At 71.9% G+C, this 56,992-nt stretch carries 47 protein-coding genes and 5 pseudogenes (1 of these 52 cut by a window edge); 18 read left to right on the top strand and 34 right to left on the bottom strand.

All coding sequences use genetic code 11. The features are described from left to right. Positions 1 to 157 precede the first annotated feature (157 nt). Genes ACZ6KO_RS33650 through ACZ6KO_RS33660 form a run of 3 tightly spaced genes read left to right on the top strand, consistent with a single transcriptional unit; the run spans position 158 to position 7,394 of the window. Positions 158 to 1,315, top strand: a complete 1,158-nt coding sequence (locus ACZ6KO_RS33650; protein WP_469307776.1) for an ATP-binding protein — start codon at positions 158 to 160, stop codon at positions 1,313 to 1,315. Continuing rightward, a complete protein-coding gene (locus tag ACZ6KO_RS33655) occupies positions 1,312 to 5,505 on the top strand; it encodes a DUF5682 family protein (RefSeq protein WP_469307777.1) in 4,194 nt (1,397 codons plus the stop codon). The genes ACZ6KO_RS33650 and ACZ6KO_RS33655 overlap by 4 nt, the downstream gene beginning before the upstream one ends. Continuing rightward, positions 5,502 to 7,394, top strand: coding sequence for a hypothetical protein (locus ACZ6KO_RS33660; protein ID WP_469307778.1), 1,893 nt, complete (start codon positions 5,502 to 5,504; stop codon positions 7,392 to 7,394). Before ACZ6KO_RS33655 ends, ACZ6KO_RS33660 begins: the two co-directional genes overlap by 4 nt. A gap of 218 nt (positions 7,395 to 7,612) precedes the next feature. Here the strand turns inward: ACZ6KO_RS33660 and ACZ6KO_RS33665 are convergent, their stop codons facing one another. Further along, entirely contained in the window at positions 7,613 to 7,963 is a 351-nt protein-coding gene (locus ACZ6KO_RS33665) for a winged helix-turn-helix transcriptional regulator (protein ID WP_469307779.1), read from the bottom strand. A 51-nt stretch (positions 7,964 to 8,014) separates the two neighbouring features. Between ACZ6KO_RS33665 and ACZ6KO_RS33670 the strand changes: the two genes are divergently transcribed. Next, complete coding sequence (locus ACZ6KO_RS33670) at positions 8,015 to 8,902, top strand: NAD(P)-dependent oxidoreductase (RefSeq protein ID WP_469307780.1); 888 nt, start codon at positions 8,015 to 8,017, stop codon at positions 8,900 to 8,902. A 201-nt stretch (positions 8,903 to 9,103) separates the two neighbouring features. Here ACZ6KO_RS33670 and ACZ6KO_RS33675 read toward each other — a convergent pair whose 3' ends face one another. Next, positions 9,104 to 9,415, bottom strand: a complete 312-nt coding sequence (locus ACZ6KO_RS33675; protein WP_469307781.1) for a helix-turn-helix transcriptional regulator — start codon at positions 9,413 to 9,415, stop codon at positions 9,104 to 9,106. A 125-nt stretch (positions 9,416 to 9,540) separates the two neighbouring features. On the opposite strand from ACZ6KO_RS33675, the gene ACZ6KO_RS33680 reads away from it, so the two are divergent. Continuing rightward, positions 9,541 to 9,714, top strand: a complete 174-nt coding sequence (locus tag ACZ6KO_RS33680; RefSeq protein WP_469307782.1) for an alpha/beta fold hydrolase — start codon at positions 9,541 to 9,543, stop codon at positions 9,712 to 9,714. A gap of 320 nt (positions 9,715 to 10,034) precedes the next feature. Beyond that, positions 10,035 to 10,406, top strand: a complete 372-nt coding sequence (locus ACZ6KO_RS33685) for a hypothetical protein (protein ID WP_469307783.1) — start codon at positions 10,035 to 10,037, stop codon at positions 10,404 to 10,406. A 163-nt stretch (positions 10,407 to 10,569) separates the two neighbouring features. On the opposite strand, the gene ACZ6KO_RS33690 is transcribed toward ACZ6KO_RS33685, so the two are convergent. The 4 genes from ACZ6KO_RS33690 to ACZ6KO_RS33705 form a co-directional block, all read right to left on the bottom strand. After that, the gene (locus tag ACZ6KO_RS33690; RefSeq protein WP_469307784.1) at positions 10,570 to 12,609 is read right to left on the bottom strand and encodes a HelD family protein; all 2,040 of its coding nucleotides are present in this window, start codon (positions 12,607 to 12,609) and stop codon (positions 10,570 to 10,572) included. A 320-nt stretch (positions 12,610 to 12,929) separates the two neighbouring features. Beyond that, a complete protein-coding gene (locus ACZ6KO_RS33695; protein ID WP_469307785.1) occupies positions 12,930 to 13,088 on the bottom strand; it encodes a hypothetical protein in 159 nt (52 codons plus the stop codon). Between the two features lie 244 nt (positions 13,089 to 13,332). After that, entirely contained in the window at positions 13,333 to 13,722 is a 390-nt protein-coding gene (locus ACZ6KO_RS33700) for a hypothetical protein (RefSeq protein WP_469307786.1), read from the bottom strand. A gap of 75 nt (positions 13,723 to 13,797) precedes the next feature. Continuing rightward, the gene (locus ACZ6KO_RS33705; RefSeq protein WP_469307787.1) at positions 13,798 to 14,574 is read right to left on the bottom strand and encodes an alpha/beta fold hydrolase; all 777 of its coding nucleotides are present in this window, start codon (positions 14,572 to 14,574) and stop codon (positions 13,798 to 13,800) included. Between the two features lie 121 nt (positions 14,575 to 14,695). On the opposite strand from ACZ6KO_RS33705, the gene ACZ6KO_RS33710 reads away from it, so the two are divergent. Continuing rightward, complete coding sequence (locus ACZ6KO_RS33710; protein ID WP_469307822.1) at positions 14,696 to 15,235, top strand: PadR family transcriptional regulator; 540 nt, start codon at positions 14,696 to 14,698, stop codon at positions 15,233 to 15,235. A 208-nt stretch (positions 15,236 to 15,443) separates the two neighbouring features. Here the strand turns inward: ACZ6KO_RS33710 and ACZ6KO_RS33715 are convergent, their stop codons facing one another. The 13 genes from ACZ6KO_RS33715 to ACZ6KO_RS33775 form a co-directional block, all read right to left on the bottom strand. After that, positions 15,444 to 15,857, bottom strand: coding sequence for a VOC family protein (locus ACZ6KO_RS33715; protein WP_469307788.1), 414 nt, complete (start codon positions 15,855 to 15,857; stop codon positions 15,444 to 15,446). A gap of 138 nt (positions 15,858 to 15,995) precedes the next feature. Beyond that, positions 15,996 to 16,670, bottom strand: coding sequence for a glyoxalase (locus tag ACZ6KO_RS33720; protein WP_469307823.1), 675 nt, complete (start codon positions 16,668 to 16,670; stop codon positions 15,996 to 15,998). Continuing rightward, positions 16,670 to 17,200: a helix-turn-helix transcriptional regulator gene (locus tag ACZ6KO_RS33725; protein ID WP_469307789.1), complete on the bottom strand. Its 531-nt coding sequence runs from the start codon at positions 17,198 to 17,200 to the stop codon at positions 16,670 to 16,672. The genes ACZ6KO_RS33720 and ACZ6KO_RS33725 overlap by 1 nt, the downstream gene beginning before the upstream one ends. Positions 17,201 to 17,366: 166 nt before the next feature. Further along, on the bottom strand, positions 17,367 to 17,777 hold the full coding sequence (locus ACZ6KO_RS33730; protein WP_469307790.1) for a VOC family protein: 411 nt from the start codon (positions 17,775 to 17,777) through the stop codon (positions 17,367 to 17,369). A 159-nt stretch (positions 17,778 to 17,936) separates the two neighbouring features. Then, on the bottom strand, positions 17,937 to 18,212 hold the full coding sequence (locus ACZ6KO_RS33735) for a LuxR C-terminal-related transcriptional regulator (protein ID WP_469307791.1): 276 nt from the start codon (positions 18,210 to 18,212) through the stop codon (positions 17,937 to 17,939). A 149-nt stretch (positions 18,213 to 18,361) separates the two neighbouring features. Further along, positions 18,362 to 18,595, bottom strand: a complete 234-nt coding sequence (locus ACZ6KO_RS33740; RefSeq protein WP_469307792.1) for a hypothetical protein — start codon at positions 18,593 to 18,595, stop codon at positions 18,362 to 18,364. An 87-nt stretch (positions 18,596 to 18,682) separates the two neighbouring features. Further along, complete coding sequence (locus tag ACZ6KO_RS33745; protein WP_469307793.1) at positions 18,683 to 20,584, bottom strand: ABC transporter ATP-binding protein; 1,902 nt, start codon at positions 20,582 to 20,584, stop codon at positions 18,683 to 18,685. Positions 20,585 to 20,642: 58 nt separating this feature from the next. Beyond that, positions 20,643 to 23,870 (bottom strand): lantibiotic dehydratase, encoded by a 3,228-nt coding sequence (locus ACZ6KO_RS33750; RefSeq protein WP_469307794.1) that lies wholly within the window; start codon positions 23,868 to 23,870, stop codon positions 20,643 to 20,645. Between the two features lie 92 nt (positions 23,871 to 23,962). Next, positions 23,963 to 25,282, bottom strand: coding sequence for a lanthionine synthetase C family protein (locus ACZ6KO_RS33755; RefSeq protein ID WP_469307795.1), 1,320 nt, complete (start codon positions 25,280 to 25,282; stop codon positions 23,963 to 23,965). A gap of 91 nt (positions 25,283 to 25,373) precedes the next feature. Beyond that, positions 25,374 to 25,553 (bottom strand): hypothetical protein, encoded by a 180-nt coding sequence (locus ACZ6KO_RS33760; protein ID WP_469307796.1) that lies wholly within the window; start codon positions 25,551 to 25,553, stop codon positions 25,374 to 25,376. 306 nt (positions 25,554 to 25,859) lie between these two features. Next, a complete protein-coding gene (locus ACZ6KO_RS33765) occupies positions 25,860 to 27,188 on the bottom strand; it encodes a S28 family serine protease (RefSeq protein ID WP_469307797.1) in 1,329 nt (442 codons plus the stop codon). A 455-nt stretch (positions 27,189 to 27,643) separates the two neighbouring features. After that, positions 27,644 to 28,477 (bottom strand): alpha/beta fold hydrolase, encoded by an 834-nt coding sequence (locus ACZ6KO_RS33770; RefSeq protein ID WP_469307798.1) that lies wholly within the window; start codon positions 28,475 to 28,477, stop codon positions 27,644 to 27,646. A gap of 33 nt (positions 28,478 to 28,510) precedes the next feature. After that, positions 28,511 to 28,984: a S1 RNA-binding domain-containing protein gene (locus tag ACZ6KO_RS33775; protein WP_469307824.1), complete on the bottom strand. Its 474-nt coding sequence runs from the start codon at positions 28,982 to 28,984 to the stop codon at positions 28,511 to 28,513. Between ACZ6KO_RS33775 and ACZ6KO_RS33780 the strand changes: the two genes are divergently transcribed. Both ACZ6KO_RS33780 and ACZ6KO_RS33785 read left to right on the top strand, forming a co-directional pair. Further along, complete coding sequence (locus tag ACZ6KO_RS33780) at positions 28,868 to 29,197, top strand: hypothetical protein (RefSeq protein ID WP_469307825.1); 330 nt, start codon at positions 28,868 to 28,870, stop codon at positions 29,195 to 29,197. The two genes, ACZ6KO_RS33775 and ACZ6KO_RS33780, sit on opposite strands and share 117 nt — an antisense overlap. 142 nt (positions 29,198 to 29,339) lie before the next feature. Continuing rightward, a complete protein-coding gene (locus ACZ6KO_RS33785) occupies positions 29,340 to 30,368 on the top strand; it encodes an aminoglycoside phosphotransferase family protein (RefSeq protein WP_469307799.1) in 1,029 nt (342 codons plus the stop codon). Positions 30,369 to 30,417: 49 nt separating this feature from the next. Here ACZ6KO_RS33785 and istB read toward each other — a convergent pair. Beyond that, a pseudogene (gene istB / locus ACZ6KO_RS33790) lies at positions 30,418 to 31,243 on the bottom strand (IS21-like element helper ATPase IstB). Further along, complete coding sequence (locus tag ACZ6KO_RS33795; protein ID WP_469307800.1) at positions 31,240 to 31,860, bottom strand: TetR/AcrR family transcriptional regulator; 621 nt, start codon at positions 31,858 to 31,860, stop codon at positions 31,240 to 31,242. The pseudogene istB and the gene ACZ6KO_RS33795 overlap by 4 nt, the downstream one beginning before the upstream one ends. Positions 31,861 to 31,975: 115 nt before the next feature. On the opposite strand from ACZ6KO_RS33795, the gene ACZ6KO_RS33800 reads away from it, so the two are divergent. Both ACZ6KO_RS33800 and ACZ6KO_RS33805 read left to right on the top strand, forming a co-directional pair. Then, positions 31,976 to 32,791, top strand: coding sequence for an SDR family NAD(P)-dependent oxidoreductase (locus ACZ6KO_RS33800; protein ID WP_469307801.1), 816 nt, complete (start codon positions 31,976 to 31,978; stop codon positions 32,789 to 32,791). A gap of 331 nt (positions 32,792 to 33,122) precedes the next feature. Further along, positions 33,123 to 33,284, top strand: a pseudogene (locus ACZ6KO_RS33805) (IS630 family transposase); the annotation flags it as partial. 13 nt (positions 33,285 to 33,297) lie between these two features. Here ACZ6KO_RS33805 and ACZ6KO_RS33810 read toward each other — a convergent pair. The 3 genes and pseudogenes from ACZ6KO_RS33810 to ACZ6KO_RS33820 form a co-directional block, all read right to left on the bottom strand. Next, positions 33,298 to 33,381 (bottom strand): annotated as a pseudogene (locus ACZ6KO_RS33810) (GNAT family N-acetyltransferase); the annotation flags it as partial. Between the two features lie 27 nt (positions 33,382 to 33,408). Beyond that, on the bottom strand, positions 33,409 to 33,924 hold the full coding sequence (locus ACZ6KO_RS33815; protein WP_469307802.1) for a GNAT family N-acetyltransferase: 516 nt from the start codon (positions 33,922 to 33,924) through the stop codon (positions 33,409 to 33,411). Positions 33,925 to 34,317: 393 nt separating this feature from the next. Further along, positions 34,318 to 35,337, bottom strand: a complete 1,020-nt coding sequence (locus tag ACZ6KO_RS33820) for a hypothetical protein (RefSeq protein ID WP_469307803.1) — start codon at positions 35,335 to 35,337, stop codon at positions 34,318 to 34,320. Positions 35,338 to 35,877: 540 nt separating this feature from the next. Between ACZ6KO_RS33820 and ACZ6KO_RS33825 the strand changes: the two genes are divergently transcribed. Continuing rightward, positions 35,878 to 36,093: a hypothetical protein gene (locus ACZ6KO_RS33825; protein ID WP_469307804.1), complete on the top strand. Its 216-nt coding sequence runs from the start codon at positions 35,878 to 35,880 to the stop codon at positions 36,091 to 36,093. Positions 36,094 to 36,516: 423 nt separating this feature from the next. Here the strand turns inward: ACZ6KO_RS33825 and ACZ6KO_RS33830 are convergent, their stop codons facing one another. The 3 genes from ACZ6KO_RS33830 to ACZ6KO_RS33840 all read right to left on the bottom strand — a co-directional run bounded on the left by ACZ6KO_RS33830 (position 36,517) and on the right by ACZ6KO_RS33840 (position 37,860). Then, the gene (locus tag ACZ6KO_RS33830; protein WP_469307805.1) at positions 36,517 to 36,828 is read right to left on the bottom strand and encodes a hypothetical protein; all 312 of its coding nucleotides are present in this window, start codon (positions 36,826 to 36,828) and stop codon (positions 36,517 to 36,519) included. 247 nt (positions 36,829 to 37,075) lie between these two features. Next, the gene (locus tag ACZ6KO_RS33835; RefSeq protein ID WP_469307806.1) at positions 37,076 to 37,204 is read right to left on the bottom strand and encodes a hypothetical protein; all 129 of its coding nucleotides are present in this window, start codon (positions 37,202 to 37,204) and stop codon (positions 37,076 to 37,078) included. A gap of 377 nt (positions 37,205 to 37,581) precedes the next feature. Beyond that, complete coding sequence (locus ACZ6KO_RS33840) at positions 37,582 to 37,860, bottom strand: hypothetical protein (RefSeq protein WP_469307807.1); 279 nt, start codon at positions 37,858 to 37,860, stop codon at positions 37,582 to 37,584. Between the two features lie 185 nt (positions 37,861 to 38,045). On the opposite strand from ACZ6KO_RS33840, the pseudogene ACZ6KO_RS33845 reads away from it, so the two are divergent. After that, positions 38,046 to 38,353, top strand: a pseudogene (locus tag ACZ6KO_RS33845) (IS630 family transposase); the annotation flags it as partial. Between the two features lie 24 nt (positions 38,354 to 38,377). On the opposite strand, the gene ACZ6KO_RS33850 reads toward ACZ6KO_RS33845, so the two are convergent. Next, positions 38,378 to 39,292, bottom strand: a complete 915-nt coding sequence (locus tag ACZ6KO_RS33850; RefSeq protein WP_469307808.1) for a MerR family transcriptional regulator — start codon at positions 39,290 to 39,292, stop codon at positions 38,378 to 38,380. A 260-nt stretch (positions 39,293 to 39,552) separates the two neighbouring features. On the opposite strand from ACZ6KO_RS33850, the gene ACZ6KO_RS33855 reads away from it, so the two are divergent. Then, the gene (locus tag ACZ6KO_RS33855; protein ID WP_469307809.1) at positions 39,553 to 41,166 is read left to right on the top strand and encodes a carboxylesterase/lipase family protein; all 1,614 of its coding nucleotides are present in this window, start codon (positions 39,553 to 39,555) and stop codon (positions 41,164 to 41,166) included. 263 nt (positions 41,167 to 41,429) lie between these two features. On the opposite strand, the gene ACZ6KO_RS33860 is transcribed toward ACZ6KO_RS33855, so the two are convergent. Then, complete coding sequence (locus tag ACZ6KO_RS33860) at positions 41,430 to 42,671, bottom strand: serpin family protein (protein ID WP_469307810.1); 1,242 nt, start codon at positions 42,669 to 42,671, stop codon at positions 41,430 to 41,432. A gap of 237 nt (positions 42,672 to 42,908) precedes the next feature. On the opposite strand from ACZ6KO_RS33860, the gene ACZ6KO_RS33865 reads away from it, so the two are divergent. Next, on the top strand, positions 42,909 to 46,583 hold the full coding sequence (locus ACZ6KO_RS33865; protein ID WP_469307811.1) for a protein kinase domain-containing protein: 3,675 nt from the start codon (positions 42,909 to 42,911) through the stop codon (positions 46,581 to 46,583). Between the two features lie 367 nt (positions 46,584 to 46,950). Here the strand turns inward: ACZ6KO_RS33865 and ACZ6KO_RS33870 are convergent, their stop codons facing one another. Next, entirely contained in the window at positions 46,951 to 47,736 is a 786-nt protein-coding gene (locus tag ACZ6KO_RS33870; protein WP_469307812.1) for an ABC transporter permease, read from the bottom strand. Beyond that, positions 47,733 to 49,253: a DUF1349 domain-containing protein gene (locus tag ACZ6KO_RS33875; RefSeq protein ID WP_469307813.1), complete on the bottom strand. Its 1,521-nt coding sequence runs from the start codon at positions 49,251 to 49,253 to the stop codon at positions 47,733 to 47,735. Before ACZ6KO_RS33875 ends, ACZ6KO_RS33870 begins: the two co-directional genes overlap by 4 nt. A gap of 97 nt (positions 49,254 to 49,350) precedes the next feature. Here ACZ6KO_RS33875 and ACZ6KO_RS33880 point away from each other — a divergent pair. Together ACZ6KO_RS33880 and ACZ6KO_RS33885 are read left to right on the top strand one after the other, a co-directional pair. After that, a pseudogene (locus ACZ6KO_RS33880) lies at positions 49,351 to 49,659 on the top strand (winged helix-turn-helix domain-containing protein); the annotation flags it as partial. A 130-nt stretch (positions 49,660 to 49,789) separates the two neighbouring features. Beyond that, entirely contained in the window at positions 49,790 to 53,398 is a 3,609-nt protein-coding gene (locus ACZ6KO_RS33885) for a protein kinase domain-containing protein (RefSeq protein ID WP_469307814.1), read from the top strand. Positions 53,399 to 53,403: 5 nt separating this feature from the next. Here ACZ6KO_RS33885 and ACZ6KO_RS33890 read toward each other — a convergent pair whose 3' ends face one another. The 3 genes from ACZ6KO_RS33890 to ACZ6KO_RS33900 are packed head-to-tail and all read right to left on the bottom strand — an operon-like array spanning position 53,404 to position 56,605. Further along, on the bottom strand, positions 53,404 to 54,909 hold the full coding sequence (locus ACZ6KO_RS33890) for a hypothetical protein (RefSeq protein ID WP_469307815.1): 1,506 nt from the start codon (positions 54,907 to 54,909) through the stop codon (positions 53,404 to 53,406). Next, complete coding sequence (locus ACZ6KO_RS33895; protein WP_469307816.1) at positions 54,897 to 56,102, bottom strand: DUF6236 family protein; 1,206 nt, start codon at positions 56,100 to 56,102, stop codon at positions 54,897 to 54,899. The genes ACZ6KO_RS33890 and ACZ6KO_RS33895 overlap by 13 nt, the downstream gene beginning before the upstream one ends. Then, positions 56,102 to 56,605: a tetratricopeptide repeat protein gene (locus ACZ6KO_RS33900; RefSeq protein ID WP_469307817.1), complete on the bottom strand. Its 504-nt coding sequence runs from the start codon at positions 56,603 to 56,605 to the stop codon at positions 56,102 to 56,104. Before ACZ6KO_RS33900 ends, ACZ6KO_RS33895 begins: the two co-directional genes overlap by 1 nt. 348 nt (positions 56,606 to 56,953) lie before the next feature. Here ACZ6KO_RS33900 and ACZ6KO_RS33905 point away from each other — a divergent pair, with 348 nt between their 5' ends. Beyond that, on the top strand, positions 56,954 to 56,992 hold the 5' portion of the coding sequence (locus tag ACZ6KO_RS33905) for a hypothetical protein (protein ID WP_469307818.1). The gene runs 156 nt beyond the window's last position; only the first 39 of its 195 coding nucleotides appear in the window; the start codon lies at positions 56,954 to 56,956; its stop codon lies off the right edge, out of view.

Here is a 56,992-nt window from a genome sequence, read left to right on the forward strand (position 1 = left end):
GCCGGCCGGCGAGCCGGGGGCCGCCCGGCCCCCCCCCCCCGCCCCCGCCGCCCCCCCCCCCGCCGCGCCCCCCCGGGGGGGGGGCGGGCCCCCCCCCCCGCCCGGGGGGGCCCCCCCCGGCCCCCACCACCACTTCGTACCCGCGCAGAGGAACCCGATGACCGTCACCGCACCATCCGCCCCCGCCGCCCGGCAGGTGCTGCCCGCCGAGGAACGCCACGCCGCCGAGCTCGCCTTCCTCGCCGCCCACGACACCGGCCCCCGCCCGCCCGGCTGGGCGCTCACCCCGCGCGCCGTCGTCACCTTCGTCTGCGGCAGCGACGGCACCGAACTGGCCCTGCCCAAGCGCCGCACCGGCCTCCCCGCCAAGCTCGCCATCGCCCCCAAGTTCGTCGGCGAACGCGCCCTGGTGGAGCGGTGCGTCGTCACCCTCGCCGGGGAGCGCGGACTCCTCCTCACGGGCGAGCCCGGCACCGCCAAGTCGATGCTGTCCGAACTGCTGGCCGCCGCCGTCTGCGGCACCAGCGCCCTCACCGTCCAGGGCACCGCGGGCACCACCGAGGACGCCTTCCGCTACGGCTGGAACTACGCCCTCCTGCTCGCCCAGGGCCCCACCCCGCAGGCACTGGTCGACTCCCCGGTGCTCTCCGCCATGCGCACCGGGCGCGTGGTCCGGGTGGAGGAGATCACCCGCTGCCTGCCCGAGGTCCAGGACGCGCTCGTCTCGATCCTCTCCGACCGGCGCGTCAGCGTGCCCGAACTGACCGCCACCGAGGACGCGGTGGTCTGCGCGGCCCCCGGCTTCACCGTCATCGCCACCGCCAACCTGCGCGACCGCGGCGTCTCCGAGATGTCCGCCGCCCTCAAGCGGCGCTTCAACTTCGAGACCGTCGCCCCGATCGCCGACGCCGACGCGGAGGCCACGCTGATCCGCCGCCAGGCCGTCGCCGCCGTCCAGCGGGCCGGCGCCGCCTTCGCCGTGGACGACGCCGTGCTCGACGCGCTCGTCACCGTCTTCCGCGACCTGCGCTCGGGACGTTCCACCGAGGGCTGGGACGTGGAACGCCCCGGTACGGTCATGTCCACCGCCGAGGCAGTACAGGTGGCGGCCTCGCTGGGCGTCGCCGCCGCGTACCTGCCGGACGGGGACGTGCTGGACCTGCTGCCGGGGCACCTGCTGGGCGTCGTACGCAAGGACGACCCCGCCGACCACGCACGGCTGCTCGGCTACTGGGACGGCCCGGTCCGGCGCCGCGCCGAGGACGGCTCGGCGATGTGGCGCCGCCTCTGGGACCTGCGCGGGAGCCTGCGTTGACGCACACCGACCCGCGGGCCGCGGTCGACGCGCTCGCCGCGGCCCGCGAGCCCTACCTGATCGGGGTACGGCACCACAGCCCGGCGCTGGCCGCGGTGGTGCCGGACCTGCTGGACGCCTCCGGCGCGGACGTGGTCTGCGTCGAGCTCCCGGCGGACTTCCAGCCGTGGCTGGAACACCTGGCCGACCCGGAGACCGTGGCCCCCGTCGCCCTCGCGGGCACCGGCGAGGACGGCCGCCTGGCGTTCTACCCGTTCGCGGACTTCTCCCCGGAGCTGGCGGCCATCCGCTGGGCCCGCGGAACGGGCGCGACCGTCCTGGCCTGCGACCTCCCCCTGTCCGCCCCGGGCTGGACCCCCCGCCCCACCGTCCCGCACCCCTCCCCGCCCACGGACCCCCCGACGGCCCTCCCCGCCCCCTCACCCCGGCCGACGGACGCCCCCCTGAGCTCCGCCTCCGCCAGCGCCTCGGGCCCGCCCACGGAACCGGCGGTGACAACGGCTCCGGCCGCGCGAGCGGTTGTCGCCTCCGGTACGGGTCCGGCCGCGACCGGGGTCTCCGCCTCCGGCGGGGCTTCGGGCTCGGCGGCCACGGAATCGGCCGTGACAACGGCTTCGGCCGCGACCGCCGGGACCGACACCGCTCCCGGCGCGGGTGGCGACCCGCGGCGCGGCGGCGGCTTCGCCGACGCCCTCGCCGCCGCCGGCACCGGCCGTGACGGCGACGACCTCTGGGACCGCGCCGTCGAGGTCCTCGCACCGGGCTGCACCCCCGAAGCCGTCCGCCGCGCAGCGCTCGGCGTCGGCTGGGCGCTGCGCGAGGACGGCCCCGTCCCGGACCGGGACCTCGCCCGCGAGGCCCACATGCGTGCCGTGATCACCTCCGCCGCAGCCGACGGCCGCCGCGTGGCCGCCGTCATCGGCTCCTTCCACGCCCCGGCCCTCCTCGGCCCCGCCGAGGCCGGCACGGCCCAGGCCCCTGTCGGCCCCGGTGCGAGCGCCGCCGCGGACGCCGGTTCCGCGGCCGGGAGCGGAGCCTCCCACGGCATCACCGGGCCGCACGGCACCAGCCCCGCCGCGGATGCGAGCGCCGGAACCGGAACCGGCACCGCGTCCGTCGGCCCCGCGCCGAACGGCGGCTCCGGCTCGGCGCCCGGCGCAGGCCGTGGGCCTTCGGGGGCGGAGAGGGGTTCCGCCGGGGGAGCGGAGGCCGGTTCCGCGACCGGTACGGAAGGCGCTTCCGGCTCAGCGTCCGCGCCGGACGGCGGCAACGGCACGCGCCCTGCCCCCAGCACGGACCACGGGTCCACCGCCGGTGCGGACCAGCACCCCGTACCCGGCCGCGGTCCGGTGGGCACGACCTCCCGGCAGGGGAGCGGCACCGGCGGGGACCGGACCGTCACCTCCTTCGTGCCGTACTCCTTCGACCTCCTCGACTCCCGCTCCGGATACCCCGCCGGCATCCGCGACCCGCTCTGGCAGCAGGCCGTCCTCGAAGCCGGCGGTGACCCCGCCAGGGTCCGGGAGGCCGCCTCCGTCGCCGTCACCGGGCTCTGCCGGGAGCTGCGCCGGGCCGGACACACCGCCGGTACCGGCGAAGCCGCCGAGACCCTGCGGCTCGCCTGCGACCTCGCCGTCCTGCGCGGGCTCCCCGCGCCCGGCCGCGGCGAGCTCCTGGAGGCCGTCACCACCGTCCTCGGCCAGGGCGAACCCCTCGGCCGGGGCCGGGCACTGGCCCAGGCCCTCGAGGCGGTGCTCGTCGGCACCGCCCGCGGGCGGATCACCCCGCACGCCCCCCGCTCCGGCCTCGGCCCCTCCGTCGAGGCCGAACTCGCCGAGCTCCGCCTGCCGTGCCCCGAGGACCCCGCACCCCGCGAGGTCCGCCTCGACCCGCTCCGCTCCGCCCTCGACGGCCGCCGCGAGGTCCTCCTCCAGCGCCTCCTCGTGTGCGGGGCCTCCTACGGCGAGCCCCTCACCGTCGCCGCCACCGGCGACGGCACCGCCCTCGGCACCAAGTGGCGGCTGTCCTGGACGCCTTCCGTCCCGGCCCGGCTCGACCTCACCGGCGTACGCGGCGTCACCGCCGCCCAGGCGGCCGCCGGCACGCTCGCCGAGACCGCCCGCCGGGCCGCCGCCGACGGCGGCCCCACCCCGGCCCAGATCCTCACCGGCCTGGCCGCCGCCGCCCGCTGCGACCTGCCCGACCTGGTCGACGTACGTCTCCACGAAGCGGCCACCGCCCTGCCGCAGACGGCGACCCTGCCCGAACTCCTCGACGCCCTCGACCTCCTGGAGGCACTCCACCGAGGCCACCTTCCCGGCACCACCGCCGCGTCCCGCGCCGCCTGCACCGCGCTCACCGGCGACCTCCTCGAAGCCGCCGTACGCTCCCTGCCCGGTCTCGCCGGCAGCGAGGACCCGGCGGACGCCGCCGCCCTCGTCGCCCTCGCCGACCGGGCCGCCGCCCACCACCTGGGCCTGCGCACGGACGACGCCCTCGCCGCCCTGGCGGCCTCCGCGTCCCCGCTGATGCAGGGCGCGGCGCTGGCCGTACGGGTCCTCGTCGACCTCGACCCGGCCGAGGCGCTCGGCGACCGCGCCGCCGGATGGATCGACGGCGCCGGCACCGCCGACAGCCGTCGCGCCCTGACCCGTCGTCTCGCCGGACTCCTCACCGCCGCGGGCCCGCTGCTGCAATCCTCCCCGGCCGCCCTCACCCCGCTCCTCGACCGCGTCGACCACCTCGCCGACCAGGACTTCCTCGACCGTCTCCCCGCCCTGCGCGGCGGCTTCGACGCCCTCGCGCCGGCCGCCCGCGACCGGCTCCTGGACACGGTCACCGAACGCCTCGGCGACCGCATCGACCTCGAGCTCGACGCACCGCCCGGCCTGCTCGCCCTCTGGGCCGCCGCCGACGCCGCCGGTCTCGCCGCGCTCAAGGCCCTCCCGCTGCCCCACCCGCAGCAACCGACCGCGGACGCGACCCCGGCCCCGGACGCGGCCCCGGCCCCGATCCCGGACACCCCCGACGCACCACCCGCCCGCACCCCCCGGCCGGAGGCGCACCGGCTCGCGCCCGCCGACCGCTGGCGGCTGCTGCTCGGCCGCGAACGCGACCGGCTCCCCGCCGGCGCCCGCCGCTACGCCCACGCCCTCGACGAGCTGTACGGCACCGGGCACGGTGAAGGCGCCGGAGACCTCGGCACCGGTCAGGGACCGGGCAGCAGCGGCGGCCAGGAGGCCTCCTTCCCCACCGCCCGCGCGTGGTCGCAGGAGCTCGAGGCGCTGTTCGGCGCCGATGTACGCGAGGAGGTCCTGGCCGGCGCCGCCGAAGCCGGCCGTACCGACGTGCTCGCCCAGCTCGACCCGGCGGCCGTACGGCCCTCCGTGGAGCTGCTGAACTCCGTACTGTCCCTCGCCGGCGGACTGCCCGAGGCTCAACTCGCCCGGCTGCGCCCGCTGGTGAAGCGGCTCGTCGACGAACTCTCCAAGGAGCTCGCCACCCGGCTGCGTCCGGCCCTGTCCGGCCTCACCACCCCGCGCCCCACCCGCCGTCCGGGCGGTGCGCTCGACCTCGCCCGTACCCTGCGCGCCAACCTCGCGCAGGCCCGCCGCCGGGCCGACGGCACGGTGGTCGTCGTACCGGAGCGGCCCGTCTTCAGCACCCGGGCCGCCCGCGAGGCCGACTGGCGGCTCGTCCTGGTCGTCGACGTGTCCGGCTCCATGGAGGCCTCCGTCATCTGGTCGGCCCTGACCGCGGCCGTCCTGGGCGGCGTCCCCACCCTCTCCACCCACTTCCTCGCCTTCTCCACCCAGGTCGTGGACCTCACCGACCGGGTCGACGACCCGCTCTCGCTGCTGCTGGAGGTGCGCGTCGGCGGCGGCACGCACATCGCCGCCGGCCTCGCCCACGCCCGCTCCCTGATCACCGTCCCGAGCCGCACCCTCGTCGTCGTGGTCAGCGACTTCGAGGAAGGCGGTCCGATCGGCGGACTGCTCGGGGAGGTCCGCGCACTGGCCGCCTCCGGCGCCCACCTGATGGGCTGCGCCGCCCTCGACGACACGGGAAACCCCCGGTACTCGGTCCCGGTCGCACGGCAACTCGTCGCGGCCGGCATGCCCGTGGCCGCCCTCAGCCCTCTCGCCCTCGCCCGCTGGGTCGGCGACCGCCTCCGTGGAGAGTCCCGTTGAACACCGAACTGCCGTCCGTCGCACCCGAGGTGCTCGCCGAAGCGGTCGAGAGCCTCACCGCACGGCTGCGCAGGAAACTGGACGACGCCACCGCCGGCTGCGCGGACACCGGCACCCGCGAGTCCGACGGGAGCGTCACCTTCCGATTCGGTGAGGATGCCGTCGTCACCCTGCGACCCGGGCCGGCGGGGACGGTCACCGAGGCCGGACAGGCCACCTGCACCTGCCTGCTGGCGCCTCGGTGCCTGCACCGGGCCGCCGCCCTGGGCGCCGCCCCGCTCGCCGACGCGGCACCACCGGAGGCCGAGCTGGCCGCGGCGGGCCCCGCGGGAACGGAGCGGGAGACGGCAGCCGAGCCCGCCGGATCACCCGGATCGGCCGAAACCGCGACCGCCGATCCGGCCGATCCAGCCGATCGGGCCGTTCCGGCAGGTCCCGCCGAGCCCGCCCCGGCCCTCACCGCGGCCCAGCTCGGCGCCGCGGCCGCCCTCTGGCACGCGGCGGCCGAGGCCCTCTCGGCCGGCGTCACCGCCGGCGGGGCCGTCGTCCAGGCCGAGTTGCTGCGCGCCGCGCACACCGCCCGCCTCGCCGGCCTGCCCCGCGCGGAAGCGGCCGCCCTCCGGGTCGTACGAGGCCTGCGCGCGGCCCGCGACCGCCGTACCGCACACCGCCTTGCCGACCTCACCGGATCCTTCCGTGAACTCCTGTACACCACCGGGGTACTGGCCGCCGGCACGGCCGACCCGGCACTGACCGGTACCTCCCGGCGGGCCTACACAGCGGGCGGCAGCCTCCAGGTGTACGGCCTGTGCCGGGAACCGGTGCTCTCGGCCACCGGCTACGGCGGGGTCGTCACCCACCTGCTGGCCCCGGACGGCTCCCGCTACTCCATCTCCGACGTCCGCCCGGGCGGCCTGGCCCGCGCCCGCGGGGCCGGGCGCGCCTCCGTAGCCCTCGGCGGCGCCACTCTCGACCACGCCGGTCTCGCCCGGGGCGGCCTGCGCATCGTCGGCGCGACGGTCTCCGCGGAGGGCCGGCTCGGCGCCGGACGTGGGGTGAAGGCGACCCCGCTGCCCGGCGCCCCCTGGACGGACGGGCCCGGGGCCGCGCTGTTCGCCCGCCCCGCGGCCGAGGCCGTCGCCGCGCTGCTGGCCTCCCCGGCCGGGGCGGCCGATGCCGAAACCGCCCTGATCGGATGCGACGTGACGGTCGTGGGAGCGGCCGGTGACCACCTCCTGGTCCGCGAGGCACGGCCGGACGCCCCTCTGCTGCGGCTGCTGCCCGCGCACCCGCACCCGGAGCTGCCGCACACCGAGAACCTGCGGCGCATCGCCGCGTACCCCGGACTGCGCATGCGCGTCCTGGGCCGACCCGATCTCGACCGCGCCGCCACCCTGCGCCCGGTGGCGGTCGGCCCGGTGCCCGCCGAGCGGTACACGCTGCGGCTTCCCCAGGACTGGCAGGGCCGGGCCGACCTCGGCTACGACCGCCTCCAGGGCGAACACTTCCCCCCACCGGACGCCGCCCCCGACACGCCGGCCCCCGCACCGGCGGCCGCCGCACCGGACCCGCTGGCCGACTCACCCCTGTGGCGGGTACGCCGCCTCCTGGAGACCGGTGTCGCCGGCGGCCGCCGCGCGGTCGCCGAGGCCGCCCGCGGTACGGCGCCCCTGGCCGCGTACGCCCCGCTGCGCCGGGCCGGTCTGACCGTCGCGGCGGACCTGGCCACCGCCCTGACCGCCGAGGCCGACCGGCGCCCGCGTGACGCCTTCGGCAGGCTCGCCGACCCCTCGCCCGACGGCTACGCCTGGGCCTGGCTGGCCGCGGCTACCCATCTGGCGGCGGCGGAACGTTCCCTGGTCGCCGCGTCGTGGACCGCGTATCCGTGAACAACTCGGTCAGCCGGTCGCGCCATCCGGGCGGCGACCGGGGGCCGGCCAACACGGTGCTGGACAAGAACGGTTGGCACCGCAGGGCCACGACCCTGTCTACCCACCTTTTTGTGGGTACTTGGCAGTCGGCAGACGCCGGGAGAGGCTTGGCGTGTCGGCCGGAGCGGCCGCAGGAACCAGACCGGAGAGGAGGTGCGGCGTGCACCGGGCCCACATCAGGACGCCGCACGCTCCTCGCCCAGCCGCTCGATGCGGCGGTGGCCCCAGTCCGACAGGGGGGCCAGCAACTGCGAGAGTTCCCGGCCGAACGGGGTCAGGGAGTACACCGTCTTCAGGGGACGTTCGTCGTATACCTCCCGGTGTACCAGACCATCGGTCTCCATCTCGCGAAGCTGCTGGGTCAGCACTTTCTCGCTGAGGCCCTCGAAGCGCCGGCGTAACTCGCCCGGACGCTGAGGGCCGGACTCGAGCACCCACAGCAAGGCTGTTTTCCATTTCCCGTCGATCACGGCGATCGCGGCGGTCACCCCGCAGACGTCCGGGTCCTCAGCACGGCTGCGCGTCATCGTCGCCCCCTCTTCTCATCCTTTTCGTCTTCTTCCCACCAGGAGCTGAGCATGTCCGCACAGACCGAAGCCCCCGCCGTCACCGTACTCGGGCTCGGGCCGATGGGCCGCGCCCTGGCCGGCGCGTTCCTGAACGCCGGCTTGCGCACGACCGTCTGGAACCGGACGCCCGGGCGCGCCGCCGCCCTGGTGGCCCAGGGTGCCGTCAGTGCCGCCGAGGCGCAGGAGGCTGTCGCCGCGAGCCCCCTGACCGTGGTCTGTGTGGTGGACTACGACGCCGCGGACTCCGTGCTGCGGCGCGAGGCCGTCACCGCCGCGCTGCACGGCCGCACGGTGGTCAATCTGAGCGCCGACACTCCCGACCGGGCCCGGGACGCCGCGGCGTGGGCGGCCACGCACGGCGTCCGGTACCTCGACGGCGCCATCATGACGCCGACCACGACCATCGGCACACCGCAGGCGGCCATCCTCACCAGTGGTCCGGCCGACCTCCACCAGGAGCACCGTCCGGTACTGGAGGCACTGGGCGGGTCCCTGACCCACCTCGGTGAGGAGATCGGTCTGGCCGCGGCCCACGACATCGCCCTGCTCGACATCTTCTGGACCGCGATGACGGGCTACGCACACGCCCTGGCCGTCGCGCGGGCGGAGGGCATCAGCGCCCGCCGCCTGGCGCCCTTCGCGCAGGGCATCGGCGCCATCCTCCCGCCGATCTTCGAGGAGATGGCGGGCCAGCTGGACGACGGCGACTTCAGTGGCGAGGAGAGCCCGCTCACCTCTGCCGCGTCCTCGATGGCGCACATCGCCCACACCTCCGAGGCGCACGGCATCGAAGCGGGGACGATGCGCGCGGCGGAGGCACTGGTCCGGCGTGCCATCGACGAGGGGCACGGCAGCGACGGGTTCACCCGGATCACCGAACTCCTCGGCCGCCGCTGAGGAGAGGAGACAAGCCCCTGACGAGAGTTGGCCCGCAACCAGGCGGGCGGTGACCTCGATCCGAGCTCCGCGTGAAGCGGTGGGCGAGGGGGACCTATGCCTCTCGTACGGCATTCAGGCAGCGCGTGCCTTGGCTGCGCAGAGCGTCGGCGAGTTCGGGCGGGGCGTGGCTGAGGGTGAAGTCGGCGTCGATCGAGGTGATCATCCACGCGAGGTCGCGCGGGGGGTGAACCGTGGGCCGTTCGGAGTGCGTGGCGTGAGCCGGTCGACGCGGAACGTGCGCCAGTCGGTGCGGTCGGTGTCCCAGGCGACCAGGTACCAGTGGCGCCCGAAGCTGACCCGGCTGTGCGGCTCGACCGTGCGGACGCTGTGGCCGCGGCGGGGGCTGTTGGAGTCGAAGCGCAGCCGCTCACGTCGGCGGCGTGCCTCGGCAATGGCCATGAGGCTGTCCGCGGAGACCTTGGGGGCCGGGACGGCGCCGGCGCGGACGGTAGCGGTGTACAGGGCGTTCACCCGGTGCCGTAGCCGGGACGGAGGCCGCGGCCGACGACTGGAGCACCGACTCAGGCGCCGACACCCCACAAGACGCCGGCTGGGGCAGCGGCCAGGACACCTGGTCAGCCGACCGGCGCGGGACGGTGCCCACCGCCGTACTGGTGTCCGCCCACGACGTGACCATCCGCCGCTGGGCCGAACGCGACCACACCATCGTACGGTGGACCGAACTCGACCACGGCGGTCACTTCCTCGCGATGGAAGCCCCGGACCTGCTCGTCAGCGACATCCGCGAGTTCTTCGGCACAGCACGCTGAACGCCCGGTGCGTGCCCGGCCCGGCCAGGGCGAGACGGGTCCCACGCCGCAGCGGCCGGGCCGGGGTGGTGGGCTGACAACCGTCGAAGGGGTGCCAGTCCCCGGGGCCGTCGAACCGCCAGGCACGCTCGTCGTGGTCAACGACCTCGTCGCCCGCCGGGTCCGGTGTGCCGGGCGTTGCCGGCGGCGGCCCACCGGCTGCGCCAGGGAACAACTGGCTCGGCACGGATCCACAAGAGAATGCACCGTTCCGGTCCGAGGATGAGAGCCCTGCGCCGGGTGGACACACCACCCGGTCCCGGGTGGGAAGAGGGTCGACCATGTTCCGCAGAAGGCCGACGGCACGGAAGACGGAGATGCCCGCACAGCGGCGACTGGCGCTGGCGGCAGCTGCCATCACGGCAGCGAGTGTCGGACTGGTGGGTATGCCGGCCACCGCTTCGGCGGCTCCGGCACCCCTCTACAACTGCACCTATAAGCACGTCACTGGCAGCCTCGGACACAAGGGCGCAGCGGTGACCTGCAAGGGTGGGGCGAACGAGTACTTCTTCGGCTCCATCGACTGCCAGAGGTTCGTCGACCCCAAGACCGTCTATCACCACGAAGGCCCCATCGTTCACGCTGGGGGGACGTCGACGGTGTGGTGTGACTACAACGCCAAGGTGATAGCCGTCTTCTACACACCTGTCTGAGTCGGTCTGCGCAGTGGCCCGGCCCGTTGTGGACATCCGCTGGTCCTCCGCTTCGCGGGCTGTCGCAGCATGTCGGTGAACCGCGACAGACCATGTGACTGCCGGGCCGGGACTGCCTCGTCACCTCGGGTGCGCCCGCGGCGGTGACGCGGGCGCCGGGGCGTCAGGCGGGCTGGGCGGTGATCGTGCAGAGGCGCTTGGTGGCCCGGGTCAGGGCCACGTACAAGTCCCTGTCCCCGCCGGGGCGGGCCGTGGTGATCTCCTCGGGGTTCAGGACGACGACCCCGTCGAATTCCAGGCCGCGTGCTTCGGACGCCGGCACGACGCGTGCGTGGTGAGCGATGTCCTGGGCCGCCAGCTCGTTCACCAGCTCGTTCACCCTGGTGTCCGCGCAGATCACTCCCAGCAGCTCGCCCGGGCGCGCGGTGCTCTGGGCGCGGAGTTCCGCGACGACGGCGGTGACCAACCCTTCCCGAGGTGCGGTCACGGTGCGAGGGCTTTCCCCGCTGCGCAGTGACCGGGTGGGCTTCTGGTCCGGAGCGATCCGGGTGAGCAGGTCCCGGACGCTCTCCAGGATCTCCTGCGTGGTGCGGTAGCTGACGGTCAGGTCGTGCAGTGCGAACCGCGGTCCGACGTGGGGGGTCAGCGCTTCCTTCCAGTCGCGTGCGCTCGCGACCGGGCCTGCCTGGGCGAAGTCACCCACCAGCGTCATCGCCCTCGCCGGGCAGCGGCGGACGAGCATCCGCCACTGCATGGCGGTCAGTTCCTGCGCCTCGTCGACGACGACGTGCCCGTACGTCCGCTCGGGCGGGCCGTGGACCAGGCTCGCCGCCTCGTCCAGCAACGGCACATCGGCATCGGTCCAGGGGTCGTCCGGACCGCGCAGCAGAAGGGACCGCTCCTGCGCGGTCAGGCGGGGCAGGCGCTCGGCGAGGGCGTCGGCGTTCGTCAGGAGCGCCTTCACGAGGTCACCGGGTGCCAGCCGCGGCCACAACACCTCGACCGCACGGTCGACGCCGGCGTCGTCGAGAAGGTCGGCTCCGATGGCGTCCAGGTCCAGCTCGTGGACCGGACCCGAGTCGCCCGCCCCTTCCGCACGGCGCTGCGCGGCTCCCGTGAACCGGTCGAGGTCGATGCCCGTCATCGCTTCGGAATCGGCGTCGATCTGCTCCAGGAGGTCGCCCATGTCCCGCCGCATCGCGTCGGTGACGGCGTCGACCAAGAGCTCTTTGAACACCTGGCGCGCGGGGTTGTGCCCCGGTGCGGCTGCCACGGCGGCGTCGCGTGCCGTGGCGACTTCCTCGCCGGACAGGTGAACCAGTTCCTGTCCGACCCGCACGGTGAAGTCACCGGCGGGGGCCTGGTGGACGCGCAGCAGGCCGGCCAAGGCGTCGGCGAGGTCGGAGCTGCCCTTGAGACGCGCCGTGTCGTACGGGTCCACCGTCTCCGTGGACACTCCGGCCAGTTCCCGGCAGGTCGCCAGAACGACGTCGTTCTCGCCGAGCGAGGGAAGGACCTGGGAGATGTAGTCGAGGAACCGGGCGTTCGGGCCCACCACCAGGACGCCCTCCTGCGCGGCGCGCGGGAACGCGTACAGCACGTAGGCCGCCCGGTGCAGGGCGACCACCGTCTTGCCGGTGCCGGGCCCGCCCTGGACCACGGTCACCCCGCGGTGGGCGGAGCGGACGATCTCGTCCTGCTCGGCCTGCAGCGTCGCGACGGCCGCGTGCATCCTGCCCGTACGCCGTGCCGACAGAGCCTCCGTCAACGGGCCGTCCCCCACGACGTCCTCGTCGGTCGGGGCGGTCCCGTCGAGCAGTTCGTCGCTCACCGAGACGACCGTGCGCTCCTCGAGGCGCAGGTGCCGGCGCCGCCGCAGGTCCATGGGGTGGGCCGGGGTCGCCTCGTAGAAGGGCCGCGCCGCGTTCGCGCGCCAGTCCACGAGCAGAGGCAGGTCATCCTCCTCGGTGTGCAGCCCGATCCGCCCGATGTGCAGGGCCGTGCCGTCCGTCCCGTCGATGCGCCCGAAGACCAGCCCCTTTTCGGCGCCCTCCAGCCGGCCGATTTCCTTGGCCACACGCTCGGCGGCGTTTTCTCTCTCGTATGCCTCACCGGCGCTTTCCGCCGGGGCCTTCAGTACACGCGCTCGGTGGGCTCGCGCCTCGGAAATCCGCTCGGTGAGCAACTCGTATAAGGAGGACACATAATCCCGCTCCGATTCAACCGCACGCACAGCGGGATCATTTCTCGTCGACAACAGGGGGCTCCTTCGATTCGAGCCACACCGTACGGTCAAAATTCCCCAAAGGTAAGTCTTGACTTATTTGTTGGAGCCATGTCTCTGCGACTGAATCGCGACGGCTGACCCTAGGGCATGCATTCCGCCGATCCGCAAATCCATCATTGCGCTCCCGATGCCCACCTGCACCGTGCGCCTGTCCGCGGAGCCACCGGCGTCCATGACAGCCAGGAGACCACCGCGCAGGCGGGACGTACATGATCACGGCTTGGAGACAATCAAGCTCAGCTGCGGGCCGTGATGACGGATCCGTAGGAGCCCCTGACCTTGACATCCACGCCGCGCTCGGCGGGGAAGGTGAACTTGGCGACCTGGTACGTCTGCCCGCTCGCGTTCTTCGCCCTGATCACGACCCGCTGGTCATCGTTCTCCTCAATCAGCAACAAAATGTTGTGTGTTGGAATCGTAAGCAGACCTCCTTCCGTCAACGACCGACTCCGCCTTACCAAATCCTTACGCAACTCCGTTGCCTCGCGCCGGCAATCGGCCACTCCATGGGCGGATCCGGCCGGCGGCGCCCGGCACGGGCCCGGCCGGCCCGGTACCGCGACCCCGGCTGCAAGGCGTCGGCGGCGGGGACCCCGGAGCCGATGGGTCCCCGCGGCCATCAGCGGTGGCGCGCGGTGCTCACGCCGGGTCCGCCGCGCCCCGCCTGTCCTCGACGTGGACGACGTGCAGCTCGGTGCCGTCCCGGTGGCGCTTGGAACGTCCGGACAGCCCGACAGCGATGTTCGACTGATCGTGGGGCTCATCGGGGCCGACATAGGTGAGGACGTCGTTGTGGTGTCCGGTGACGACCCATCCCTCGGCGTCCTCGAGGTCGATCACCCCGAAGTCTCCTGCCGACGATCCTGCACGGGTCGGGCCGAACTCCTTCAGGATCCCGGTGGCCTGTTCCGCCAGATCTCCATCCGGAGCGGTCAGCACGACACACGTGCCGTGCTCGAACAGCACCCAGGACTTGCGGGGGTCGGCGAGAAGCCGCTGCCAGACGTCTGTCAGTTCTTCGGTGTTCATGGCCGTCATCATGTCGCAGAGCACTGACATGGCCGCCTGCCATGGCAGGCGGCCCCGAGGTCGTCTGCCGCTGTGTCAGGACTCTCGCAGGGCGCGTGCGGTCGCCTGGGCGAAGGCCTCGGGATTGTCCAGCATGATGTTGTGCCCGCAGTCCGGGATCGACACCACCTGGACTCCCGACGCGACGAGTTCCCGCGCGCCGGGAAGCGGTCCGTCGGCCTCGGGCAGCAGGCAGGTGCGCGGGATCGGCAGGGTCGTCAGCATCTCGCGTATGCCCGGTGTGGTGCCGAGGGCCCGGTGCACCGCGCTGCGGTGGAGTGCCTCGCGCCCGGCCAGCCGCATGGTGGACCACCAGTGCGGTCCGACGTTCTCGCGGACGTCGCGCCACCCGCCGGCGAGGAACTCCTCCTCGGTGTACGCGGCGATGCCGCTCGCCCCGGGCCGGCCGTGCCCCACGGGAACCGGGTCGAGGGTGGCGTCGACCAGGACGAGCCGGCCGGCCAGGTGCGGGTGGCGGGCGGCCAGCGCGATGGCCACCGCGCCGCCCATGCTGTGCCCGATGACGTCCGCCGCCCGGACCCCGGCCGCCTCCAGGGCCGTCGCCACGGCGTCGGCGTGGTCCTCCAGGGTGTAGGCGAAGTCGGTGGGGCGGTCGCTGATGCCGAAGCCCAGCAGGTCGACCAGGAGCGAGCGGTGGCCGGCCAGGGCGGGGTGCGCGGCGGAGGCCGCGAAGTACGGTGCGGCGCTGGCACCGAGCCCGTGCAGGTAGACACGGGTGGCACGCCGGGGGTCTCCGGGCATCTCCACCCAGCGGATTCGCGCCCCTTGGGCGGTCACCTGAGCGTCGCGCATGACGTCTCCTCCTCGATCACTCGTTCCGTCTGCCCGGTCGCCGACGGCCCGGCCACTCGAAAGCATCGTCGAGTCTATACATCGGTGCCGATATATAGAGGTGGTGAGGCATGATGGCGTGGTGTTGGAACTGGCGATCCTGGGATTCCTGTACGAGCAGCCGCTGCACGGCTACGAGCTGAAGAAGCGCGTCGCGCACCTGACCGGCCACGTCCGGCCGATCGCCGACGGCACGCTCTATCCGGCCATCAAGCGACTGGAGAGGGCCGGGCTGCTGAGCCGTCAGACCGAGCCCGGCACCCGGGCGGCACCCCGGCAGGTCCTCACCCTGACCGGCGAGGGACGGGAAGAGCTGCGCCGCCGCCTGCGCGAAGCCGACGGCGTCGAGATCAGCGACGAGAACCACTGGTTCACCGTCCTGGCCTTCCTGCGCCACCTCGAGGACCCCGACCGGCAGGTCGCGGTCCTCCGCCGCCGCCTGGCCTTCCTCCAGGAGCCGAGCAGCTTCTTCTACGAGGGCGAGCGCCCGCTGCGCGCGACGGAGTTCGACGACCCCTTCCGCCGAGGCCTGCTGACCATCGCCCGCGCCACCAGCCGCGCCGAGCTGCACTGGCTGGACACCACCCTGAAGGCACTCACCCCCGAGGCCGACACGAACTGACGCTCCAGTCCGACGGCGCGGCGCGCGCCCGACCGGACCAACGGCGACTGCAACTGCCGCCGGGGCCCTTCCTTCCGTGGGGGGGGCAGCCCCGCAGGGTGGCGATGGCCTGCTCGATCCGGCCTGCCCAGTGCTCCGACCGTCGCCCCCATGACCCGCACCGGGACCATCGCCGTGTCCCGGAGGGCCGTGAGGCAGGAGATGGCGGCTATTCGGCGTAGGGCTGATCGGTTCCCTGGGCGCTGTAGCCGACACTCCAGATGTAGCCGTCGGGGTCGGCGAAGGTGCCGCCGTAGCCGCCCCACGGCAGAGCACCGGCGGGCTTGTGGATCGTGGCACCCGCCTTCCGGGCGTCCGCCATGATCTCCTCGACCCGTGCCTCACTGCGGACGACGTAGGTCAGAACCAGCCCGCTGAAGCCGCTGCCTTCCGGGTCCGTGCCCACTTGGTCGGCCAGACCCTCACGACCGTAGAAGCCGACCGGCGAGGCGCCGTCCGAGTCGAAGAACACCGAGATGCCGTAGTCGTTCTTGATCTTCCAGCCGAGCCCCTCGGTGTAGAACCGCTTGGCCCGGTCCATGTCCCGGACACCGAGGAGGATGGAGCTGACGTGCGCCTTCATGGCTTACTCCTTGCGTTGTAGACGTAGAGGTAGAGGTAGAGGTAGAGCTAGGGGTGCCGGACATCCTGGCCAGGGCCGGGCTGTCTCACCGGCGTGTGATCGCCGGCCAATCGGCAATCGGTGGGACGGGGCCGGAAGTCAGGACGGCGTGGGGGCGAGCGGCGCGGCAGCCTCCCAGGCGAACCCGTCCGGGTCGGCGAAGGCGTCGAACGCGTCGGTGGCGCCGCCGAGGACGATGCGGTGCGAGCCGGTGCCGTCGACGGGGACCCCGAGGTCCTTGGCAAGGGCGCGGCGCTTGTACAGCGCCAGGGTGACGGTGCCGGACCGACCGGGGGCGAACTCGGCGTACTTGCCGCCGAAGCTCTTGGCCACGGTCAGCCCCCGGCCGGCGTAGAACTGCTTGGTGGCCTTCACGTCCTCGACGCCGAGCAGCAGGACGACCTCGTCGATCTCGCGCGTGGCGGGGCCGGTGTCCTTCCTCGCCGAGGTCGCGATCTTCCAGATCGTCCCGTCCGGGGCCTGGACGACGCCGCTGTAGCCCCACAGCGACTTGGCGGCGGGCTTCAGGACCGTGGCGCCGGCGTCCACGGCGGCGCCGACGAAGCCGTCGACGGTGGCCGGCCCGGACACCGTGAGCGCCAGCGTGAAGCCGCGGAATCCGGTGGAGTGCGCCTCGGACGCCCGCAGGCGTACGTACGTGTCGACGCCGAAGGCGCTGTAGAAGTGGCGGGCGGCCTCGGGGTCGGCCACCTCGAGGGTGACGGACGCGAGGGACGTGACAGCTGCGGTGGAAGTGGTGGTTGCCATGACCATCACGCTAGGGGCTGCGTGGCGGCCGGGGCTTCTCGATTCCTGACCGGTCTTGAGACCTGCTTCGCCACGCACGCCGGCATCCCCTCCACCGTGATCGCCGATCCCGCGTCGCCCGCCGCACCGGCGGTATCGGCAGGACCGGCCGCCCCATCCGCCGCATCCGCCGCCTGGCGCCGGAAGGCCCCGGGCGGCATGCCGACCAGCTCGGTGAAGCGGGTGGTGAACGTTCCCAGCGACGCGCAGCCGACCGCGAAGCAGACCTCGGTGACGCTGAGGTCGCCCCGCCGCAGCAGCGCCGTCGCCCGCTCGATGCGACGCGTCATCAGATACGCGTACGGCGACTCACCGTAGGCGGCCCGGAACTGCCGGCTCAGGTGCCCGGCGGACATGTTCACATCACGGGCGAGCGCCTCCACATTCAGAGGCTGCGCGTATTCCCTGTCGATCCGGTCGCGGACGCGGCGCAGCCGCGCGAGATCGGCCAGGCGCTGCGCCTGGACGCGCGCACGCCGCCACTCGGGCTTGGTCATGAGAACTCTCCCCTTCGTTCTTCCTCTTCCCTTTCCACCGAGGTCTTCGCGCGTCCGGGGTGCCTGCTGAGGCAGGCACCCCGGACGTTCGGTGGTGTGGACCGGCCACCGGACGCGACCCGCCGGTCCAGCACCTGCCGGACAGGCGCGCCGCCGCGTCCCTCGCTCAGCTCAGCTGCTGGATGCGGATCAGGTTGCCCGCGGGGTCGCGGAACGCACAGTCGCGGACGCCGTACGGCTGCTCGGTCGGCTCCTGGACGACCTCGGTGTCACCGGCCTGCACCTTCTCGAACGTGGCGTCGAGGTCCGGGGTGGCCAGCAGGATCCATCCGTAGGTGCCCTTGGCCATCATCTCGGTGATCGTGCGGCGCTCGTCCTCGGTGATGCCGGGATCGGCGGCGGGCGGCGCCAGGAGGATCGACGTGCCCGGCTGACCGGCCGGGCCGACGGTGATCCAGCGCATCCGGCCCTGCCCGACATCGCTGCGGACCTCGAAGCCGAGGACGTCGCGGTAGAAGGCGAGCGACGCGTCCGGGTCGTCGTGCGGAAGGGAAGTCGTGTGAATGGTGATGTCCATGGCAAGCAGGCTAGGGGCGCTCCGCGAACCGCGCTTCTCGATTCCTGATCGATCTGCCCACGCCCCGCACGTACGCCGGGCGCCGCCCGCAGCGACGCACCGGCTGCCGCGCCGCGGCCCCGGACGCGGGGGCACCGGTCCGGGGCTGCGGGGCGGGCCTCAGCCGGCTTCCGCCAAGGTCGTCCGCTGGGTCTGGATGTAGGCCGCGGCGGCCAGGCAGGCCTTGAGGCGGGAGCACAGGCCCAGCTTGGTCAGGATGCTGACGATGTGGGCCCGTACCGTGCGCTCGGAGATGAAGAGTCCGCCGGCGATCTCGCCGTTGGTGGGGCCGTCGGCGAGCAGGAGGAAGACCTCCCGTTCGCGGGCGGTCAGGCGCCCGACCTTGGCGAGGGCGGCCATCCAGCTGGGTGTGTGGTCGATGTCGGTGGTGTGCATGTTTCCCCCTGTCGTTCCGCCGGGACGGGACGTTGTCCGCCCGCCCCGGCGGAATGCTGAGCCAATGGCTCGATTCGGTGCTGTATGCCGGGTGCCGGACGCCGCGCGAGCCTGGTCAGTGGCTCGCAGGGGCCGGCACCTGGGGTCTGTCAGGAACCGTCCTCGCGGGAGCGCGACTTCGCGATCCAGTACGTGCCCTGGACGATCAGGGCGATGCCGGCCAGCTGCGGGCCGTGTTTGAGGAGCGTGTTGTCGCCCGCGACGGGCAGCAGGCCCAAGGTGGCCACGGCCGCCAGGGCGATTCCGGCGACGACGGCCGCGATGCCCGCCGCGAGGTAGAACGTGGGTGACCGGACCGACCGGTCAGGATCATGTGAACTCATGATCATATTCCTACCTGCACAACTGGTATATACCATTTCTTTTCGGCCATTATTGCCATCAACTGCCTTGGGTGCGGGCCCCCTTCGTCACGGCGTCCCGTCCGGCACCTCGTCCGGGTCGAGGTATCCGGACGCCTGCAGGGTGAAGAGCCGCGCGTACGTGCCGTCGGCCTCCATCAGCTCGCGGTGGCTGCCGTGCTCGATGAGCCGTCCTCCTTCCAGGACGAGGATCTCGTCGGCCATGCGCACCGTCGAGAAGCGGTGGGCGATGAGGAGGGCGGTGGCCCCGGAGGCGATCTCGCTGAGCCTGCCGAACACCTCGGCCTCGGCCTCCGCGTCGATCGAAGCCGTCGGTTCGTCCAGTACCACCAGCGGGGCCTTGCGCATGAACGCGCGGGCCAGCGCGACCTTCTGCCACTGCCCGATCGACAGCTGGTGCCCGCCCTCGAACGTGCGGCCCAGCGGGGTGTCGTACCCCTGCGGCAGCGTGTCGAGGAAGGGCGCGGCCCCGCTGTCCTCGGCGGCGCGGCGGATGCGCTCCCCGTCCCCGAGCCGCGAGATCTTGCCGAAACCGATGTTCTCGGCGGCCGGCAGCTCGTACTGCATGAAGTCCTGGAAGATCACACCGATGTTGTCGCGCAGGTCGTCCAGGTCGTACGCGCTCAGCGGCACCCCGTCGATGAGGATCTCCCCGGACGTCGGCTCGTACAGCCGGGCCAGGAGCTTGACCAGCGTGGTCTTGCCGGCGCCGTTGTGGCCGACCACGGCCGCGCAGCGGCCGGCCGGGATGAAGCACGAGAGCCGGTCGAGGACGACCTTCTCGGTGCCGGGGTACACGAAGGTGACCTCCCGGAACTCGATCCCCTCGCGGATCGGGGCGGGGAACGGCCGGGTGCCGCCCTTGATCCGGGACTCCGGCAGGTCCAGGTACTCGAAGATGTTCCCGACGAACAGGATGTTGCGGTACAGCTCGCCGATGCCGAACAGGACGCTGTGCGCGGAGGACTGCACGATGTTGATCGCCTGGGCGTACGCCGCCAGCCGGCCCACGGTGGCCGCCGAGGTGGTGCTCAGCAGCGCGAACAGCAGGGCTCCGGAGGACACGAGCACGCTCAGCAGACCCAGCGGGAACGCGGCGAAGGCCTGCTTCCTGGCCAGGGTGCGGTCGGTGTCGTAGAACTCGCGGGTGAGGGCCTGGTACCGGCTGACGAACTCCCCGCCCAGGTTGAACAGCCGGACCTCCTTGAACGCGCGGTCCGTGGTGGTCAGCTGCCGCAGGTACTGCATCATCCTGCGCTTGGCGGTCCGGTCCCGCTCCACCTGGTACCCGCGCCGGCCGTAGATCACCGAGGCGAGGATGGAGGGAACCGGGGAGAGCAGGATCAGCAGCCCGACCCAGACGTTCCAGGAGAACAGCAGACCCGCGACCGAGACGAGCTGCACGATGTTCTGGCCGACGTCCAGGAGTCCCTGGAAGATCTGGTACGGGCGGGTCGAGCCCTCCTGATTGGCGCGCTGGAGCACGTCGTAGTTGTCGGCGTTCTCGTAGTGCTCCAGATCGAGCCGGGTGGCCTTCTGCATGATGCGTTCATTGATCTTGTACATGAACTGCAGCTGCAGGATCATCCGGGCGTACTGCTCCCAGGTGCCCAGGAAGTGCATCAGCGCGGCCAGTACGGCGAGCACCGTGCCGACGAGGATCACGTAATCGGTGGCGGGGCCGTCCCAGTCGGCGCCGATCGCGTCCACGACCGCCTGTACCGACTCCTGCGTCAGCTTGATCTGGAGGGCGGGCAGCAGGCCCGTGACCAGGGTCAGCCCCAGGATGGCGCTGACGCTCTTCGGGCTGAGTTCCCAGAAGAGCCCGACGACCCGGCCCGCGTAGCGCAGCCGCAGCCACCTGCTCCCGCCGGCTCCCACCGGGCCGCCCTCGCCCGCCGCGCCCGCCTCGCCCGCCGCGCCCGCGACGGCACCTTCACGTCCACTCACGTTCCACACCTCACCCGGCCGGCGGCCGGCCTCTCGTACCCCACTGCCCGCCGCGCCGTCACGGACGCGGCCTGGCCCGTATCGCGTCCAGCGCCAACTGCCACAGGCCGTAGGCGTGCTCTTCCTTCTCCCGGTCCACGCCCAGGAACCGGTTGCTCTGCATGTGGGCCAGGCTCGCCAGCACCCCGCTCTCCACGTCCCGCGCCGCCGCGCCGTGCCGCTCGCGCAGCGCCGCGCGGGCGGCCGCCGCGGCCTGCGCCTGACGGGTGAACAGCGGGGCGAGCAGCGCGTGGTGGCCCACGGCGACGGGATCGGGGTGCCGCTCCCACGGGACGAGCAGGTTCGTCAGGCCGCGGCGAGCGGCCCGGAACTCCTTGCGCACCGGGTCGGTTACCGGGGCCAGGGCGGGCGCGTGCGCCGGCGGCCCGCCCAGCCAGCCCTCGTACAGCGCGTGGTGGGCGAAGACCATCGCGTGCTCCGGCGAGATCCCCGCGTCGATCCCCGCGTCACCGGCGGTCAGGCCCAGCAGGCGCACCACGGCGTCGCTGTTGGCGGAGAAGACCTCCTCCACGTGCTCGATGACGCCGAGCCCGCCGTACCGCTCGATCTCCCGCTCGTAGACGTCGGCCTGGATGCCGTCGACCGCGCCGGACTCCAGCAGGGAGTTGCCCCAGCGGACCGCCTCCACCAGCAGGGCCTCACGGGCCTCGGGCCCGCTCGCGTGCAGTCGCACCCGCAGGTGCGGGTCGGGGTCGACGTACCGGATGAAGAACCACCGGTCCAGTACGCCGGCCGCGCGGGCGTGCTCGACGAAGGCGGCCAGCGGGCCGGTGAGCAGGTCGTCCTGGGCGTCGTGCGGCAGGTAGAGCTTGAGGTACGTCCAGTCGGTCGCCGGGCCGAACCGGCGGCGCGGGCTGCGCAGCGGCTCGGCGTCCCCGTCGCGCCCGGCGCTGCGGAGGGTGACCTCCGCGGCGCGGGCCCGCACGGCGTCGCCCCCGCCGGACGCGGCCGTCAGCAGCGGGACGACGAGCTCGCTGACGTAGCCGCGGCCGGCGGCGTCGGTGAGCCACAGGCCGTCGGCCGACGGCAGCATCTCGTGCAGTTCGAGGTAGCGCGGCGAGCCGTCGCGGACCGCGGTCAGCGCCTCGCGGCGCAGTTGCGCCCGGCCGAGGGGGCTGTCGAGGTCGAGCAGGAGCCGGTTGTCCATCTGGACGACGTACACGTGGCGGTCGATGCCCCAGCGCTCGCGGGCGGCCGCCAGCGCCTCGTCGAACGCCGCCTGCCCGGCGGCGCCGTCGGCTCCGACCAGGGTGTCCGGCGGTACGTTCCACTGGGCCGGACGCAGCACGGCCCGCCCGTGGCGCACGCGGGGGAGGAAGGGGAGGGTGTCCAGGTCGTCCCAGCCGAAGCCGTTGGGAAGGGCGTACCCGTCGTGCGAGGCCTCCAGCAGGAACCGGCCCACGTTCGGCACGGTGGTCCCGACCAGCATGTGGGTCTGGTTGACGACCACTTCCTTGCCCAGGCGCAGCGAGCGCACGTAGAAGCGCTGCGCGGTCGCGCCGACGACGAGGTCGTCCAGGCGCAACTGCCGCTCCCGCTCCAGGGTGGGGAAGGTGCTCAGGGGGATCTCGTACGGGCGCACCCCCGGGTGCACGGCCACGTTCGACCCGAGCGCGAAGGTGGGCTGGTAGCTGAGCTCCGCGTGGAGGGTGTCCGGACGCCGCTCCTCCTCGGCCCGCAGGTAGTCGCGCAGCCGCTCCCGGCCCTGCTCACCCAGTACTTCCGCGAAGCGTCCCATCGACCGCCCGCCGAAGATCATGCAGTCGGCGGTGGTGACGAGCTGCCAGTCGCCGGCGTCCAGGGCTTCCCGGGAGGGAGCCTGGACCTGGCAGAACAGGTCCACGCCGGGCAGGGGAGGGGCGTCGCCGGCCGGGTCCCAGACCGCCAGCCGGTCCACGTCGGCGTCGGTGAGCGTCAGCGTCCGCCGCCCCGCGCTCAGGCAGTCGGCGAGCAGCCGGCCCAGGTAGCGCTTCTGTGCGTCGGGGGCGGGCGGGGGCGGGGAGGCGTGCCGGCCGAAGGCGGGGGCGGGCTGCGTGTAGCCGGCCGGGGCGCCCAGACCGGTCCGCGGGTCGAGGAGCGCCAGCACCGGGACCTCGGTCTCGGTGCCGTACTTCTCGACGAACCGGCCGTGGTAGTCGACGACGTGCTGCTGCCGCGCGGGATAGCAGCCCAGGCGCATCAGCGTCTCGGCCGCGGCGGCCGCCGCCGTCCCGACCTCGTGGTGGAGCGAGGGCCGGGTGACGGCCAGCCGGGTGTCGACGTGCAGGGTGGGGGTCCGGTCGGAGGGCCGGTGGATCGCGTGCTGGAGCGAGGCGGCCTCGGCGAGGAGCGCGTCCTTCTCCCCGGGGGCGGTCGCGTCCGCCTTGTCGAGGATCCGGCGCAGCTCCGTCCAGCGCTCCGCGGCCGTATGGTCCGCGCGCTCCGCCGCGAGCCGGGCCATGTGCTCCTCGGGCCGGAAGTCGGTACGGGCGGGACGCAAGCCGGTCAGGAGGAAGCGCTGGCGGTGCAGGGAGAGCAGGTACCCGCGGGCTGCCTCGCGGCGGTCCTCGCCGGCTTCCGCGGCCAGCCGGTCCAGCAGGTCCGGGAAGGGCACCGGGTCCGCGCACAGTTCACGGATGCGGCGCAGCATCGGCGTCGCGGTGATGGTGATGGCCCGGTTGTCGCTGTCCCCGTACACGTCCGCGTACGGCAGGACGAAGCGGGGGCCGGCGTCGAGGATGAGGGGGTTCCACAGCAGCCGCGAGGACGCCACGACCTCCTGGTCGGCTTCCAGCGTACTGACGTGCTCCAGCAGCCAGCGCATGTCGGAGCGGGTCTGCGTCACCGAGGCGGCCGGGTCGGCCACCGTGCGGGTGGCGTCCGTCAGCGGCAGGACGGCGACGCCCGCGAAGGCGCCGAAGGGGGTGGGGCGGCTGCTCATCCGGGTGAGGTAGCGGGCCAGGCTGGAGACGAGCCGCTCGCCGCGCTTGCCGCTCGGGAGCCGGTCCGCGTCCGCGGCGTTCCCCTCGCCCTGACGGTGCTTGTCGAGGGCGTCCGCGAGGTCGGGGCTCGCGATGCGGACGGCCTCGCCGACGGCGGGGCGCCGGGCGGCGTCCAGGACCCGCTCGGCCTGCTCCTCGGCGGTGGTCAGGGCGCCGGGGTCCCGGTTGAGTTCCGTGAAGGTGTCGATGCCCAGCATCGGGGCCCGCAGCATCACGAAGCCCACGGGTTCGTACAGACCGCTCACTGTGCCGTGTTCGCCTTTCTCCACGCGTCCTGTCCCGACGCGTTCCGTAGCCACGCGTTCTGTCCCCGCGCGTTCCGTCGCCACGCGTTCCGTCACCATCCGAGCATCAGGCTGCTCGACCACAGGGGCTGCTCCCCGCCGGCCACCGCCAGCAGGACGGCTCCGACGCCGGCCGCGCCGGTGAGGAAACCGGGGTCGTCCACGCGGTTGCCGGGGGACTCCTCGTCCCGTACGACGAGCCGGTGCCCGCCGTCGCAGGCGTCGAGCACGTGCCGCGTCAGCTCGCCGGTGGCCCGGACGGCCCGCGGGTCGCCGGTGCGGCCGGCGAAGTAGTGGGCGACGCCGAGCAGTCCGGCGTTTCCGTGGCAGAGGGTGGGGGACTCCACGTGCGCCCCGTCGCCGCACCGCCGCATGGCGGAGTCGAAGGCGTCCAGGGCCTGGGCGCGCATGCCGCTGTCGTCGAGTACTCCGGCGGCCTGGTACAGGGAGACGGCCACGCCGGGCGTGCCGTAGCACCAGGCGGTACGGGTCCGCTCCGGATGCCCGGTGTCCGGCAGGCCCTCGGGGGTCAGGGGGACGCCCGCCGGCCAGTCGATGCCGTGGGCGTCGGTCATGGACCACCGGAGCAGGTCGTCGGTCAGGCGCCGGACGGTGTCGAGGACCCCGGCCTCGGCGGTCCCGGCGCGGTGGGCCGCGACCAGGGCGGAGACGACGCCCGGGATCCCGTGCGACAGGCCGGTGTTGTAGTACCCGTGGGGGTACTGGGCCCGGTACTCCTCCAAGGGGTACAGCTCGGGCGTCACGAAGCAGTGGGAGTGGCCGTTGGAGGCCGGGCGGGCGGCGTGCACGAGGAAGCGGACCAGCTGGTCGCGGGCCTCGGTGACGGCGGGCCCGGCCGGGCCCGGGAGCGAGCACAGGGCGGCGAGGACGCCCGCGGCGCCGGCGATCACGTCGTAGTCGTTGGCGGCGAAGCCGTTGTCACGCTCGGGCCAGGACTGTTCCAGGACCTGGGCGGCGACCTGCTCGCGCAGGGTGGCGGCGCTGCCCCCGTAGCGGGTATCGCTGGCGTTGAATTCCTCCACCGCAAGCAGCAGTCCAGAACTCCCCAACAGGGGGGAGGCCAGGGTGAGCGGGTGGGTATGGGTGGTCGCGACTGCCTGCCGTAATTCTTCCTGAGCCGCCGCGAACCATTCCTGCTGCTGATTCCCGGCAGAATTCCGGGACAATGCAAGATAAAGGAGAGCGGTTCCGGTGCGACCCTTTGCAAGGGAAGCGCCGCCCCATTCGAATGGATTTTTCGCCGTGCGTTCTGATTCCGCGACGGCCTCTTCCACGAGGTCGTCCTGGCGGAGCCGGGAAGCGATGAGCATGGCGGCGGAAAGAGGGGTGTCGACCCCTTGTCGAGCTGGCATCGTGAACCGTTTCCGAGCGTCTTGGGCTGAACGTCCGCACCCGGGAGCGCCGGCCCGGCCCGAGCCGGACCGGCGCTCCCCTACGGGTTCGTCAGCAGCCGAGCGGGCACTGCGTGGCGCAGCTGAGCATGGTGCAGGTCTGCTTCACGCTGGGGCACTTGCTGGTGCAGCCGAGGCAGGTCTTGGTCGGCCACGGCTCGGCGGTGGCCTCACCCTGGGACGTGACCTTGACATCCAGAACGAACGGGTCGGCAACAGAAACGGCAGACATAGCTGCTCCTTTCACGCTTCTCAAGCGTTGGATTCAGGGGGTGGATACGGTGCGATGCGCACCTGCGGCCACGGGTGACACGGACGGCCGGAAGCATGTATTCCGACGGACCGCGCGATACCGAACCGACCTTCCCCGGTGGAGTATTTCCTGAGTGTGTCCGGACGTTGAACAACTTATCCACGACCGGGTCGGGTGATCAATACGAAAAAGGCCGGACAAGAGGATTGTGACGCTGCCCATATGCCAATTCTGACAATGGACCGGCATTTGAACGCTCTGCTATCGCGATCGCCGGCGCGACCGCTAGCGCGACCGCGCCCACCGCTTCAGCATCCCCTCGGCCCGGGCCCGCTCGGGCCCGGGCAGGCCGGAGAGGGCCGTGGTCCCGTGGGTGGCCTTCGGGACCGTCAGGACCGCCGAGTCGCGGGTGCGCCGGCCCACGGAGAACCGCTCGGAACCCCAGGGGTCCCACTGGCCGTAGACGAACAGCAGACGGGTGCCGTCGCGGTCGATCCAGTCCTGGACGTCGCGCATGGCCCCGCGGTCGGGGGCGGCGCCCCGCAGCGGCTCGGGCAGCTGGTTGCGTACGTCGTAGACGTCCGGGTAGCGGCGCAGGTCGGCGAGCCAGTCGAACGCCGGGGACGGTCTGCCGATCTGAGTGGCCGCCTGGTAGTAGTAGGCCGCGTGCGCCCCGATGCGCTGGTCGGTGTAGCCGTCCAGCCCGCCGAGGGTGAAGTGCAGCCAGCCCCACAGGGTGTCCGCACTCGCCCCGGCCACCGGAACCTTGTCGCAGCCCTCCTCGCCCCACAGCATCCAGTACGAGAAGACCGACTCCATCGCCATGAACTCCACGGCACGGTCGGCCGTGCCGAAGGTGGCGGTGTACGTGTAGCCCTGCTCCTTGGCCCAGGCGTCGTACCGGGCGGCCAGGGCGTCGCGCCCGCCGAGGAGCTGCCGGCTCACCCGCTGGACGTCGGCGCGGCACCGGGGCGTGCCGACGGTCGCCAGGAACCTGTCGTAGCCGCGGTCGTCGGTATCGTCCACGTCGTGGGGGGCGACGTAGGCGAGGGTGCCGTCGACGTCCCGCGGGTGGAACCGGCGGTGGTAGACCGATGCCATCCCGCCCTTGCTCCAGCCGGTGCCGATCCACTTCTGCCGGTAGACGTGCCGGAGCGCCGTGACGACGGCGTGGTAGTCGTCGGCCGCCTGGCGGACCGTCAGGGTGGACCAGTCGGGGGCAGCGGGCGTGGACGGTCCGAAGAACCGGTGCTCGATCTTCAGCTCGTTGCCGCCGAGGATCCGGGTCGGCTCGCTGACCCCCTCGCTCTCGTCGAGCTCGTACCCGGTCGAGTACAGCACCGTGGGCGCGTCGAGCGAGCGATGGACCAGATTCAACCGCTGCTCGAAGGTGCCCCGCGAGTGGTCCCTGTGGTCCGCCCACTGCCGGAAGGTCAGGGCGTACTGTCGGTCCCCGCCGTCCAGCACCCGCTGCTCGCCCACGGTCACGCCCGGCACGGTGGCGAGCAGCTCCCGTATGTCCCCGGCCGCCGCGACGGCCGTGCCCGCGCCGGCCGCCGTACCGCCGGCGGCGAGCACCAGCACCGCGACCGCGGCGGAGCCCCACCGCCGCACCGTCCGGTGTCTTTGCCTCTGTCGCGCCAAGGCGCCCCTCCACTTCGCTGTCGCTGCGCTCCGGATTCCCCGAAGCACCCACCAGCTCACCTTGCGAAGGTTCGTTGCGATATTGGCACTTGCGCCAGATCGGCCGCTCACGGCGGCCTCCAGCACGTGATCTTGGTCTCCTCGGCGCGCGACAACACGACGCTCCGCGCCGGGGGGACGGTCGCAGAAGCCGCAACGTCCGCCTGAACGCGATCCGCTCCCTGCTCTCCTACGCCGCCCTCCAGCATCCCGAACACGCCTGTCCAGACCTGCCTTCGCGCCCCGGAGCTCACCAGCCTGAACTCCAGCCCTCCGCATCGACGACTGCACGAACGGGGTCGTGTGGATCTCCGCTTGCGATGGACAAGCGCCAGGCGGCCCGAGCTGTGCAGCTCAGGCCGCCTGGCGGGGTGCCTCCTTGCTGTTCAGCTGTCGCGCATGACGGCGCGTAGGCGGACGGCGAAAGCATCGTGGTCGTCGACGAAGCCGGTGTGGCCGCCGGGGAACGCGGCCGGATCCGTGTCCAGCGCCTGGGCGAGCGCGCGGGCGGTGCGGTCGCAGAGCTGTCCGGTGGAGTCCTCGCCGATGCCGACCACGATGCGGCAGGCCGCCCGGCGCAGGGCGCCGAGGTCGGGCCGCCAGTAGGTGGAGCCCCGCATCTCGTGGGCAAACCAGCGGCGTTCGTCCGCGACCTGCTGCGCGTCCCGCGCCCCGCCGAACATCTGCTCCACCACGGGCTCAGGGATGAAGATGTCGGCCTGGGCGAAGAACTTCTTCCACGCCCCTGTCACGTCGCCGGCGAGATAGGCGGCGATGGTCTCCTCGGTGCCCGCCCGCAACTGCTCACGATCCTCTAGCAGTTCGATCAGCGGGGGCTCGTGGGCGATGACAGTGCGGACGAGCTCGGGGTGGAGCTGGGCGAGGGCCAAGGCGCTGACCGCGCCGCCGCTGGACCCCACCACCACAGCCGGGCCCGCGTCGACGTGGGCGATGAGCCGGGACAGGTCGTCGGCGCGCAGCTGCGGAGTCGACTCCTGCTCGGGATCGTCGAGCCGACTGCGGTTGATCCCCCGAGGGTCGGTGGTGAGCACGGTGTGGTCGGCCGCGAGGAGGTCGGCCAGCGGGGCGAAGGCAGCGGCATCCATCGGGGCGCCGACCAGCACGACGAGCGGACCTCGGCCGCGCACCTCGTAGTGAAGGCGAGCGTCGGGCACCTCGAGGGAACGGGCGCCAGCGGCATCGGTCGCGTGGGTGATCATGCATCCTCCAGCGGTACTGAGATCGGCTGTCGATCACTTAGACCTCTCGGCAGGCGCGGACTCATCGCTCGGGGAGAAGTTTGTTGCGAGCCGGGCCGCGCACGCGGCGGCTGGCACGGACTGGAGATGCGCCGCAGTGGGCCTGCGCGGGCGCCCGGGACAGCGGATGGGGGAGCAGGGGCGGCATGGTCGTGCAGGGGTGACTACGTTGCCTTCCTGGCGATCAGGGCTGTTCACGAGTGACGGTGGCCTGGTGCGGTAGCGGGCACCTGGAGATCGCTTCCCGTCCTCCGGCAGACTTCTGGCGGACAAGGTGAGGCTGCGGCGCACGAGGTCGATCCCGACGAGCCGTACGGTGATCTCGTCGCCCTCGCTCACGACCTGGCCGGGGTGCTCGACGGGCTCGTCACGGAACTCGGTGTTGTGCACCAGGCCCTCGACGCCGTCGGCGAGGCGGACGAAGGCTCCGAACGGAACCAGCTTGGTGACCTGCCCGACCGTGACCATGCCTGCCTCGTCCGCGAAGGCAAGGAGCGGGTCCTCTTGGAGAGCTTTCAGCGACAGCTGAACCTGTCCACGCCGGGTGTCTACGTCGATGATCTCGCCGACGACCCGCTGGCCGGCCATGACGGCGTCTGCAGGATGGTCGATCCACCGCCAGCTGGCTTCGTAGGTGAGAACGGAGAGCGATTGTTGGTGGCAGCTGGCACCACTGTGTGATCGAGTTGTCCAGGAATGTTGATGAGAACTGGCAGCACCTGGGAGGCAGCCCCGTGTGTATCCCTGCTCTCCGAGCCGGGGCAGAACGGCCAGTCGTGCGGAGTAACCGCACGGTCGTTCGGCCGCGTGGAAGGATGAGCCCATGTGGTCGCGACTGCCGTTTGGGGACGAGTTACGAGCTGAGCTGGGATCGCCCAGGCGCTCTCGAAGACTGGGCAGCAGCCCTCGCTCGCGTGTATGGCGTGTCGAGTTGCCAGCGGCGACGGCGGTGGTGAAGCAGGTCGTCGACGGTCCTGATGCCGACGAGCGATATGCCCGCGAGGTGGCTGCCCTCCGGCTCGCCGCCCGTGCTGACGTCCCTGTGGTGCCCGCGTTGCTGGCCACCGATCCCGGCGAGCGGGTCTTGGTGCTGGAGTATCTGGATCACCGACGCCCAGCCGGCGACTGGATCGTCGACTATGCTGCCGCGCTGGCACGGCTGCATGCCACCGCTCGTCCGGAGGACGTTGGGGTACTTCCTCGGTGGCAGGGCCCGAACCAGGCCGATATCGAGTCCTTCCTGCGGCTGGCCGGGGCTCTGGGGGTTCCTGTCACGTCTGGCGTGTCCGGCGAACTCAATGACCTCGTAACCCGGCTCGACCAGGCATCTGGGCATGCCCTTCTCCACGGGGATCCCTGTCCCGGTAATGATCTCCACACTGCCACGGGAACCAGATTCATCGACTTCGAGCAAGCGTCACTGGGTAACGGCTTGACGGAGCTCGCCTACCTGCGCATCGGCTTTCCGACCTGTTGGTGTGTCACTTCAGCGTCGGAGCCGCTGCTGGAACAGGCGGAGAGCGCATACCGCAAGGTGTGGCGCACCGTGACCGGCTCCGAAGCCCAAGGCGGGCTCGCTGACGCGTGCGCCGGCTGGCTGCTCCGCGGCGACGCGCTGGTTGAGCGGGCACGCCGCGAAAGCATTGATCACCTGGACCGGATTCCCCACCGGGACTGGACGTGGGGCACCGCGACCGCCAGGCAGCGGCTCGTCTATCGGCTCGGAGTCGTTGGCCAGATGACAGCCGACCACACCTCTCTCAGCGGCATAGGCAGCCTCACCACCGCCATGCGCCAACGAATGCTCGCTCGCTGGCCCGCGCTTGGGCCCGTCCCGGCAGAGCGACCGTAGAGGTCGGCTGGTAGCCCACAACCGTCGACGAGTCCGGCGGCAGTGTTGGTCAGGCGATGGCTTGTTGTTCGGCGCGGGCGCGGGTGGTGGCGAGCCGGTAGGAGTCGGTGCCGGTTTCGATGATATTGCCGCCGAACGTGAGGCGGTCGACGATGGCGGCGCAGAGGCGGGGGTCGGTGAAGGTCTTTGTCCAGCCGGAGAACGACTCGTTCGAGGCGATGGCCACGCTGTTCTTTTCCTCCCGCTCCGTCAGAACCTGGAAGAGGAGTTCGGCACCGCGCCGGTCGAGCTCCATGTAGCCGAGCTCATCAATGCACAAAAGATCGACGCGGCCGTAGCGGGCGATGGTCTTGGTCAGCTGCTTCTCGTCGGCGGCTTCGACGAGCTCGTTGACCAGCTTCGTGGCCAGCACGTATTTCACCCGGTAGCCGGCCATCGCTGCTTCGGTGCCGAGTGCGATCAGCAGGGTGGGACTTGCCGGTGCCGGAGTCGCCGATGAGGCAGAGAGGCAGGCTCTTCTTGATCCATTCGCATTTGGCGAGGGTGTGGATCAAGGCCGCGTCGATGTTCGGGTTGGCGTCGAAGTCGAACTTGCGAAGTGACTTGTCGCGGGGGAACCCGGCGGCCTTGATCCGTCGCTCGGAGCGGCGGCGGGCCCGGTCGTCGCACTCGGCCAGCAAGAGCTCGGAGAGGAAGCCGAGGTAGGACATCTGCTCGCGGCCGGCGGTCTCGGCAAGCTCTGGGAACTGGGACCGGATGGTCGGCAGCCGCAGCATCCGGCATGCCTGGTCGACCGCGGCGGTGGCGGCCTGCTCGGTGAGTCCTCGCTGGCGGGAAGGGGCACAGTCGTTTCCCGGCCGCGGGTGCGGAGCTATCCGCGTACCGCGGCCACCGCTTCGTCGAAGGCCCGCTCCATGCCGATGGCGCCGTTGCTGCGAGCCCACGTTTCGGTGGCGATGTCGGAGCAGGTCAGGGCGCAGGCGGCGAGCGCACGGGCGCGGACCTGGGTGATCGGGTCTGTGGAGGCGTCGAGCCGGGTGGCGATGTTGGGCGCGAGCAGGTCCGTCCACTGCTGTCGCCTTTCCATCTGGCGGGCTCGGAGCGCGGGCGACGCGTCGACGATGTTGGTGATCTTGAGGATGTCCTCCGGGGAGTACGGGAGAGCCTCGGCGAGCGTTTCGAGGGCTGCCCGGAGTGCCGTCCACGGGGGCTCGTGGGCCGGGCGGTCCTCGAGTGCGGCCTGCAGGATCCTGCCGTACTCGGCCTGGTCGCCGAGCGCGAGGTCTTCCTTGGTGCCGAAGTAGCGGAACAGGGTTCGCTGGGAGACGCCCGCCTCGCGCGCGATCTGGGCGATCGTCGTCTCCTCGAACCCCTGGGCGACGAAAAGGCGGAGGGCCGTGTCGATGATCTCCTGGCTGGCCAACTGCCGTGACCGCTCCCATACCGACGGAGCGGCCGCTCCCGAGCGCTGCTGCTTTGCGTCCTGCCTCATACCTCCACAGTACCCGACTGTCAGCTTGGCATTCACACACCGCTTGGCAGTCGCTGCCAGGCTGGCGTAGGCTGCATTGACGACACGCTGAAACGCAACGAAGCGAGGTTCCGTCATGGGCGCGGTCGAATACCGAGGGCAGCTCACCCTCGTCACGGGAGCCAGTTCCGGGCTGGGCAGGGAGTTCGCACGGCAGCTGGCGCACCGGGGTTCCGACCTCGTACTGGTGGCGCGACGCCGTGACCGGCTCGAGGCGCTGGCCGGCGAATTGTCGTCCCGGCACGGCGTGAGGGCCCACACCGTCGTCCAGGACCTGAGCGATGAGCGGGCCGGGGAGAAGCTGGCGGCTGAAGTGCACGGCCGGGGCCTTGCCGTGACCAGCTTGATCAATAACGCGGGGTTCGGCACCTTCGGGCCCTTCCGCCAGGAGGATCCGGTCCGGATGCGGCAGGAGATCGCCCTGGACGTGTCGGCCGTCGTCGACATCAGCCGTGCCTTCATCAATGAACTTCAGGCGTACGGCCGGGGCGTGCTGGTGAACGTCGCCAGCATGGCCGCGTACCAGGGCAATCCCCAGATGGCCGTCTACGGTGCGACCAAGGCGTTCGTGCTGAGCCTGACCGAGGCGCTGTGGGCGGAGTCGCAGGGCACCGGCCTGCGGGTCCTGGCCCTGTCACCGGGAGCGACCCGGACGGAGTTCTTCGAGGTCGTCGGCACCCAGGACGCCGCCGGCGGCACGCGCCTGCAGGCTCCGGAGGAGGTCGTGGCGACCGCGCTGCGCGCCCTGGACCGCAAGAACCCGCCGCCGAGTGTCATCGCGGGCCGACGCAACAGGATGATGGCCGCCGCGGCACGCCACCTCATGTCCAGGCGTCAGCTCACCCAGCTCATCGGGCGGATGACCCAGGCCCCGACCGCTGCTGCCGGCTGAGACCGAGCCTGCCCCGACGCGCACACCGCGGAACGCAGCACATGCCCGTTCCGCATCCTGGACGCGGACCGCCCCGACCCCTCCGCGAAGGAAGCCCTCGATGACCACGTGCAGTGACGGCTCAGCGCGTGCTCTCGTCGAGGGCGGGGGCGGCGCGGTCGGCATCGGCCGGCAGACCGCGCTGCTCACCGCGCAAGACGATGGGCACTGCATGGGCCCTGGGCCGAGCGCAGCACCACCGATCCCCGCTCCCGACTGCTGCTCCTGATCCCGGCATTCGGCGACGCCTCCGTACCCGATGACGCCGTCGAGCGCCGCGTCGACGCTCGGAGCCTGGACGCCTTTCGAAGACGAAGCCGGATTCTCGATGACGCCGCCGACCTCACGCACCTGAGGCGAACACGGCAGCACACCGGTCACCCGGGTCCGCGGCCGCTCCCAGCACCACTTCTCCACCGCCACCCTGTGCTGCTACACACCCGGGACGCGCTCAACGCGACAGTGAAACCAGTAGTGAACCAGTCGAGCGCCGCGGCGCAGGCCTCGGAGGCGTACCCGTACCCCCACGCCTCCGGCAGGAACATGGAGCCACACGGATGCGCCCGGCGACGCTCAACTCACAGCATGCGCTGGTAGCGGAGCTCCGTGAGCGTGATCCCGTCGTAGACGTCGTCCTGAGTCGCACCATCAGCCTGATAGCCGGCCCGTTCGTAGAAGCGCTGGGCTCGGAGGTTGTCACGCAGAACCCACAAGGCTGATGCCCCGAAGCCCTGGTCTTTCATCTGAGCATGAGCCTCGTCCAGGAGGATCCGGCCGATGCCCTGCCCGATCAGATCCGGCGAGATGTACAGGGCGTAGACCTCACCGACCCGTCCCAGACCGGGTACCTCACTGCGACACGGCCCACAGCAGATCCACCCCACCGGGCCACGGTCACCGAGCGCCACAAGATCTCGTGACTCTCGTCCGGGTTGAGAAAACCACTGCCGCCGTTGTGCGGCGTCGCCTTCCACCGACATGGCATCCAAATACGTCTGCGGAACGATGCCGGCGTACGCCGCCTGCCATCCCCGGACCCGGATTGCCGAAACGGCCTCGATGTCGGCCGCATCCATCTCCCGCACGTGCACCATCGCGCCACCGTAACCGCACAGGCACCCAAGGGCGAAGTGCTTTGCCCCGCGGCCGGTGCCTCCTCCAACGAGAGCGGCTCCTGACGAACGGTCTCCTCTGCGGACTGCCGCCCACGACCGGTACGAGCACCCCGAGTACCGGCCACACCAGCCTTTCACCTGCTATTTCAACTTGGCGGAAGCTCTCTGGCCGGCCAGGCCTCGCGCGCCGGGATGAGCGTGAGGGGCACCCGGTCGGGTCGGATCGGCGTGATCGGCCTGCGGGCCCGCGGGCTGCTGAGGCATCGCCGTCGAAACGGGGCTGCCCGTGCGATGTGGCGCGAGCCTGCTCCGGCACCGGGTGTCGGTTGTCCCGGGCGCCGGGCAGCAGCACGAGGGATCTGGTCGAGGTGGCTACTGGAAGCTGAGGACGTGGGGGTGGGTGGGTTCTGCCGGGCACGTGTGGATGCGGAGGTATCCGCTGGCGAAGCAGACATCGGTCGGCGTGATGGCGGTTGGGGTCTCGTCGGGGTGGCGGTCTTCCAACGGGGCCCAGCTGATCGAGGCGCTGTCCCATTCGACGTAGTGCGCGGTGAGCAGGGGCGGCATGGGCCTTGCGCATGCGGGGCAGTTGACGGGCTTGGGATCGGTGACGCTCCACGTGGCGTATCCGCCGACCTTCCAGCCGGGGGCCAGCGAGTGAGCGCTTGCATAGTCCGGCGGGAAGTCTGCTGCGTCTTCGTCGCCCTCGTCGCCCTCGTCGTAGAGGGTTTCTTCCCAAGCGGCGATGGCTCGCTGGAGGTCTTCGGGGAGCAGACCGATGTATTCGTGTTCCAGAACCTGTTCGGGGTCGAGGACGCACGGGCTCGGGACGCACTCCGGCCGGCCGACGACGGTCGGCTCCGGCTGTTCGGCCAGGACTTCCTGGATATCGGTGCTGCGCCGCCATTTCAGGACGACGTCGACGCTCGGCTCGGATTCCGTCCCATGGGCTTCGAAGGGGCACCAGAAGATCTGCAGAAGGTCGTGACCGGCCGGCCCGCGGAGGTCGGAGACGTCAGGAGACCACAGCTGTGCGACCGCGAGCATCGGCACGGGATCCGCGTCACGGATCTCGGGGGCGTGGCTGCCAGGCTTGAGGGTGGCCAGGATCTCCAGTTCCGCGTCGGTCTTCCGCCGTCCCGCGGAGGCCGTATGGACCTGCCGGGCCCGGCGTACGTCGGCAAGCCGGTAGCCGGTGCCCTTGGGGTGTACGGCCGTACAGACCGGCCAGGGCTCATCGGCGGGCCAGAGCATGGGGCCGCCGATCGAGCCGTCCCGCGCGCTGGGGTTCCCGGGGCGGGGGTGGAGCCGGGTCGCGGTGCGCCGGTGCGCTGCGAGGGCGGGGAACAGCCGCTCGATGTCGTAGGGGCGGCGGGCAGTGGTGTGGGCCATGGAGTCCTCTGCGACGTTGCCATGTGCACGCTACACGCCCGTTCTGGGGGACGGCGTAGCCGAAGGTCTGCTCGTACGAGCCCGCCGCATCGCCCACCCGCCGTCCCTGGGTGTCGAGGGCCGAATGGTGGTCGCCGCGGAGGGCTGCGGCGTGGACTCTGCCGTAGTTGGCGTTGAGGAGGCCGAGGGAGGGTCGGCTGACCTTCCTGACAGCAGGAGATGATCGCCCTGCTCGGGGAGATGGCAGCCGCCGAGACCCACCCGGCTCGCCGGGAGTTCCTGGAAGAGTTCCCGGAGGGCTTCGGGCTCATTGACGATGCATCCTGAACGTCGCAGCTTGCCGTACAAGACAGGCACCGAACCGCGTCACGGCGGTTGATCCTCCACCCACACTCATCACCTTGAGCCCGACGATGTTGGATAGCTACATGGTGAGACGCAAGAAGGAGAAGCGGCCCGCCTGGGGCATGCCGAAAGGGATCGTCCTGTTGGCGACGCCGGAAGGCTGGCGCACCAGCGTCCTGACCATGGAAAGGCGGCATGCTCTGCGGGCGTCTGGACGTGCCGATCAACACCGACCCACAAGACGCGCGGGCCGCGGCGGCGGTGATGGTGGCGGAACTCGCGCGCGACTTCCACAACACCGACGTCGAGGTGAGCTGGGATCCGCCCCAGGAGCCTTGGGCGTGGACCGCCCAAGTCACCCTCGCCGCCGATGGCGAACCGCCGACGGTTGAGCGGCAAGCTCAGGAGTAGAGCAGCACGCGCTTGCGGAAGAATTCGAAGCCGGTCGGCGAGTGCCTCCAGTTCGGGGCAGTGCGACCGTACGGCCTTGAGCTGGAGCCGGTCGCTCTCGGCCAGGGCCTCGGGGTGGGTGAGGATCCAGCGGGTGAGGGCGCGGGCGGTTGGCGGCCGGGGGCTGACCGGCTGGAGTTTGCCGCGTAGGTTCCGGCTGACGTAGGCGCGACTGTTGCCGTTGCGGTTGCCGTCCGGGTAGGCCTCTTTCTTGATCTCCTGCCACAGCTTCCAGGCGTTGGTGCGGCCCTCCCGCGCGGCTCCGCTCAGCGAACCTGTCTCCGGTCGGCCATGGCGACGACGCGAGCGGTTCCGCGGCCTGCTGGGGCCCCTCCGGCGGCGCCGGTGCCGGTCGCAAGCAGGTGCGGTGCCGGAAGAGGCACTTCAGGATTCGCCGGCGGTGCGGCCCAGCTCTCGCAGTACCTGCGACCAGGGGTCGGTGTCGTCCGCTCCGCTGACGTGGGTGTAACCGGGCCCGAAGACGTACTCCAGCAGGAAGCCGTCCAGGTCCTTGCTCCACTGTTCGAAGTCGGCGCTCTGGGACCACACGATGCCGCGGTCGGGGAATCCCCAGATGGACTGGTCCGCGCGCCGCATGAACAGGGGGTCCTCGTTCACCTTGCCGATGCAGTACCACTCGTCCTGCCCGAGTGGGACGGGGGAGCCGGGCGGGGTCTCGGCGTAGAACTGCGACAACGGGGCGGACTTGGCGTCGAAGAGGACGATGCGCCCGAAGAAGCCGCCGTTGGCCGCCTTGAGGTAGTCCCGGTACGGGTCGGGGATCGAGGCGTCCAGGGACTTGCCGAAGCCATCGCTGAAGCCCTGGGGACTTGGTTCATCATCTCCCAGTCCGTGTTCTGCGGGAGGAGGTCTCGGGCGACGGCGAGCAGTGTCGTCAGCTCTGTGCTGGTCATCGTGGTGGTCCTTCGATCCTGATGGGAGTCTAATCGGGGAGGGGGAGGCTCTCTATCCGGCCCCAGATCTGGCCGCCGATCCACTGGTTCGTGAAGGCGTCCAGGATGTGAGGGTTGCTGGCGTGGTCGAGGTTCATCCGCTGGCGGAATCTGCTCACCAGTCGCTCGGCCAAGGCCTTGTTCTGGGAGGCGAACTGTTTCCAGACACGCTTGATGAGTGCGGACTTGGTGATCGAGGTGTCCCGTGCGACCGGGTACCGGGTGCGCCTGCGCTGCGCAGGAATCCTCGCCGCCCATGCCGATGTCGGCGCCTGCGCTACCTGCTCGCGGATCAGAGCCCGCCATGCCGGCGACACCCGCACCCTCTGCCGCCAGCAGGGCCAGGCGGAGATACCCTGCTGCACCGGATGCGGCCGCCCCGACCACACGGACCCGGCTCGACCTGCCGGCCTCGCCCCCTCGCATCCTGTGCGCTGCGCTCGGAGCGGTCGCCGGTCTGTGCCTGCTGGCCGCTTGGCCCCGTCTGCAAACCCTGCTACGCCCTCACCAGCGCAAACCCGGCCTTGTGCTCCGCCTGCTCGACGGTGAGAGTCCTGATTGCCCGGACCGACGGGCGGAGCACCTGCGGCCCCTGCGCCGGACACCCGGACCCGTACGCCTGCCCGCGCTGCGCCGGCGCCAGCAGCCCGTCACCGGGTACCAGTGCGAACGCTGCGTGGTCGAAGACCACCTCAACACCCGATGTCGCGGCCTGCAGCCGGCGCCCGCCGTCCGGTTCGATGCCCTGGGCGAGGCGCTTGTCGCCGCCGAGCATCCGCGGACCGTTCTGACCTGGCTGCGGACCTCGGCCTGCGCCCGCATACTCAGCGAGATCGTGGCTTCCGGCCGGCTGCCCACGCACGCCGACCCCGACTCGGTCACTTCCTCAGGCCGCGGGGGCCGCGCAGCGCGCGGACTGGCTCCGCGGTGTTCTGGTGACCTCGGGAAGTCTGCCCACCGCTGGGCAAGCCCTTCACCCGCTGGTCGGTCCGCCGGTCCGGAAACTGGTCGACCACCTGCGCAGGAACATGGCCCGGCCCGGCCCGATCGGCCGCGAGGCTCTGCGGTGCCTACTGGCCCGCCGAGGGATCACCTTCCAGCGGCCCACCGCCGGGCCCCTGCTGGCAGAAGCAGGGCAACCCCGACAGGCTGCCTGCCACCCACCGCCGCACCACGGCATCGCCTACGTCCACCCCTGCCACTCAGTCGGCGGCGACAAGATCTGGGCAATCAACCGGCGCCGCAAGGGCACTTGCGCTCGGCTCCGGCTCGCCCCGACGGACATCCCGTCCTCAAGCGGTCCCGGCGATCGAGATCGACAGTCCGTCGGTCAGCCATCGATGCGCCACCGTCATGTTCAGCACGCCCCCGCCCGTAGCAGTGCCGACCAGGGCCCAGTACCGCTCCAGGCGGGGGTCGAAGCCGGACGAGCGCGACACCAGCCCGTGCAGGTATGCGCGGAAGGCGGGGGTGTCCGACTCTCGCCGAGCTCGTGCGTGGGCGGACACGAACGCGTCCACCGCGTCCCCCGCGGCGGGCGGCAGCCCCTGGGCCAGGGCGGCGGCCGTCAGGGCGGCGGCTTCGTCGATCTCCGCGTAGAAGGCCGGGCCGTCCCTCATCTCCTCTTCGTGGTCCTGGGTCCACCGGGTGAAACTGGGCGTGGATATGAGCAGGTGCAGCTCGGCGTAGGCCAGGGCCGTAGCGGGGACGGGGTCCTGCGGCGGGGCGGGGGCCAGCATCGCGATCATGATGTCGAGTCGGCGCCTGGGCATGGCCGCGGACAGCTCGCGGTACCAGTGGTCGGTGAGCGTGCGGTGCGCCTCCGGGAGCCGCTGCACGCGTGAGAACACCTCCAGACGCCGGAGCCGTTCCTCATCCGGGCAGTCGTCCAGGGACTTGAGCGTGGCCTCGCGCCACCGCAGTTCGGTCAGTCGTTCCTGCACCGCTTCGAGTTCGGTCGTCACCAGTTCGCCGAGCGTGCGCTCGCCCGTGACCACCTGCGTGATGGTCGCGATCGGGGTGTCCAGCGCCCGCAGGCGTCTGATGAGCCGGATCCGCTCCCATGCCTCGGGGCCGTAGCGTCGATGCCCACCGTTGCTCCGGGCGGCCACGGGCAGCAGACCGCTGTCGGAGTAGTAGCGGAGCGTTTTGACGGGAAGGCCCGTTCCGGCCGCGAGTTCACCGATGCTCCACGTGTCTTGCGTCACAGTCCCTTGAACCTCCAGTGCGCGGGAGGTTCTAGCGTATTGATCACCGACGGCATCGGTCCGCAACCGATCTCGCAGCTCGGACCTCGTCCCGCCAAACGGACCGGTGCAGCCGCGCATGGCCTGGCGAGGCCTCGTCCTACGCCGTCCCCGACCCGAGAAAAGAGGGCGTACGTATGTCCCTGCCCCCGACCCTGACGGCACCGCGCCCATGCCGAAGAGCCCGACTCCGTGCGGTGTTCTTCCCCTTGCTGTGCGCGGTGGCACTGCTCTCGGCCACCGTCGCACCTGCGGCCGGCGCCGGCCCCCGTTCCCCTGACTCCGCGGGGCAGGACGGTTCCGTCGTACGCACCGACCAGGGGCTGGTACGCGGTGTGTCGCACGGCTCGTACACCACCTTCGACGGCATTCCCTACGCCGCGCCGCCGACCGGACCGCTGCGCTGGCGTGCCCCCGTGCCCGCCGCCGCGTGGCAGGGGGTGCGGGACGCGACGAGGCCTGCTGAACGCTGTGTGCAGATGCCGGCACCGGGTTCGAGTGCGGTCGTCGGCTCGGAGGACTGCCTCTACCTCAATGTCACGGCGCCGGCGACGAAGCCGGCCGGGAAGAAGCGGCCCGTGCTGGTGTGGATGCACGGCGGTGCGTTCCTGGGCGGCTCGGGCAGCGACTACAGCGCCGAACGACTGGCCGTCCGCGGTGACACCGTCGTCGTCACCGTCAACTACCGGTTGGGGGTCTTCGGTTACTTCGGCCACTCCGCGCTGGGCGCAGCCCCGCCGTTCGGCCTGGCCGACCAGCAGGCCGCCCTGCGCTGGGTGCGGGCGAACGCCGCGCGTTTCGGCGGTGATCCGGGCAGGGTCACCCTGTTCGGCGAGTCCGCGGGCGCCCTCAGTATCTGTGCGCACCTCACCTCGCCGACGGCCGCCGGACTCTTCCACCGGGCCGTCCTCCAGAGCGGTTCCTGCCAGACGTCCTTCCCGCGCGGCGCACTCGGGCCCGGGACACCGGAGTACGAGCCGTTCGCCTCACGGACCGACGTCCAGACGGCCGGTGCGGAAGCCGCCCGGCAACTGGGCTGCACGGCGGGCGGCGGGAAGGAGGTGCTGGCGTGCCTGCGCGGGCAGAGCACGGACCGTCTCGCCACCGCGCAGCTGATGCAGTCCTTCAACCGGCCCGCCTTCGGCAACGCGCTGCTGCCCGTGGCACCGGCCCAGGCGTTGGCGTCCGGACGCTTCCACCGCGTGCCAATCATCCTGGGCACCAATCGCGACGAGATGCGGATGTTCGTCGGCCTGTCGCTCGGCGCGTTCCCGATCCGTACCGAGGACGACTACCGCGCCCGTCTGGCGGAAGCCTTCGGACCTGCGGCCCCGGCCGTCGAGGCGCGGTACCCCGCGGCACGGCATGCCGCTCCCGCACTGGCCTGGGCCGCTGCGCTGACCGACCGGTCCTTCACGTGCACCGCGCTGGCAGCCGGCCGGGCCATCGCCACGCACGCCCCCGGCCTACCCCTGTACGGCTACGAGTTCAACGATACGGGCGCTCCCGTCCTCGCCGGTCTGCCGGCGACCCCGGGCTTCCCCTACGGTGCGGCGCACGGCTTCGAGATGCCGTTCCTGTTCCCCTCCTTCCCCACCGAGCGACCGCTGACCGACGGCCAGCGCGCCCTGTCGGACCGGATGGTCGGCTACTGGACGAACTTCGCGCGCACCGGCGACCCGAACACTCCCGACGCCCCGGCATGGCCCGCCTTCCGCCCCTCGTCACCTCATGCGCCATGGGTGCAGTCGTTGGCTCCGGGATCAGGCGGTATCCACCCGGTCGACGCGTACTCCGCACACGAATGCTCGTTCTGGGACAGCCTGTCCAAGTGAGCCTCCCGCACGTGCCGGCCGGCGTCGGCGTCGGCGTCGGCGTCGGCGTCGGCGTGGACCGGGCCGTAGCCGGCCTCCTCACCGGGCAGGACGGCCCGCGTCCCGCCGCCCCTGCCCCCGCCCCGGCCGCCGCCTCGGTGCCGGTGTCCGGACGGGGCGGCATCGGATACGCCGTCACCGTTCGCGGAGACGGCGGCCCTCGCGGCGCGCGGGACAGCGTCGCCCGATCAGGCAACATCGTCCGGCCACGACCTGTTGCGTGATCACTCCTCGTTCTCCCACTCCTCGTCCTCCCAGTCCTCCTCTCCCCAGACAGGGGCAAGCGGTTCGGCCACCCATCCCGCGGCGAGCACGAGCCGGGAGGACCGCTGCACCGCGAGGAAGCCGAAGGGCCGGTCGAACCGGAGGTCGATGGTCCGCACGCGGTACGGCGGTGGCGGTGCGATGCCCGCCCCGGCCGCACCGAAAGCGGTCACGGCGGCGGCCTCGAACCCCTTCGCGTGGAACCGTGCCATGGCCGACTGGCTGCCCGACTCGATGCAGAGCGGGTCGCGGCTGATCCCGGGGAAGTGACCGGGAGCGTCGCGCGTGCGGGCCGTCTCCAAGCCGAACAGCCCGGCGTGCTCCAGGAGGTCGTGTTCAGCCTCGACGGAGAAGGCCACCGTGTCGACGGCCAGCCTCGGTTCGGGCCGGTACGCCGCCCGTCGGCCGATCCGGAGTCCCGGTCCGGGCGTGCCCCAGGGCAGGGAGAAGCCGTCCACCGACGGTACGGCACGGGTCACGGCGGCGATGCCACCGGCCAGCACCTGACCGGCAGCGGAATCCGGGGCGCCGAGTACGAGGTGGACGTCCACTGCGCCGTCGCCGACCACCTCGAGCACGGTGACCGGACCGGCGGGCGTCTCGGCGACCCGGACGCGGTGCAGCAGCGAGGTCGTGCGGTGCAGCTGGAGGATCTCCCGGTCGGCCCAAGGCCCCTCAGCAGGACTTCCGGGCCACTCCTGGAACGGTCGGACCCAGCGGAGCCGCAGCGCCAGGGCGGACGCCAGAACCAGTCTGGTGTACTCGGTCAGCTGCACCGGCATCCGCTCGATCAGGCCGCCCGTCCGCGCGGCCGTCCAGTCGTCGAGCAGCTTGCGGTCGGCGGCCCGGTCACCGGTGAGCCTGCCGTGAGTCCCCTCGGGCAGCCGGGCCACCCAGTCCGGATCGAGCGGCAGGTCCGCCCGTGCCCAGAGTCCGGTGGCGGCCTCCAGGCCGGGTACGCGCCCCAGGGCCGTCAGCAACTCCCGGGACGCGGTGGCGGCCCGGTCCGCGGGTATGCCGAGGGCCTCGGCCAGCTCCTCCCGGGCCTGGCCGCCCGCGCCGTCCGCCAGCGAGGCGAGCAGCGGCCAGACCCCGGCGGCGGTCAGGACCGTTCCCGTGCGGCCGTCGGGCGCGACCGAGGCCTCCGCCCAGCGGCTGGTCAGCCGGTTGACCGCGCGGATCGTCGAGTTCCTCATGCTCATGCGCGGGAGCCTACGTGGAGGACGCCACCGAGCCGGAACGATTTTCCGCAGCCCCCGCAGCCCCCGCAGCCCCCGCAGCCCCCGCAGCCCCCGCAGCCCCACCCCGAGGACCGTCCACCGGCGGGCCCCACGCGTGCGAAAGCGGCCCGCTCGCGGCCCCGTTGACCTTCCGGCTCCGGTCACCGAGCATGGCGCGACGCACCGCCCCCATGGGGCGGACCAAGGGGGGTGGGAGCGGTGGGAAGTCCGCTGTTACCGGAGGATCCGGAGAGAATCGGCGCGTACTGGCCCGCTTCACGGCTCGGCGAGGGGGCCCAGGGGGTCGTGTACGAGGCGTACGACCGCGATGGGAACCGGGTGGCGGTGAAGGTACTGCGCCGTTCCGCCGACGAGTCCGTCCGCCGGTTGTTCCGCCGGGAGGCGGAGGCCGCACAGCGCGTGGCCGGTTTCTGCACCGCGCGGGTGCTGGAGGTGTCGTCCGGTATCGATGAGCCGTACCTCGTCGGGGAATACGTGCCGGGCCCTTCACTCGGCGCCCGCGTCCGCGACGGCGGTCGCCTGGCGGAGGACGAGGTGGTCCGACTGGCGATCGGGACGGCCACCGGTCTGGCAGCGATCCATCGGGCAGGGGTGGTGCACCGGGACCTCAAACCGGGGAACGTGCTGCTCGGCCCGGATGGTCCCCGCATCATCGACTTCGGCATCGCCCGGTCCCTCGACATGTCGCAGACCGCCAGTGGCGTGATCATGGGAACGCTCGGCTACATCGCCCCTGAGGTGCTGTCGGGAAAGCGGGCCGGACCGGCTGCCGACGTCTTCGCCTGGGGTGCCACCGTCCTCTACGCGGCTTCGGGCGAGGAGCCGTTCCGCGGCGGGAACGTGGTCGAAACCGCCTACCGGACCGTGCGCCACCGCCCCGACCTCTCCACCGTGCCGCGCTCCTTGCGCGCCATGGTGGCCTGCGCCCTGGCACAGGACCCCGACCACCGCCCGGCCGCCACCGAGATCCTGCTGTCCCTGCTGGGCGACCCGGCCGACGTGCCCGCGTCCGGATCCCGGCCGGTGCCAGGGACGGCCGAAAGCCCTTCCGCTGACCCCCGGATCGCCCTGATGCAGGTCGGCGCCCGCCGCGCCGGCCCCGCGGCATCAGACGCCGGAGACCGGGTTTCCACCCTGGGCGAGCGGGCCGAGGAGGCCTGGGCGGCCCTGCCCGAACGGGCTCGCCCCCTCGCCCACGAACTCATGCTCCGCCTGGTCGTGCCCGGCCCGTCGCCGGACGGGTCCGAGGACACGGTGCGTTCGGCGTCCCGGACCGAACTCCTCGATGGCCGGCCCGACACGGAACAGCACGCCATGGCCGGGGCCATCGCCTCCCTCACCGAGGGCGGGGTGCTGCTCGTGCTTCCCGACGGCGGGGTCCGCCCCGCCCCCGCGCTCATCCCGGCGTGGCCCCGCCTGCGCGGCTGGATCGAGACGGATCGCGCTGGTGCGACTGTCCGCCTCTGGCTCACCACCACGGCGCTGGCCTGGGAGAGGAACGGCCGCCGGAGCGAGGACCTGCCGCACGGCAGCGAATGGGAGAGGTGCGCGGCGTGGTTGCCCACGGCGCCGCTTCACCTGCGTCCGAACCCCTTGGAATCCGCCTGCGCGGGCGCGGCATCGACCGCGGCCCGCAGTGCCGTGCGCCGCCGTCGGCGGTTCAGGGCGGGGCTGTCCGTCGTCACCGTGCTGGCGTTGCTGGCCGGCGGGGCGGCATGGCTTCAGTCTCGCGAGATCGACCGCAGACAGGCCGAGGCCACGGCGCGGACGACCGCTCAGTCCGCCGAGACCCTGCGCGGTACCGATCCGGTCGCGGCGATGCTGCTGGGGTTGGCCTCCTGGCGGGTGGCGGAGGTCCCCGAATCCCGGGCAGCCCTCATCGCCGCCGCCTCCCAGCGCGAGATCCAGGCCACGACCACACCCGCGTTCACCTACGGCGAGAGCACCCAGCGCATGCTGTCGGGCACGGGACGGTACGCGTTCCTCCTGTCTCACGCAGGCCTGAGCGCGGTCGGCCTGACCGGCGCGGACCGGGCCCGTGCGCGTACTCTCCTGCCCGCCGGCACCAAGGTGGGTCTCCTGGCGTCGTCACACCTGAGCGAGGACGGCTCCGTCGTCGTTGTCCCGGCTCCGGACGAGAAGACGCTGCAGGTCGTCTCGACCCGCGACGGCAAGGCGCTGGCCCCGCCGCTGCCGCTGAACGGACGTCACGTATCCGGCGTGACCAACAAGGGCGAGTTGGTCCTCGGCCGGCCCGCAGGCGGTACGGAGCTCGTCGCCCCGGCGGGCAGCACGATCACGAGCGTCCCCGAGGGGGCGTCCGTCGCGCCCGACGGTCGCCACATCGTCTCCTGCTCGACGGCCGGGGTCACCGTCCGGCCCGTGGCCGGCGGGCCGGCCGTCCTGGTGCCCCGGCCCGCCGGCTCGCAGGAGCCGACCTGTCGCGGGAAGTTCCTGTTCAGCCCGGACGGCGTCCGGCTCGGCTCGATCAGCGCGTCCGGCTCCGGGGACTCCCACGACGTCGTCGTGTACGACCTGGCGGCTCGGCGCGTCGTGGGCGAGGCCGCCGGGCTCGTCTCCGAACCCCGGTTCAGCTCCCGGGGGAACTACCTCGTGTCCACGAACACCACCAACGGGATCGAGGTCTGGAGCGCGGACGGGGGAAGCCTGCCCGTCGCACGGATTCCCGCGGCCGGCCTCAACAACCTCTCGAGCACGCGCATCCCGGTCTGGGACCTTGCACTGGACGAGGAGACCGAGAGCCTCCTGCAGTGGACCGGCGACACCGTCCACCATCTCGATGTGTCGGGGGCACTGACGGGGGGACCCCCCGTACGGACCTACGTGACGGCCCGGGCGGTTTCCGGCGCAGGCCGCACGGCTCTGGTCACCGAGAGGTTCTCCCCGGATCTCAGCGGTAGTTCCGACCGCTTTCAGGGGAGGGTGGTCGACATGCGCACGGGCAAGGACGTGGTGCCGGCGTTCCGTCAGAACCTGTGGGTCGCCCAGGACCTGCCCGGCACCGCACTCGGTGACATCAGCGACGACGGCCGGCTCATCGCCTTCACCCAGGGCGCGGCAGACGACCGGTACGGCGTCACCCTGCGGGAGGTCGCCACCGGACGGGACGTGCTGCACTGGGCGTCCGCAGAGGGCAGCGGACCGGCATGGGTGGACCTGGCTCCTGACGGGGCCCACATCGCCACCCTCCAACGGGAAGCGGGCGTCCCCACCGGAGAGGGCGACATCCTGAAGATCCTCGACGTCCGATCACGCAAGGAGGTCCACTCCATCTCCGGGACGCAGGCCCATGGCGCCTTCAGCCCGGACGGCCGACACTTTCTGAGCACCGACGGCACGCTACTGGACCTCAAGACCGGCACCGACAGAAGGCAAGCCATGTTCAGCGGCGGCGTCCGGAAGGTGGCCTTCTCCCCGGACGGGCGCCTCGTGGCCGCCTTCAGGGAGACCGGACTGGTCGAACTCTGGAACGGGCAGGTCACACAGCGGATCACGACGATGTCGAGCAGTGTCTCGCGCGGCGGCGGGAGGGGCGGCCAGGACCTCGACGGGTTCACCTTCTCCCAGGACGGCCGGCTCCTGGCCGCCGTGGTCAACGGCGACAGCGTCCAGCTCTGGGACACCGACAGGCACTATGCCTTGGGAGACCCCCTCCTGCTGCCCGGGCGGGGCGTCGAGGCGCTGGCCTTCGACGGTGACGTCCTGTGGGCCGTCGCCGGCACCCGCGCCCGGTCCGTGGACCTGTCCCCGGACCGCCTGGCCGAACGCGTCTGCCGCCGCGCTGGACGCGATCTGACGGAACGCGAATGGTCGACCTACCTGCCCGGCGTTTCCCGGCGCCGCCTCTGCTGACCGGCAACAGCGCCCCGACCGCTGCCACTGCCCGGTGCCTGCCACCGTGCTCCCCGACGGTCGGCCGTCAGCGTCCACGGAAGCCTGGGCGAGCACCGTGCCGACGAACATCCAGCAGTGCCGTACGGCGCGCTCGGGCGGGGCACCGGCTCAGGGCAACGCGAGGCGCGGACGGCGGCCAGTCGGGGGTGGGTCAGTATCGACTCGCATGCCATCCGCATCGCTGGCCGTGGCCGGGGGCCGGGCGCGGTACGTCCCGGTCCCGGCTCGACGGCGCGCACCTGGTCTTGGCCATGATGCCGAAGCGGAGGGCGAGTCGTCCGGACGGTCGCCGTGGCCCCCCACCCGCCGGGATGCGGAAGCGGGCCTACGCGTCGCGCAGGCGCAGCAGGAGGCCGCCGGTGAGCAGGGCTGCCGCGGCCCATAGGGCCAGTACGCCGAGCCCGGCCCATGGGCCGATCGGCAGCCTGTCGAGGTGGGTGGTGGACTGGATGGCGAGACCGGCGGTCATCGGCGCGACCTGCTGCAGGTGGCGCTGCCACTCCGGGTCGCCCACCACGTGCGCGACGACCGGGAAGAGGTAGAGCAGCCCGAGGACGGTCCCGATCGCGGCCGCGGCCTCCCGGACCGCCGTGGCCACGCCGAAGCTGAGCAGGGCGACCAGCGCGAGGTAGACGACCGATCCCGCGGCGGCCCGCAGCGTCGGACCGTCGGCCAGCGACAGCGGCAGGTACCCGTTCGCCGGCGTGAAGCCGCGGCCCGGAAGGATGTACCGCCCGGCGATCAGCGAGCCGAGAACGCTGACGGTCCCGGTCGCCAGCACCACCCCGGTCAGGACCGCCGCCTTGGCCGTGAACGCGGCGATCCGGTGCGGCACTGCCGCGAAGGTGGTGCGGATCATGCCGGTGGCGTACTCACCGCTGACCGTCAGCGCGGCGGCCACGGCGACGACCGCCTGGCCGAGGACGACGCCGGTGAGGGACAGCCGGACGCCGTCCTCGCCGCACCCCGGTCCGGGACACATGGCTCCCCGGGCCGCTCCGGCGCTCAGCGCCACGGTCAGCGCGACAGCGAGCACCAGGAGCCGGCCTGTTCCCCCCGCAAAGCGCAGCTTCGTCCATTCCGCGCGCAGGGCGTACAGCGCGTACCTCATGCGTCCCTCCGCCGCAGCCGGGTGACCGCCAGGGCGAAGGCGACCGCCGCATAGGTGCACAGCACCCCGAAGCCCGCCCACGGCGGCAGCGGGTGGTAGCCGGTCGAAGGCTCGTAGACGCTCACGATCTGCGCGTAGCGCGGCAGGGTCTGCTGGACCGCGAAACCGGCGGCCGGGGTCACGCGCAGCAGCCATTCCGAGGCGCCCGTGGGCAGCACGGCCGCGGTGGCCAGGACGTACGGAAGCACCATCGACGCGATGACCAGCGCCACCGCCGTGGCGCTGCGCCGCAGCAGCGTGCCGACGCAGACCGCGAGCACCGCGGCGACCGCGAACAGCAGGGCGGTACCCATCATGACGCGCAGTTCGGTGGCCGTCGAGACCGGGAAGACGCGGAATCCCCTGTCCTCCGCCCCCTGCTGACCGAGCGGGATCGTGACGGCGGCCGCGAACAGTCCGGCGGTGAAGGCGGCGGAGGCGGCCACCGCGGATTTCGCGACGAGCACCCGCCCCCGCCCGGGGTGCGCGGCCAGCGTGGTGTGCATCAGTCCGCGCCGGTACTCGGCGGTCACGAAGACGGTGCCGACGGCGATCACCAGGATCAGCCCGGCGAACGCGCCGACGAGCAGGTTCTCCAGGGCGTAGCCGTCGCCCATCGCGGGTCCGCCCACCACCGGTGCGATATCACCCGCCCCGGTCACGGTGAATCCCGGACCCGCTTCCGTGAAACCTCCCTTCGTGGTGTTCGAATAACTGCCGGAGGTGCCCGCGTCACCCCCGACCTGCGTCCCGGTCCACGCCCCGCCGGACCAGTTCCCCTCGAGCTCGGCGCGCCCGAAGTCGCCGGTGACCACGGCAGGGCTGAAACCCGCGCCGGTGGCGGTCTCCTCCATCGCCTGGGGGGAGGTCGCGAAGAGCCCCGCCTGTACGGTGGTCGGCAGTCCCGTCAGGCGGGCCACGGCGACCAGGCTCCAGCGGGAGCCGTCGACGGAGGCGTAGCCGGTCAGGGTGGAGCCGGCGCGGACCAGCCGCAGCCAGCGCGCGGATCCTCCGGCGTCATTGCCGGGGAGCGCGGGGGCGGCGACGTCGGAGGTGAAGTCGTACTGCATCCGCACGCCGTGGGCGCCGGTCACCATGACCGCGGCGTACGAGGAACCGTGCGCGAGGGACTCCTTGACGATGATCCCCGCCTTCGACCACGGCGGCGCGCCGGCGGCCGACTCCCCGGGGCCGGTCTCCACCACACCGGTCAGCCGGCGAACGGGCACGGTGATCCTGCCGTCACCGGTCAGGGTCCGGTGGACGAAGTAGAAGCTGTCGTTGACGGCCTCGCCGCCCGGACCCCGCGGGAACGAGGTGTCGGACACCCGGCCGGGCGGCGCGGGGGCCGCCGTACCGAGGAGCCCGACCACGAGCGTCGCCAGCGCCGCGGCGGCCATGCCCAGCACCCAGCCCCGCACCGTACGCAGCTTGGTCCATTCCGCGTGCAGGAGCCGCATGAAGCCCGTCGCGGTCATCGTCCCGCCTCCTCGGCCGGAACCCCTCGGTACTCCACCGCGTCGCGGGTGAGTTCCATGTAGGAGTCCTCCAGGGTGGCGCGGTGCGCCGCCGCAGGCCCGTGTCCTGCGGGCGGCGGGCATCGAGCTCGATCCGCTCCGGCGTACCGTCACCCGTGACGGAAGCCGGCTCGACCTCTCGGTCAAGGAGTTCGCCCTGCTGGAGGCCCTGCTGGACGCGAGCCCGGCCTTCCTCAGCGCGGAGGAACTCCTCGAACAGGTCTGGGACGAACACGTCGTACCCGTGGTGTTCGGGTCCGGCAAGCGCTACTTCGGGTCGGTCCACGCGCAGTACCTGTTGGAGGATCCTGACGTCGTGATTCAGAGCAACCGGGTGCTTCACCTGCGCTATCGGGTACGCCGTTGACCGACCTGAGCGGGTCCGCGAACAAGTCCACCGCGAACGGTGACCCACGATCGGGCCTCCGGCTGCGTTTGAGCATCGTTGTCTCTGGTCGGGCAGTGCGCCACGCAGCCGTTGATCGCTTCGGTGATCGGTGATCGGTGATCTCGCCCTCGAGGGCGGACTCCAGGATCGCGTCTGTCATCAGGTGTCACTTCCTGCTCGGAGATCCGCCGTTGACCGTACGGACCCGGATGGCCCGGTCTCTAATGAGCAGGAAGTTGCAGTCGATTCGGCGGAAGGCGTGTTGTACATGGGCGACAGGTCAATCGAGGAGGTTCTCGACGATCGCTACGAGGTCAAGGAGGTCGCGGGCGAGGGCGGGATGGGGCGGGTACTGCGGGTGTTACACCGGCAGTGGGGAATCGACCTGGCGGTCAAGACGCCGAAGCCGGAGGTGTTCGCGACCGATGAGCAGCGCGAGCGGTTCATCACCGAGGCCGAGGCGTGGGTTGCGCTCGGGCTGCACCCGAACATCTGCGGGTGCCACTACGTGCGCGTAGTCGACAGCGTCCCTTACGTCTTCGCCGAGTACGTCGGCAACGGCAGCCTGCACGACTGGATTGCCGACCACCGCCTGTACGAGGGCGGCCCGGAGGCGGCCGTGGCACGCATTGTGGACCTGGCGATCCAGATGGCCTGGGGCGTCGGCCATGCGCACGCTGCGGGCTTGGTGCACCGGGATGTCAAGCCCGCCAACGTGCTGCTCGACGTACAGGGCGGCGACATCGTCGCCAAAGTCACCGACTTCGGCCTGGCTCGCATCCGGCCGATCGTCGCCGCGGACGACGGGGACCTTCCACACGGCGTCAGCGTCCCGGTCTCGGCGGGCGGGCGGACACCGGCGTATGCCTCGCCGGAGCAGCTTTCGAACCGGCCGGTCGGGAGGCGAACGGACGTCTTCAGTCTTGGCGTCACGGTTCTCGAGATGTTCACCGGCGGGCCGCGCTGGGGTCGGGGGCCCTTCGCGAACGACACGATCAGAGAACGTCACGGGATCGAGTCATACGGGCCGGGCTTGCCGCCGCTGCCGCCGGATCTGGCCGATCTGCTGGAGCTCTGCCTCGCCCCGGACCCCGAGAAGCGGCCGGTGTCGATGGCGGCCGTCGCCGAGGAACTGGCGGCGATCCACCTGCGGGTCACCGGGCAGCGGTATCGGCGCCTGGAGCCGAAGGCCGCCGACCTGCGCGCTGACGAGCTCAACAACCGGGCGCTTTCCCTGCTCGACCTCGACCGCGATGAGGAGGTCGCCGCCACGTTCACCGCGGCGCTGACAGCCGACCCGCAGCACGCCGAGGCGACCCTGAACTCGGGGCTGTGGCGTTGGCGCAGCGGCGAGATCACCGATGAAGAGCTGGTCACCGACCTCGACGCCGTCCGCACCGACACCGACGACGCCTGGCCGGCACGGCACGCCCTCGGCCTCGTCCACCTCGAACGGGGCGACCTCGCCACGGCCCGGCCGCTTCTCGAGGGCGTCGACCGCGAGCAGCCCGGGCTGCGGGACGTGGCCGAGGCGCTGGACACGCTCGGCTCCGGAACCGTGCCGGACGCGGACTGCATCGGGATCAACGAGATCCGCTGGAACCCGACCGCCGACGGAGAACCCGACCCGATGCTCCACATCGACATGTCCGCGGACGGGAGGACCGCCGTGACCGGCGGTGACGACGAACATGTCCGCGTGTGGGACGTGCTCACGGGCCGATGCCTGCGTACGCTTCGCGGCCACACGGCCAAGCCCCGGTCGGTCCGGATCACTCCCGACGGCAGGTACTGCGCCTCGGTCGACTACGGCAATGTCATGCGCATCTGGGACCTGTCCGACGGCAGATCCCTGCGGACCATCAGGGCGGCGACGTCCTTCGACTGGGCGGCCGTCAGTGCACGGGAGGGCATCTCCGTCGCCACGGAATCGGTCTGGAAGGCCGGTGTGCACGGCGTCGACATCGTCGTGTGGGATCTGCAGCGGCGCCAGGTCCGCCGGCGGCTGTACGGCCCGCTGGCGCAGTTCCCGAAAGCCGAGCTCAGCCCCGACGGCCGCTGGGTCCTCGCGGCCGGGTACGAGGACTGCATCGCCCGCCTCTGGGACCTGCGCACCGGGCAGTGCGCGCAAGTGCTGGCCGGGAAAGGCGTGAACCAGCCCGTCTTGTGCTTCGACACCGGCAACGGCGTCGCGGCGATCGCCGACAACCACGATGCCATCGGCATCTGGGACCTACGGACAGGACGGCGAGTTCGGACGCTGCGGAGCCCCGCCACGTCGCTCGCGCTCAGCGCCGACGCCGCGAGACTCCTGGTCGGCGCTCGCGACGGCGCGGTCCGCCTGTGGGACGTGGAGACCGGCAAGTGCCTGCGGACGTTCCGGGGCCACCGAGGCGCGGCGGGCCGCGTCCTGTGGGGAGCGGGCGACCGGTTCGCGCTGTCCGCGTCGCTCGACAACACCGTGCGGCTGTGGCGGATGCCCGACTCTCCCGCCGTTCCGTTCCAGCTGTGCTGGCCCCGCAGGCATGGCGTGCTGAACCTGCTGGACGAGAAGGTGAAGGCGCTGCTCGACACCGCGGCGGTCCGGGAGGCGGCAGGCGACCGTGCCGCTGCGCTCGACGCGCTCCGGGAGGCTCGCGCTGTTCCCGGGCACGAGCGGGCTCCCGACGTGATGGCCGCCTGGCGCGCCCTCAGCCGGTCACTGGTCCACACCGGCATTCGCGCGGTCTGGCCCGCCCGCAGTTTCGTGGCGCACCAGTCGAGCGTTGGTTCGCTCGACATCAGTGCGGGCGGGGATGTCATGGCCACCAGCAGCGGCGGTGAGATCCGGCTCTGGGACCCGGACACCGGCGCGCTCATGCGGACCATCACCGTCCACGAACGCAGCGAGCGCAGCGGCCCCTTCACCGGCATCGACAAGGTACAGCTCAGTGCCGATGGCAGCACCGTCATGGCCTGGGGCCGCAGCGGATCGGCCAGGGCCTGGTGGACCGGCAGCGGCGCGGAACGGTACTCGATGTCCGACGACCGGCTCATCGGCACGGACGTCGAGCCCGAGTCGCTCAGGTGGATGATTCCCATGGCCATGAGTCCCGACGCGGCCCGGTTCACCGCCGACGGACGCTGCGCGCTCATCGGCGGCCACGGCAACGACCAGCGGTTCCGCCTCTGGGACCTGGAGACCGGCACCCTCCTGCGAACGCTCGAGGGCCACACCGGAATGCCCCGGGCCGTGTGGCTCGGCCCGGGCGACCGGATCGCCGCCACGGGCGCGAGCGACGGGACGGTCCGCCTGTGGGACCTCGGGACCGGCCGCTGCGATGCCGTGCTGCGCGGCCACACGCATTGGGTCATGGCCGTGACGATGAGCGCCGACGGGAGCCTGGCGGCCTCCGCGGGCGGCTACGACGATCTGTTGATCCGCGTGTGGGACACCGCCACCGGGGCCTGCACCGCGGTGCTCGAGGGCCAGCGCGGCAACGCGCGGAGGATGCGTTTCACCCCGGACGGCCGCTTCCTGCTCTCGAGCCACGACGGCGAGGAGATGCGCCTGTGGGACCTGGCGACCGGCACCTGCTTGCGGACGGTGGAGGCCCAGCCCGGGCAACTGGGCCAGCTCACTTTGACGGCCGACGGCGAATACGCGGTCTCCGGAGGAAGCGACGGGCGCGTACGCCTGTGGACGCTCGACTGGGAGCTGGCGGAACCGCAGGCCTGACCTGTTCACAGCCCCCAGCGCTCGCGGTACCGGCGCGCGAACTCCTCCGCGTAGAGGTGCGGGTACGAGCTCTGGGTGTCGGTCATCTCCAGGACCTCGTCGTCGGCGACGAAGAAGAGCCCGCGTCCTATCCTCATCTCGCCTCTGGGGACCGGCGCGTACACCTGCCATCCGCAGTCCACCCGGTCGGCCACGAGGTCCGCGGCCCGGTAGTCGGGGCTGTCCAGGTCGTGGGCGAGCATGTAGCGCCTCACGATCGCGATCGCCTGGTGGCGGGGCAACTGCGGCAGGTCGGTGCGGTGCACGACGCCCGCCATCACCAACTGGTGGTACGCGCCGTCGAGGTCGGCGCCCTCGCCCTTCCCGAAGACCTCGGCCAGCATGCCGCGCTCGGCGAATCCGCCCTCGGCGGCTGTGACCAGCCGCATCGCGGCCGTCTCGGTGTCTCGTGCAACACCGTGGGCCAGCTTGGCCACGATGCCGGCGACCGTTCCGCTGGTCCAGACCCCGGGAATCGCCGTCGCGAGCTCCTCCGTTTTCGGCGATTCGCCCCGCAGCCAGCGCCCGCTCTCCCACCAGTAACAGAAGGACATCAGACCCACCTTGCCCCGTTCGTCGAGCAGCGGATCGGCAACCCATATCGGCGCCCCCGCGAACAGCTCGGGGTGCGGCGCGTCGCCGCGATAGGCATCGGCCAGGCCGGGCGCGTCCCAGACGCCGCCGGAGAGGACGGCGCGGCCGCCCTCAAGCATCCACAGTGTCGAGCCGCTGCGTGTCGAACCCTCGAACCGTGCGTGGGAAGGTGCCATCCGCGGCCCCCGTTCGGAACCGGCCGCGACGAACGCCGCCGACAGGACGGCCCAGCGCGCCCAGGTCGCGGAGAGGCCGGGCATTTCGTTCGGCGAGACACCTTGTGCGGACCGTGCGCCGCGCGTGTCGGCCGGCACGGCGGCCTTCCGAGGGCTGCGCTTTTGTCTGCCGCCGTGGCTGACGAAGGCGGACAACCAGGTCGGGAGCTTCTCCGCCGACCAGTCGAAGGCCTCGAGGTCGGCCCGGTATTCCTCGGGCGTGAACAGGTGCTCGTCGGGAAACGGCTCGTCGCCGTAGTCGAAGTCCACTTCGACACCGCCGTCGACGCGCAGGTCGAGCGTCATACGCCACCAGGGCCCGCGCGGCAGCCGGGCGGTGGTCCGGCGCAGCTCGCGGGCCAGTCGGAACGCATCGGGGCCCGGCGCGGCGTTGGTGGAGGCTCGGCCGGTCGTGTGGAGGACGCGTGAGACCTCGGATCGGAGCGTCAGGGCGAACACCGCGGTGATCCGCCGCCAGTCGGACGGAGCTTCGCCGATGAGACACTCGGCGAGACGCCGGGTCTGCCGATCCGCAAGTGCGACGACCGAGGGATCAGCAGCGAACTCGGGGATGAGCACCTGGCCGGAGGCGGCGTCGAGCCCTTGGAACGCTTCGTTGAAGGCCTCCGGGAAAGAGGCGCTGTCGCCCGTCATAGCGGCCATGCCCTTCGCAGCTTGTCGATCAGCGTGTGGGGTTTGACTGCCCGCTTGAGCTGGAACAGGTAGCCCACGGGCGACTCCTGCGCGATCTCGCGGCGTCTGCGGCGCCACTGAAGGGGCGCACCGACGACGCAGCCGGCGACCACGGCGGGGACGGTCAGCGCCGGGGTGACGCCGACCGCGTCCGCCGCGACCGCGGCCAGCGGCGGGAGGGCCACCGACCTGACATTGGCCAAGGCCCGAACGGTTTCGAGGCCGACGCTGCGCATTTGGTCGTCCAGGTCGTCGAGCCGCGCGCGGACCTCGCGGTCGACCTCGCTTTGCAGGTACTCCTGGTACAGCCCCGCGTCCCGCACGTCCTCGATGGCGCCGAGCCGCTGGACCTGGTCAGCGGTGAAGTCCCGGAACGCATCCAGTTCCGACCCGAATTCGGCCCGGATGTCGAGGATCTTCTCGATCGGGACGTTCCGCAGATCCGCGGGGATCACGGTCTCGAACGCCAGGAACGCGAACGCATCCTCGAGCGGTGGCCGCGCTGCCGAATTCTCATCTGGCAGCTCGTCAAGGAGCGCCGCGGCGAGCCGCTCGAAGGTCCATCCGGACATGGCGGCGTGCGGCAGCATCTGGTCGGTGACCGGGTGCAGGCCGTTCTCGGCGGCTGTCTGCTCGGCCAGAGCGAGCATGTAGACGGTGGCCAGTCGGGGGTGCAGCGCCACCCAGGTCCCACCGCGACCCGGGCCGACGAGCGCGAGCCCCTGGTCAACGGCGGAGTCGAGGAGGTGCCCGCTGAAGCGGCCGGCGTGGACATACCCGAATCGCGGATTGAGCCAGGTCGGGTCGTCCTCGGTGTTGTCCTCGCTGCCCGCCGAGAACACGCCCGCGTTGCCGAATCCGGCCTCGGCGAGCGGTAGGCCCCAGGTCTCGATCCGGTTGAGGCCGAAGTGGTCCCGGAGGGTGGTGCCGTGTTCGTGGAGCAGTTCCAGGAACGGCTCGGCGACTGCGGCAGCAGCCGACGCGGGCGGTTCGAAGTCGAGCAGCCAGCGCGCGGCGTGGAGTTCCTGCGCGGCGGGCGAGTCCTGGAGCGGGTAGCCCGGCGGTCGGATCCGGGCCATCTTGGGCCAGTACAGGGCGGCGTACTTGAGCCAGTCGTCGTCGCGGACGTGGATGTGCGGGTAGTAGAGGGCGAACCGGTCCATCAGGCCTTTCCTCCGTGACGCGCCTCGGTGAGATGCCGGAGAGCATGGGCCGCCTGCTCGTCGTGGCCCATCGATTGGAAGAGCCTCGCGGCTTCGCTCGCATACGGCACCGCCCGCTGGTACTGGCGCAGATGGTCGACCAGGATGCAGGAGATGCTCAGCATCGCCACGGCCCGGATCGGGGTCTTGCCCGCACCGCGTGCCTTCTCCGCGTTGGATTCGAAGATCTGGATCGCGCTCTCGTACGCTTTGAGCTGCCACTCGCAGACGCCCGTGAGGAAGCGGCACTGCAGTTCCTGTTCGACATCCCCGAGTTCGGCGAAGATCGCCGCCGCCCGGACATGGACTCGCAGCGCGTCGGCGAAGCCCTGCCGTTCGTTGAGTAAGAATCCGAGTCGCAGCAGGGCCGTCGCCGTCGCCCGGCGCTGAGCCACGGGACCGCTGATCGCCGCGGCCCGCAGCAGCGGTTGGATCGCGTCGTTGAAGCGGCCCTTGTCGATCATTGAGGTTCCCAGGTCGAGTGACGCTTCGCCCTCGGATCGGTTCTGCGGTACCACGGTCCTCCACAGTGACGTCGGCGCGGGCGTCGGCTTCGGCGTGAGCAGGGGAGTTGGAGGTGCAGGTGGCCCGTTCCGTGATGACGACAGCTGCCAGACCCCCGAGTCTGTCCCAACTCCCTTGGTTTCGGGACCATACCGGACGCCTGGTGCCGTGACCGCAAAGGTTCGTCGGGTTGGCCGGAATGCGCAGGGGGAGTTGACGACGTGCGTATGGTGAAGAGCAAACGCATCAACACCCGCCCCGGGCTGTGAGTCGGGCGGGCCGAACGGGGGAAGAAAGGTGCGTGCCCGATGGCGATCGGGCTCCTCTCCATGATTGCTGCTGTGCTC

This window comes from Streptomyces sp. NPDC042102, from assembly GCF_055582305.1.

Coding starts and splice junctions, on each gene's coding strand:
- ACZ6KO_RS33650 (WP_469307776.1), top strand. CDS start 158: ATGACCGTCACCGCACCATCCGCCCCCGCCGCCCGGCAGGTGCTGCCC.
- ACZ6KO_RS33665 (WP_469307779.1), bottom strand. CDS start 7,963: ATGACGCGCAGCCGTGCTGAGGACCCGGACGTCTGCGGGGTGACCGCC.
- ACZ6KO_RS33670 (WP_469307780.1), top strand. CDS start 8,015: ATGTCCGCACAGACCGAAGCCCCCGCCGTCACCGTACTCGGGCTCGGG.
- ACZ6KO_RS33685 (WP_469307783.1), top strand. CDS start 10,035: ATGTTCCGCAGAAGGCCGACGGCACGGAAGACGGAGATGCCCGCACAG.
- ACZ6KO_RS33700 (WP_469307786.1), bottom strand. CDS start 13,722: ATGAACACCGAAGAACTGACAGACGTCTGGCAGCGGCTTCTCGCCGAC.
- ACZ6KO_RS33705 (WP_469307787.1), bottom strand. CDS start 14,574: ATGCGCGACGCTCAGGTGACCGCCCAAGGGGCGCGAATCCGCTGGGTG.
- ACZ6KO_RS33715 (WP_469307788.1), bottom strand. CDS start 15,857: ATGAAGGCGCACGTCAGCTCCATCCTCCTCGGTGTCCGGGACATGGAC.
- ACZ6KO_RS33720 (WP_469307823.1), bottom strand. CDS start 16,670: ATGGTCATGGCAACCACCACTTCCACCGCAGCTGTCACGTCCCTCGCG.
- ACZ6KO_RS33725 (WP_469307789.1), bottom strand. CDS start 17,200: ATGACCAAGCCCGAGTGGCGGCGTGCGCGCGTCCAGGCGCAGCGCCTG.
- ACZ6KO_RS33730 (WP_469307790.1), bottom strand. CDS start 17,777: ATGGACATCACCATTCACACGACTTCCCTTCCGCACGACGACCCGGAC.
- ACZ6KO_RS33735 (WP_469307791.1), bottom strand. CDS start 18,212: ATGCACACCACCGACATCGACCACACACCCAGCTGGATGGCCGCCCTC.
- ACZ6KO_RS33740 (WP_469307792.1), bottom strand. CDS start 18,595: ATGAGTTCACATGATCCTGACCGGTCGGTCCGGTCACCCACGTTCTAC.
- ACZ6KO_RS33755 (WP_469307795.1), bottom strand. CDS start 25,282: ATGCCAGCTCGACAAGGGGTCGACACCCCTCTTTCCGCCGCCATGCTC.
- ACZ6KO_RS33760 (WP_469307796.1), bottom strand. CDS start 25,553: ATGTCTGCCGTTTCTGTTGCCGACCCGTTCGTTCTGGATGTCAAGGTC.
- ACZ6KO_RS33770 (WP_469307798.1), bottom strand. CDS start 28,477: ATGATCACCCACGCGACCGATGCCGCTGGCGCCCGTTCCCTCGAGGTG.
- ACZ6KO_RS33775 (WP_469307824.1), bottom strand. CDS start 28,984: ATGGTCACGGTCGGGCAGGTCACCAAGCTGGTTCCGTTCGGAGCCTTC.
- ACZ6KO_RS33785 (WP_469307799.1), top strand. CDS start 29,340: ATGTGGTCGCGACTGCCGTTTGGGGACGAGTTACGAGCTGAGCTGGGA.
- ACZ6KO_RS33795 (WP_469307800.1), bottom strand. CDS start 31,860: ATGAGGCAGGACGCAAAGCAGCAGCGCTCGGGAGCGGCCGCTCCGTCG.
- ACZ6KO_RS33800 (WP_469307801.1), top strand. CDS start 31,976: ATGGGCGCGGTCGAATACCGAGGGCAGCTCACCCTCGTCACGGGAGCC.
- ACZ6KO_RS33815 (WP_469307802.1), bottom strand. CDS start 33,924: ATGGTGCACGTGCGGGAGATGGATGCGGCCGACATCGAGGCCGTTTCG.
- ACZ6KO_RS33820 (WP_469307803.1), bottom strand. CDS start 35,337: ATGGCCCACACCACTGCCCGCCGCCCCTACGACATCGAGCGGCTGTTC.
- ACZ6KO_RS33825 (WP_469307804.1), top strand. CDS start 35,878: ATGCTCTGCGGGCGTCTGGACGTGCCGATCAACACCGACCCACAAGAC.
- ACZ6KO_RS33840 (WP_469307807.1), bottom strand. CDS start 37,860: ATGCTCGGCGGCGACAAGCGCCTCGCCCAGGGCATCGAACCGGACGGC.
- ACZ6KO_RS33860 (WP_469307810.1), bottom strand. CDS start 42,671: ATGAGCATGAGGAACTCGACGATCCGCGCGGTCAACCGGCTGACCAGC.
- ACZ6KO_RS33870 (WP_469307812.1), bottom strand. CDS start 47,736: ATGAGGTACGCGCTGTACGCCCTGCGCGCGGAATGGACGAAGCTGCGC.
- ACZ6KO_RS33875 (WP_469307813.1), bottom strand. CDS start 49,253: ATGACCGCGACGGGCTTCATGCGGCTCCTGCACGCGGAATGGACCAAG.
- ACZ6KO_RS33890 (WP_469307815.1), bottom strand. CDS start 54,909: ATGGCCGCTATGACGGGCGACAGCGCCTCTTTCCCGGAGGCCTTCAAC.
- ACZ6KO_RS33895 (WP_469307816.1), bottom strand. CDS start 56,102: ATGGACCGGTTCGCCCTCTACTACCCGCACATCCACGTCCGCGACGAC.
- ACZ6KO_RS33900 (WP_469307817.1), bottom strand. CDS start 56,605: ATGATCGACAAGGGCCGCTTCAACGACGCGATCCAACCGCTGCTGCGG.